The sequence below is a fragment of the Streptomyces sp. NPDC056224 genome (assembly GCF_042267665.1).
In the GTDB taxonomy this organism is placed as follows: Bacteria; Actinomycetota; Actinomycetes; order Streptomycetales; family Streptomycetaceae; genus Streptomyces.
This window is the reverse complement of sequence record NZ_JBHJTK010000006.1, coordinates 77855-134281: the sequence shown is the minus strand read 5'-3', so window position 1 is coordinate 134281 and position 56427 is coordinate 77855. Positions and strand designations below refer to the sequence as shown.

The following is a 56427-nucleotide window of genomic DNA, read 5'->3' as shown; positions in this document are numbered from 1 at the left end:
TTGGCGGGCAGCTCGGACAGCACCTTGCCCAGCCATTCGCGCAGCCGCGCCCGGAAGTCCCGTTCCTCCTCGGTGTAGGTCAGGTCCATCAGCGGCTCTCGTCCAGATCCAGGCCGAGCATGCGGATGGCGTTGCCGCGCATCAGCTTGTAGACCGTCTCCTCGTCCAGCCCCTTCACGTGGTCGAGGGCGACCTCCTTGGTGTGCGGGAAGGTCGAGTCCACGTGCGGGTAGTCGGTCTCGAAGGTGGCGTTGTCGCGCCCGACCACGTCGAGCGAGGCGATGCCGTGTTTGTCCCGGAAGAAGCAGCAGAACATCTGCCGGTAGTAGTACGTGGACGGCGGCTCGGGGATCAGGTCGCGGACCCCGCCCCACGCGCGGTGCTCCCGCCAGACGTCGTCGGCGCGCTCCAGGGCGTACGGGATCCACCCCATCTGCCCCTCGCTGTAGGCGAGTTTCAGCGCCGGGAACTTCACCAGCACCCCGCTGAACAGGAAGTCCATCATCGAGGCCATCGCGTTGTTGAAGCTGAGCGAGGCCTGGACGGCGGGCGGCGCGTCGGGCGAGGCCGCGGGCATCTGGGAGCTGGACCCGATGTGCATGTTGACCACCGTGCCGGTCTCCTGGCAGACGGCGAAGAAGGGGTCCCAGTAGCCCGAGTGGATCGACGGCAGCCCCAGGTAGGTCGGGATCTCGGAGAAGGTCACCGCCCGGACGCCCCGGGCCGCGTTGCGGCGGACCTCGGCGACCGCGAGGTCGATGTCCCACAGCGGGATGATGCAGAGCGGGATCAGCCGGCCGCCGCTGTCGCCGCACCACTCCTCGACCATCCAGTCGTTGTAGGCGCGGACGCACGCGAGCGCCACTTCCTTGTCGCGGGCCTCGGCGAAGGTCTGGCCGCAGAACCGCGGGAAGGTCGGGAAGCACAGCGAGGCCTCGACGTGGTTGAGGTCCATGTCGGCGAGGCGCGCCTTGGGGTCCCAGCAGCCTCGCCGCATCTCCTCCCGGGTGATCCCCTCCAGCGTCATGTCGTCGCGGTCGAAGCCGACGGCGGCGATGTTGCGCTTGTACGGGAACTTCAGGTCCTCGTAGATCCACCAGTCGGTCGGCGGGCCGTCGGGGTCCATGGAGATCACGTACTTGCCCCCCGTGTACTGGAGCTCGCCGATGCCGGCGGTGAGCGCCTTGGGCCCGCGGTCCCGGTACCTGGCCGGCAGCCAGACGTCGAACAGGTGGGCGGGCTCGATCACGTGGTCGTCGACGCTGATGATCCGAGGCAGTCCCAGTTCCATGACAGTCTCCCCAATTCCCCGGTCCAACTGATCTGATGGGTCGTCAGAAACAAGCTAGCCCCGCCACCCCTGGACCGACAAGCGTCGGCCGCCTACGCTCTGCGCTTGATCTGACTAACCGTCAGCTACTGCTGGCCGAGGGGGAGGTCCGGGATGACGGACACCGCGACGGAACTGAGCCGCTGCGCGACCTTGTGGGAACTGGTCACCCGCAGGGCGGCCCTGACCCCGGACACCACCGTGCTCGTCGAAGCCGCCGAAACGCCCCGGGCAGACCCGTCGACGGACCGCCGGCTGACCTTCGCGGAGCTGCGCGACCGCTCCGAACGCGTCGCCGCGGGCCTGCACGGCATGGGCGTACGCCCCGGCACGGTCGTCGCCTGGCAGCTCCCCACCCGCATCGAGACCGTGCTGCTCTCGGTCGCCCTCGCCCGGATCGGCGCCGTCCAGTCCCCCGTCATCCCCTTCTACCGGGACCGGGAGGTCGGCTTCGCGCTGCGCGAGTCCGGGGCCGAGTTCTTCGCCGTCCCCGGCACCTGGCGCGGCTACGACCACACCGCGATGGCCGCCCGCCTCGGCGCGCGCGGCGTCTTCGAGGCGTACGGGACCCTCCCCGACGGCGACCCGGCCGTACTCCCCCCGCCGCCCGCCTCCGGCACCGACGTCCGGTGGATCTACTGGACCTCCGGCACCACCTCCGACCCCAAGGGCGTCCTGCACACCGACCGCTCACTGATCGCGGGCGGCTCCTGCCTCGCGCACGCCCTGCGCCTGAGCCCGGCCGACGTCGGCTCGATGGCCTTCCCCTTCGCGCACATAGCCGGGCCCGACTACACCGTGATGCTGCTGCTGTACGGCTTCCCGGCGGTCCTCTTCGAGAAGTTCGCGATGCCCGACGCGCTGGACGGCTACCGCCGCCACGGCGTCACGGTGGCCGGCGGGTCGACGGCCTTCTACTCCATGTTCCTGACGGAGCAGCGCAAGGACCCCGGCACCAGGCTCATCCCCACCCTCCGTCTCCTCGCGGGCGGCGGCGCCCCCAAGCCGCCGGAGATCTACCACGCGGTCGTACGCGAGATGGGCTGCCAGCTGACCCACGGCTACGGCATGACCGAGGTCCCGATGATCACCATGGGCGCCCCCGACGACACCCCGGAACACCTCGCCACCACCGAGGGCCGCCCGCCGGAGGGCATGTCCATCCGCATCACCTCCGCCGACGGCACACCGCTCCCCGCGAACACGGACGGGGAGGTGCGGCTCCGGGGCGAGGCCGTCTGCCAGGGCTACTTGAACCGGGACGGGGCGGACGGGGTCTTCGACCCCGACGGCTACCTGATCACGGGCGACCTCGGCCACCTGACCGAGGACGGGTACCTGGTCCTCACGGGGCGCAGCAAGGACGTCATCATCCGCAAGGGCGAGAACATCTCGGCGAAGGAGATCGAGGACCTGGTGCACCAGCTGCCGGGCGTGGCGGACGTGGCGGTCATCGGGCTCGCGGACGCGGCGCGCGGCGAGCGCGTCTGCGCGGTGGTCGAGCCGGTCCCGGGCGCGGCCCCGCCGCTCACCCTGGCCGCCCTGACCTCGTACCTCCGCGGTCAGGGCCTGTCCCCGCACAAGCTCCCGGAGCAGCTGGAGATCCTGGAGTCCCTCCCGCGCAACGAGGCCTTGCGCAAGGTCCTGAAGTACCGCCTCCGCGAACGCTATTCCTGACCGTCCCGGCCGGATCCGGCTCCCCCGGCCGCATCCGGCTCCCCCGGCAGGGAACGGCCCCGGCAGGGAACGTCCCCCGACAGGAACCGGCCCCGGCAGGAACCGGCGGGGGCCGGCCCGCCAGGGGCTACAGCCGGCTCAGCGACGCCGCCGCGAACAGGACGTCCCGGATCGCCTCGCGGTCGCCGTGCTGGCCCACCGCCGCCTCCTCCGGGGAGATGTGGCCCGCCGCCAGCTGGCAGAACTCGATCCCGTCCAGGGCGATCTGCGCCACCGTCCGCTCCGGCGACGGCTTCGCCGCGGGCGAGTCCAGCGCGATGTCCCAGCCGCCGCCACCCGCGCCCTCGATCTCCAGGTGCAGGGTCCGCCCGGGCGCGCCCGCCGCGACCAGGCCGCGCGCCGGGGCGGCCAGGCCGTCGCGCCGCCGCTTCGCCAGGGCCCGCGGCAGGAGCCGCGCCGCCAGGTCTATCATCCGGTGCAGGTGCGGCCCGGACGGCGGCCCGTACGGGTAGTCCACGGCCTCCGCGATGTCCGCCGCGTGCACCCAGCACTCGAAGGCCCGCTCCAGGAACGCGTCCCCGAGCGGCAGCGCGAAGCCCCCGTAGTCCACCGCCAGCTCGGCGACGCCACGGCCCGCGAAGGAGACCGTACGCACCAGCGTGTGCCCCTGCTCCCGCCACGGCTCGCGGACCTCCCGGGTGGCCGGGTGCCGCGACGCGTTCCAGAAGGCCTTCGTCCGCGCCGTCGCACCGCCGCCCTCCGGCGCCTCCCGCCCCAGCGGGTCGTCCAGCCCCAGCGCGGCGGCCACCAGCCCGTCCACCGTCAGCAGATGGCCGATCACCCCCGCCACCGTGGTCCGGTGCGTCATCCGCCGCTCGTCCTCGAACCACTTCAGCCGGACCGGGGTCTGCCACTCGGAATCCCCGAAGTCCCGCAGCAGCGCGTCGAGCCGCGCGGTCTCGGTGTCGTACGGGTTCGCCCACGCGGGCACCGGGATACGGGCCGGCCGCTTGCCCAGGCAGTCCTCCAGCACCCGCGAGCGCAGCATCGGCCCCAGGTCGAGGTTCTCCTCCGGGTGCAGCAGCCCCACCGCGTCGCGCAGCCGCAGCGCCTCCTCCGCGCACGGCGCGCACTCGGTCAGGTGGTCCTCCACCGCCTGCGTCTCCTCGGCGGAGCACGCGGCCAACGCCCACGCGCCGAGCAGGGACTTCAGCACGGCGTGGGTGGGCGGCGGCACCGGCGGCGCCGATGGCTCCGGGACCGGCCCCGGCCCCGGGACCGGCGGCGCGTGCCGCGGGTCCAGGTCGTCGGCGGCCCCGCGCGGACCCGGTATCCGTGCCTGGCCGCCGTGCCGCTCGTATCCGTCCTCGGGCAACTCGGCGGGGCCGTTCATCGGGGGGTTCCGTATTCGCGCGGGCCGTATCCGGGCTGGGCGGGATCCTCCGGCGGGAGGGTGTTGGCGGTCGACAGCAGCTGCAGCCCGAGCCGCAGCCGCCGCCGTGCCTCGTCCTCGCTGATCCGCAGGTCGGCGGCGGCCTGCCGGTAGTCGCGCCGCTTGAAGTAGGCGAGTTCGAGCGCGGCACGCAGCGGCGCGGGCATGGAGGTGACGATGTAGTCCGCGCGGGCGGCGGCGTTGGCGCTGCGCACCTTCTGTTCCAGCTCCTCGCGCGAGCCGCGGCCCAGTTCGGCCTGGCGCAGCCGGGCCACGGCCTGGCCCTGGGCGATCCGGGCGACCCAGGAGCGCATGGAGCCCTGCTTGGGGTCGTAGGCGTCCGGGTTCTGCCAGATGTAGCCGAAGACCTCGCGGGTGATCCGGTCCGCCGCCTTCTCGTCACCCAGCACGCGGTGGGCCAGGCTGTGCACGAGCGAGGCGAACCGGTCGTACAGCTCTCCGAGCGCGGCGGCCTCCCCGCGCGCGAGGCGTTGCTGCATGCGGCGGTCCCAGCGCGGTGGTACGTCCTTAGGCATGGTGCCCCCAGCCGTGTGTCGACGCATCGAATGTAGTGGGCACATGGCCGGGTGCGCCCGTTTTGCGGGAAGATCACTCCGGAAGTGAACCCTCCGTGTTAGGTGCGTGGCAGCGCGTGGACCGCGGTACGGACGGCGGCACATGCGCACATGCGTACGCGCCCCACCGCGCTCCCCGTGCGCGGGTTCGATGCGGCCACCTCCTTGACGACTTCGCTTAACGCGCAGGCCACGTAGGCCTTACGCTCCTGCCTGTCTTGATCTGAACCCATCGCACACGTGAAGGCGGAATGCCGAACATGGACAGCGCAGAATACGAGCGCAAGATCGCCGCCCGATTCGCCACCTTCGACCAGGACGGGTCCGGCTATATCGACCGGGAGGACTTCAGCGCGGCCGCGAAGGCCGTCCTGGCCGAATTCGGTACCACCGCCCGGTCGGACAAGGGCCAGGCCGTGTTCGCCGGCGCCGAGGCGTTCTGGCAGGGGATGGCCGGGATCGCGGATGTCGACGGGGACCAGCGGGTGTCCCGCGAGGAGTTCATCACCGGGGCGGCGAAGCGGCTGCGGGACAGCCCGGACCGGTTCGCGGAGATCGCCCGGCCGTTCCTGCGGGCCGTCATCGCGGTGGCCGACGGGGAGGGCGGCGGCGCGGCCCCCGCGGCCGCGGCGCGGGTCCTGCGGGTCCTGGGCACTCCGCCGGAGCTGGCCGCGCAGGTGGCGACGGCCCTGGACGCCGACGGCGACGGCCGCATCTCGGAGGACGAGATCCTGACGGCCTTCGCGGGCTACTGCGGGGTCGAGGCGCCGGACGCCTGACGGCGGGCTTCGCGGGGCCGGTGCGGGGGCCAGGGCGGGGCCGGTGCCGGGGGGGGTCCCCGGAACCGGCCGGGTCGGCCCGCCCGTGACTAGGCGAAGACCACCGTGCGGCTGCCGTTCAGCAGGACGCGGTGCTCGCTGTGCCACTTCACCGCGCGCGCCAGCGCCTGGCACTCCACGTCGCGCCCGATCGCCACCAGCTGGTCCGGAGTCACCTCGTGGCCCACCCGCTCGACCTCCTGCTCGATGATCGGCCCCTCGTCCAGGTCCGCCGTCACGTAGTGCGCGGTCGCGCCGATCAGCTTCACACCGCGCGCGTGCGCCTGGTGGTACGGCTTCGCGCCCTTGAAGCTCGGCAGGAACGAGTGGTGGATGTTGATGATCCGCCCGCTCAGCTCCTTGCACAGGGTGTCGGACAGCACCTGCATGTACCGCGCGAGCACGACCAGCTCGACGTTCTCGGCGCGCACGAGCTTCAGCAGCTCCGCCTCCGCCGCCGCCTTCGTGTCCTTCGTCACCGGGATGTGCACGAACGGGACGTCGTACGAGCCCACCAGCTCCGCGAAGTCGGTGTGGTTGGAGACCACGGCCGCGATCTCGACGGGCAGCGCCCCGATCCGCGTGCGGAACAGCAGGTCGTTGAGGCAGTGGCCGAACTTCGACACCATCAGCACGATCCGCATGCGCTCGTCGGAGCGGTGGATCTGCCAGTCCATCCTGAAGGATTCGCCGATCGCGGCGAAGCTCGCGCGCAGCTTCTCCACCGTCACCGCCGGCTCGGCCTCGAAGTGCACCCGCATGAAGAAGAGCCCGGTCTCCCGGTCTCCGAACTGCTGGCTGTCCACGATGTTGCAGCCGGTCATGAAGAGGTAACTCGAAACGGCGTGCACGATGCCCTGCTTGTCGGGGCAGGACACGGTAAGGACGTACTGGGGCTGCGGCTGTGCCTCGGGCTGCGGGTCGCTCATGACCGCATAGCCTTTCACACCGCGCGGGTGAGGATCCTCAGCACTTCCAGCGACGTGGGCCGGTCGTCCGGATCGTCCCCGTCCGCCACGGCCAGCCGTACGTGCGCCTCGCGCGCGGCGCGGACCGCCTCGGGCCAGGCGTGGTGCTCCAGGTAGACGGAAACGGGCGCGTCGGGCCCGACCTGGTGCAGGATGCGCAGGACCCGCAGCACGGCGAGGTCGACCAGGGCCGCCTCCTGCGAATCGCGGAAGATCGTGCCGACGTACTTCTCGGCCGACCAGCTGTCGAGCCAGGTGTCCTCGACGAGCCGGTACACGGCGTCGGTGACGTCCCCGTACCCTTCGGCGCCGGCCAGCCAGGTGTCCTCGTGGAAGGCGGGGTCGGAGAGCATGTGCAGCGCCGAGCGCACATTGCTGCGCCAGCGCCACCACGGCATGTCGTTCAAGGGCATGCCGCCCATGGTGGAGGAGCGGCCACCGCGTCGGGAAGGGTTCGTCGAACCTTGGGCGAATGTCACGCGTTCGATCGTACGTTCCCGCCCTCCGGGATCTTGAAGCGCGTGCGAACAAACGGAATACAAGATTCCCCCCGGTAATTCACCTGGACGTCACCCAACGTTGCGTCCCGCTCACTCTCGAGTTCCCTGCGGGCCGGAATGGTGCATGGACATGACCGATCGGCGACTTGCAGCGACCTTGTCCCGCACTCTTCTGGCCACCGCGACGGGTGTGTGCCTCGTCGCCGGGTGCGGGGTGCTCCCCGAAAACACGACGGCCTCCGGAAGCACCCTCACCGTCATGACGTTCGCACCCGAGGACACCAAGGCGACCAACATGCCCGGAATGCCCGGCATGGCCAAAGCGTACGAGCGCTGGGTCAACGCCAGGGGCGGCATCAACGGGCACAAGCTCCGCGTACTGACCTGCAACGAGAAGAACACTCCCACCGGCGCCGCCGACTGTGCCCGCAAGGCGGTCAAGGAGAAGGCCATCGCCGTCGTCGGCTCCTACAGCCAGCACGGACGCGCCTTCATGGCCCCGCTGGAGGCCGAGGGCATCCCCTTCATCGGTGGGTACGGGGTCACGTCCGAGGAGTTCCAGTCCACGCTCTCCTACCCCGTCAACGGCGGCCAGCCCGTGCTCCTCGCCGGCGCCGGCCACCAGCTGGCCCGCGCGTGCAGCCAGGTCGCCCTGGTCCGCCCCGACACCCTCGCGGGCGACTCGATGCCGGTCCTGCTCAACGCCGGGCTCAAGGCGAACAAGCTGGCCGACGCCTCCGACATCCAGGCCGCCGAGGACTCCGCCGACTTCTCCCCGGAGGCCCGCGAGGCCCTCTCCGACACCACCACCGCCGTCGCCGGCGCCACCAACGCCAAGGACACCAAGGACGCCAAGGACCCGAAGGACGCCAGGGACAAGGGCAGGGGCTGTGTGACGGCGGTGCTCGGCGAGCGCACCGAGACGTTCTTCGACGCCTTCCGGCGGGCCGCCGACACGCAGAACCGCAAGCCGCAGATCTCCTCGGTCCTGGGCAGCGTCAGCCAGTCCCTGGTGGACCGCACGGGCGGCAAGGAGAGCCCCTTCGAGGGTGCGTTCCTGACCAGTTGGTACCCGGTGGCGGGCGACCCGCTCTGGCAGCCGATGCGCACGGTGATCGCCGACTACGCGTTCGGCGACGACACCGTCGACCCCGACGACACCGGGGCGCAGACCACCTGGATCGCGTACACCGTGCTGAGCGAGGTCGTGAAGCGCTTCAAGGAGGACGAGGCCATCACCGCCCGCAAGGTCGGGCGCATGCTCAACCAGTCGCAGGCGATCAAGACCGGCGGCCTCACCCCGGACCTGAGCTGGCGCTACCAGGACATGCGCGCCGTCGCCGGCTTCCCCCGCATCGTCAACGGCCGGGTCACCTTCCAGATCGTCCAGTCCGGGCGGCTCATCGCCCAGGAGGGCGAGAGTTCGCTGGACATGACGACGACGCTGGAACAGGCCCCCCGGGCGGCCTGAGCCCCGGCGGGCCGTCGGCCCCCCTCCCCGGGGGGGCCGTTCTCAGAGCTGGGACTTGTCGCGCTTGGTGAGTCCGTACTTGGCCGCGATGTTGTTCCACAGCACCGCGGCCGATTCCTTGGCCCTCGTCGCCTCGCCGCTCGCCTTGTTGCCTGCGACGGCGTTCTCGGAGTTCTTGGCCTTGCCGTCCTTGCACTTGTCGTCGTCCACGTCGTCCGCCCAGGCCGCGTAGCTCTTGTCGGCGGCCGCGGACGACTGCCAGGCCTTGGTGAGGGCGGCGGTCAGCCTCGCGTTCTCCGGGAGCTGGTCCACCTTCAGCTCCTGGAGACGGGTGACGAGTTCCTCGCGCTGGCGGGCGGCGTCGCGCAGGTCACCAGCCGCCTGGCCGAGGTTCTTGCAGCCCTTGATGTCGTCCACGGCCTTGATCACCGAGGCCCGGCTGTCATTGCTGTCCGCGAGGAGCTTGTCCAGCTGGACGGCCTGCGGGCGGCCCGGGTCCACGGGGGCCTCGCCGGCGGGCGCCGCCGTGCCGCCGCTCGCGCTGGGCGCGACGGGCACCGCTCCCGGGTCGTTGTTCTGCGGCTTGCCGTCGCCGAGCAGCGAGCCGACGCCGAGTCCGACGACGGCCAGGCCGATGACCACCGCCGCGATGATCGCGGGAGAGACCTTGCGGGCCGGCTCCGGCGGCGGGGGCGGCGCGTACTGCGGCTGCTGCTGGAGCTGCTGCGGGGCGCCGGGGGCCTGCCCGCGCGGCGGGTAGGGGCGCGGCGGCGGCTGGCGCAGCACCGGCTCCTGGATCGGCGGCAGGTGCTGGGTGTGCCCGGCGGAGTCGTCGCCGCGGAACAACCCGTCGAACGGCCCGGACGGCTCCGGCCCGCCTGCGGCGGGAACCGGCGGGATGTACTGCGTCGCCGCCTCGTCGTGTGCCGGGGCGGCCGGCACCGGCGGGATGTACTGCGTCGCCGCTTCCCCGTGCGCCGGGGCGGCCGGCACGGGCGGGATGTACTGCGTCGCCGCCTCGTCGTGCCCCGGAGCGGCCGGCACCGGCGGGATGTACTGGGTGGCCGCCTCGGGCAGCGGCGGGTAGCCGTAGCCGTGCGGAGCCCCCGGCCCCTCGTACCCGGGCCCCACCACGTGCCCGGGCGCAGCCTGCTGCTGCCCGGGGTACTCCGGGTAGCCGGACGCCGGGTCCGGACCCCACGGGGTACCCGGCTGGGGGGTGTTCCCCTGTCCGCTCTCCGTCACCGGGACTCCTTCTCCGACTCGTCCGAACCTACGGAACCGTCGGCTCACGCTACCGTCCCCGTGGTTGATGGCCAATGTCGGCCGGATCACCGGGGACCGGGGCGGACCCTGCCGCCGTTCCCCGACGGGGTGCCCGCTTCCCGTGCCGGGCTCCCCTCCGGGAGGCGCGGGCGGGGCCGGCCGCGACGACGGAGGGCGTCTGCGCGAGCGCGACGGCCGCCGAGCGCCGGGGCGGGTTCCACAAGCGGCGCCGGGCGCCCGGAGGGCGCGGCCCGCGGCGTCCGCTGCCGTACACCGCGTCCGAGGCCGTGCGCCGGCCCACCGGGATGCCGGGGGTCGGGGATTGCGGAACGGCCCTCAGGCGACCCGCGCGTCCAGCCGCGCCCCGAACTCCCGCACCGCCGCCTCCTCCCGGTACGGCGCCAGCCGCGTCCTGAAGTCGTCCAGGTACTCCGCGCCCCGGTTCGAGCGGAGCCCCTCCAGCAGGTCCGCCGCCGCCGTGGCCGTCTGGCAGGCCTGCTCCACCTCCCGCTGCTGCACCTGCGCCGCCGCCAGCAGCAGCAGCCCGATGGCCCGGCGGCGCGCCTTGCCCTCCGGGAGACCTCGCAGGGCCTCCTCCGCCCGCCGGCCCGCCGCCTCCGCCTGGCCCAGGTCCCGGTGGCAGTGGGCCAGCTCGTCCGCGAGGTACGCCTGGTCGAAGTGGCGGATCCACACCGGGTCGTCGCCCGACTCCGGCTCCGCCCGCTCCAGCGCGCCGACGGCCCGCGACGACAGCACGGCGGTCGCCCGGGTGTCCCCGAGCAGCGCGTGCCCGCGCGCCTCGGCGGCGTAGAACATGGCCTCCGCCCTCGGGGTGACCTGCCCCCGCGTCCCCTCCTGGGCGGCCCGCGCCAGCTGCGCGATCTCCCTCGGGTTGCCGAGCTCCGCCGCGAGGTGGCTCATCGACGCCGCGAGCACGTACCCGCCGTACGCCCGGTCACCGGCCGCCTGGGCCAGCCGCAGGGCCTGGATGTAGTAGCGCTGGGCCAGGCCCGGCTGGCCCGTGTCCACCGCCATGTAGCCCGCGAGTTCCGTCAGCCGGGCCGCGGCCGCGAACAGCGCGCGGCCGACGGGCTCCCGGTACGAGCCGCTGATCAGTCCGGACACCACGGAGTTGAGGTAGTGCACGACCACGGGCCGGACGTGCCCGCTGCCGAAGCGGTGGTCGAGTTCGGTGAGGGCGTCCGTGGTGGCCCGTACGGCCTCGACGTCGGACATGCCGACCCGCGAACCCACGCTGCGGGCGACCTGCGTGTCCGCGCCGGAGATCAGCCAGTCGCGGCTCGGCTCGACGAGCGCGGAGGCGGCCACGCTGGAGCCCTCCAGGAAGTCGCGCCGGCCCACGTCACTGCGCCACAGCTCGCAGACCTGCTCGATGGCACCGACGACGGTCGGGGAGAACTGCAGGCCGACGCCCGATGCCAGGTTCCTGCCGTTGGCCATGCCGATCTCGTCGATGGTGACGGCCCGGCCGAGTTTGCGCCCGATCGCCTCGGCGATGATCCCGGGGGCCCGGCCGCGCGGCTGCTGCCCGCGCAGCCAGCGGGCCACGGAGGTCTTGTCGTAACGGAGGTCGAGACCGTGTTCCGAGCCGCACATGTTGACGCGCCGGGCGAGCCCGGCGTTGGAGCACCCGGCTTCCTGGATGAGCGCCTGCAGCCGTTCGTTCGGCTGGCGCGCGACGAGAGGCCTGGCTGCCATGAAAACCCCCTGAGGCCGCGGGCGATCGTTGGAATGATCACTTCCCGCCTGATGTGCGGAGAATCTTCCGCTCTGGGTCTTGTCGCTACCCAGCGGCCGCGCCCCGTCCTCCCACGCGCCCCCGCCCGTGCATCAGTGCGCCCCGTATGCAGGATCGATGCTCCGCCCACCGGCCGGTTTACGCCCGTAACCCCGGGTGACCCGGGCAGTTGTGATGGGCGTGGAAAAGACCATCGGAGTCACGGAGACCGCACCCATCCCCAAGCAGCGCGGCGAGCAGCTGCTGGACCATGCCGTGCGGTACGCGGAAGAACGGCACTGGGACGTCTTCGCCGGCACCTGGCTGGAGGCGGGTGACGGGCGGGAGGTGTGCTCCTGCGGGGCGGAGGACTGCGTGGCACCCGGCGCCCACCCGGCGGTCAAGGACTGGGCGGCGCTGGCGACCGGCAGCGCGGTGCAGGTCCGGCGGGTCTGGGCGAAGCACCCGGAGGCCTCGATCCTCATGCCGACGGGCCGGACGTTCGACGCGCTGGACGTGCCGGACACCGCCGGATTCCTGGCGCTGGCGCGGCTGGAGCGGATGCAGCGCACGATCGGCCCGGTCGCCCTCACGCCCGACCACCGGATGCTGTTCTTCGTCCTGCCCGGCGCCGGGGCCAAGATGACGGACCTCGTGCGCGAGCTGGGCTGGACCCCGTCGGCGATCGACCTCGCCGCCCGGGGCGAGGGCGAGTACGTGGCCGCCCCGCCCACCCGCTTCGGCGGCCGGGGTTCGGTCCAGTGGGCGCGGCGGCCCACCCCGGCGAACCGGTGGCTGCCGGACACCGAGGAGCTGATCGACGCGCTGGCGTACGCGTGCGGGAGCGAGGCGGCGGCCGAGCGCAAGCGGCGGCAGGGCTGACCCGCCGGCCTCGTGAGCAGGGACATTTTTGACCGGAAACTCATGACATAAGTAACTGCTCAGACCTCTTCCCCTCCTCCTATGGTGAGGAAAGTACGACCAACGGGGACGTGTGACGAGAGGCAGGCGCATGCCGGACCAGGGTGATGCGACGGGCGGGACGGGCGAAACGGGTGGCGTGCGATCCGCGCCGTCCGCCGTGCGGGTGGAAGGTCTGTGGAAGCGCTTCGGCGAGCAGGTGGCCGTCGCCGGGATCGACTTGGAACTGCCCGCGGGCAAGTTCATCGGGCTGGTCGGTCCGAACGGCGCGGGCAAGACGACGACGCTGTCGATGGTGACCGGGCTGCTGCGCCCGGACATGGGGCGGGTACTGGTCGCCGGGCACGACGTGTGGGCGGACCCGGTCGAGGTGAAGGCGCGGATCGGCGTGCTGCCGGAGGGGCTGCGGCTCTTCGAGCGGCTGTCGGGGCGTGAACTGCTCGGCTACATGGGCCGCTTGCGCGGGCTGTCGGGCGAGGAGACCGACAAGCGGGCGACGCAGCTGCTGGACGTCCTGGACCTCGCGGGCTCGCAGCACAAGCTGGTCGTGGACTACTCGACGGGCATGCGCAAGAAGATCGGCCTGGCGGCGGCGCTGCTGCACAACCCCGAAGTGCTGTTCCTGGACGAGCCGTTCGAGGGCGTGGACCCCGTGTCGGCGCAGACCATCCGCGGGGTGCTGGAACGTTACACCGCGTCGGGCGCCACGGTCGTCTTCTCCTCCCACGTGATGGAGCTCGTCGAGTCGCTGTGCGACTGGGTGGCCGTCATGGCCGCCGGGCGGATCCGCGCCGCGGGCCCGCTGGCCGACGTACGGGGCGCCGCGCCCTCCCTGCAGGCCGCTTTCCTCGAACTGGTCGGCGCACACGGGCGCGACGCGGCCGGGGACTCGCTGGACTGGCTGGGCGGCGGCTCCGGTACGGCGGCGGCCCGATGACCGCAACCGGCACTATCGCCACGCCCTCCACACCCGCCGCTCCGGCCACAGCGGTCGGGTCCGTCCCGGTGACCGCCGTCTTCGTCCGGTTGAAGCTGTCGCTGCTGCGCAACGGGCTCAAGGGCTCCTCCAAGCGCAAGGCCGCCTGGATCGGCTCCCTGCTCCTCGCGCTCGTCGTCGGCTTCTTCGTCACCCTCGGCCTGGCCATGCTGCGCGGCGACGCCCACGCGGGCACGGTCGTCGTCCTGCTGGCCGCGGTCCTGGCGCTCGCCTGGACCGTCATGCCGCTGTTCTTCCCCGGCGGGGACGAGACGCTCGACCCGAGCCGGCTGGTGATGCTGCCGCTGCGCCCGCGTCCCCTCGTGGGGGCCCTCCTGGCCTCGTCGCTGGTCGGCATCGGGCCGCTGTTCACGGTGTGCCTGGCGGTCGGCTCGGTGCTGGCCGTCGCGCGGGGCGGCGCCGGGGTGGCGGCCGCGGTGCTGGCCGTACCGCTGCTGCTGCTGGGCTGCGTGGCCCTCGCCCGCGCGGTGGCCACGGCCAACGTGCGGCTGCTGACCAGCCGCAAGGGGCGCGACCTGGCGCTGCTGAGCGGTCTGCTGATCGCGGTGGGCGCGCAGCTGGCCAACTTCGCCAGCCAGCGCCTGCTCCAGTCGGGTGGCCTGGCCCAGCTGGAGCCCGCCGAGTCGGTGCTGCGGTGGCTGCCGCCGGCGACGGCCGTCGGCATGGTGGACTCGGCGAGCAAGGGCGCGTACGGGGTCGCCGCGGCCCAGCTGGCGCTCACCGTCGGCGCGCTGGCCCTGCTGCTGTGGTTCTGGGAGCGCAGCCTGACCAAGCTCATGGTCACGCCGGACGGCTCGACGATCGCGGCCGCGGGGCCGGAGAAGGACCGCGGCGCGGGCGGCTTCTGGTCGCTGCTGCCGACGGGCCGCACGGGCGCGGCCATGCAGCGGACCCTGCGCTACGCGGTCCGCGACCCGAAGACGAAGTCGGCCTTCGTGACCGCGCTGGCGATCGGCCTGATCGTCCCGGTCTTCAACGCGCTGCAGGGCACGGGGTCCGTCTACCTGGCCTGCTTCGGCGCGGGGATGCTCGGCGTCCAGATGTACAACCAGTTCGGGCAGGACACCTCGGCGTTCTGGATGGTCGCTCAGACGATCTCCACCCGGCGCGACGCGTACGTGGAGCTGCGTGCCCGCGCCGCCGCGCTGGGCCTGGTCACCGTCCCGTACACGGTCTTCGTCACTGCGGTCACGGCCGGCCTGGTCGGCGACTGGTCCGCCTTCCCCGCCGCCCTGGGCCTGGCCCTGGCGCTGCTGGGCGCGATGCTCTGCACGGGGGCGATCTGCTCGGGCCGCTTCCCGTACTCCATCCCGTCGGACGGCGCCTTCAAGAACGCCGCCCCGGGGCAGGGCGGCCTGGCCTGGATGAGCGTCTTCGGCGGAATGCTGGCGTCGGCGCTGCTCTGCGCCCCGGTGATCGCCCTGACGATCTGGCTCAACGTGGCGGACCACCGGGACGTCTCCTGGCTGCTGCTCCCGCTCGGCGCGGCCTGGGGCGCCGTGGCGGCCTGGGCGGGGCTGCGGCTGTCGGCGCCGGTGGTGGCACGGAGGCTGCCGGAGATCCTGGCGGCGGTGAGCAGGGGCTGACGGAGCGGCGGACTACGGGCAGCGGGCCACGGGCAGCGGGCAGCGGGCAGGGCCGGGGCAGCCCGCTGACACCGGCTCCGCCCGCCGGTAACGTGGCGCTCTTCGGGCGGTGTCGGCCCCCGGAGTCATGAAGGTCGTTGCCGTGACTGCTGGCGAACTGCCCGTCGTGTGGAGCCTGTCCCCCGCGGATGTCCGGGCGGGGTGGCGTGCACTGTGGTGGAGCGCGGGGGCTGACGGCGAGCTCGCCGTGATGCTGGTCCAGGAGCGTTATCTGAGCCGCGGGAAGTATCCGAGGGGCTGGCCGGGCTGGCGTGTTCAGCAGCCGTTCGACGCCGAGCTGGTCGTCGTCTCGGGACGGGGAGAGCGGCGCACCCCCGTCCCCGGCATCGGCATCCGGCCCGGCCACCTGGCCCTCCTCCCGGAGTCCCGCTTCCTCCTCGTGTCGGGCCGGACCTGCCGCGAGGGGGACGCCTGGTGGAAGAACGCCGTCGTGTACTGCGCCGAGGGGCGGCCGGAGAGCGCCTTCTGCATCGGTGACGACATCCCGGCCCTGGTCACCGACCGCCGAGGGGGCATCTGGACCGCCTACGGCGATGAGGGCATCTACGGGGACCACCCGCAGACCGCCGCCGGTCTGGCGGGCTGGAGCATCGACGGCGCCGCCACGTGGGCTCCGCGGGGGCGGCTTCCCTCATGGCCCCTGGAAGGCTGCACGGCCGCCACGGAAGGCGACGTGGTCTGGCTGGTCTGGTACAGCCACGAGGGCACCTTCCTGAGCCGGATCACGCCCGGCACCGGCGACGTCACCAGCTACCGCAGCCCCGTCAGGCGCCCGGACGGGTTCGCCGTGCGCGGCAGCCGTGCGGTCCTCACCAGCCGCGAGCACGACGAGCCCGTCGTTACGGTGACCCGCATCGAGCTGGTCGACGACGGGTGCGTGGTCACCGCCGAGGAACGGGTGAGCGTCCCCGGCCGGGTGGTCCTGCGGTGCGGCCAGGGACGTGACGGCACGCTGTGGCTGCGCGCCGGTGACAGCTGGGTGCGCATCGAGGCCTGAGCAGCCGTCACACGACTCAGATCTGGGCTGCCTTGATGCCGTCCAGGAAGGGTTCCAGGGCCGCGCGCCAGGCCGCCGGATGGTCGTAGTGGAGGTAGTGGCCCGCGTCCGGGATCTCCGCGTACTGGCCGGCCGGGAGGACGCGGACCATTTCCTGGGCTTCGGCCCGGCCCAGTTCGCCGTCCAGGCCGCGGACCACCAGGGCGGGGCAGCGGACTTGGGCCAGTTCCTCCCAGTGGGCGTCGTGGACCCAGGTCTCGCGCGCCGTCAGCATCTGGCGGCGGGAGAAGAGGGGGCGCCAGCCGTCCGCGGCCTCGTGCATGACCTCCGCGAAGAAGGCGCCGCGGCCCGGGTCGGGGCGCTCCACCCGGGGGTCGTCCTCGCCGAACCAGCGGCGGGCCGCGTCCTGCGTGGGGAAGGGCAGGGGCCAGCGGCGGAACCAGTCCTCCCACTCCTGCTGCGAGGCTTCACCGAGGGCCGAGGCGCGCATGTCGCAGATGACCAGGGCTTCGACCAGGTCCGGGCGGCGGGCGGCGAGCTGCCAGGCGGTGAGGGCGCCCATGGAGTGGCCGATCAGGGTCACGGGGGCGAGGCCGAGCTGCTCGATGACGGCTTCGGCGTCGGCCACGAAGGCTTCCCGCGTGTACGGGCCGTCCGGCGGGCGGTCGCTCTGGCCGTGGCCGCGCTGGTCGAGGGCGATGACGCGGCGGTGCTCGCCGAGCCAGCGCGCGGTGCCGGCCCAGTGGAGGGCGCGGCCCATGAGCCCGTGGAGTAACAGCACCGCCGGGCGGGAGTCGTCCTCACGCGACCGCGGTCCGGCCGCCGGCTCCGACACCGGTTCGCGGAACTCCCAGGCGACCAGGCCTACGCCGTCGGACCCTGTCACATCGATGCGCTGTACCACCGCAGATGCACCCCCTTCGCTCTCGGCCAGACTATCGAACCCGTATTCGAAAACGGGCTTCCCGCCGACAACACCGCTCTTTCGAGTGACCTTGCTCAAGGATTGGCGGCCACGACCGATGGAGATCCTTTCAACAGGGAGGCGGGCCGCTTGGGGAAGACGGTCCGAAGGGGACGACCTTGAGAGCTCGGGGCTCCAGGTCACAAGGGGAGGACCGGTCCCGGCGCCGCGAGGCGCCGGGACCGCCCACACCGGGCCCGACCCGTACGGGCGGGATCCCTACGGCGTCAACGCTTCGCCACGAACACGTGAGAGGCGACATCCGCCCCCAGCTCGGCGGCTTCGCCGCCACTGCCCACCAGCACTCCGCCCGGGGACGTGGTCACGCTGACCACCGAGCCGGGCTGCACGCCCGCCCGCCGCAGCGTGTACATCAGCTGGGCGTCCGTCTGGATGGGCTCACCGATCCGGCGCACGACCACGGTCTTGCCGTCCGCGCCCGGGTCCAGCTCGGCCAGGCTGATCATGCCGTCCGCCAGGAACGGGTCGGCCTCGGCCTTCTCGCCCAGCTCCTCCAGACCCGGGATCGGATTCCCGTACGGCGACTCGGTCGGGTGGCGCAGCAGCTCCAGCACGCGCCGCTCCACCGCTTCGCTCATCACGTGCTCCCAGCGGCAGGCCTCGGCGTGCACCTGCTCCCACTCCAGGCCGATGACGTCGACGAGGAGGCACTCGGCGAGCCGGTGCTTGCGCATGACGCGCGTCGCCAGCCGCCGGCCCTCCTCCGTCAGCTCCAGGTGCCGGTCGCTGGCGACGGCCACCAGCCCGTCCCGCTCCATCCGCGCCACCGTCTGGCTCACCGTCGGTCCGCTCTGGTCGAGCCGCTCGGCGATACGGGCGCGCATGGGGACCACACCTTCCTCTTCCAGCTCAAGGATGGTGCGGAGATACATCTCCGTGGTGTCGATCAGTCCGGACATTCGTGCCCCTCGGATTGCGTGCGCTGGCCCTGCCCCCAATTCTGACGCATCGGGCCGACAACCGTCCCGCGCCGAGCGTCAAGCCATCTCCCGGACATCCCCGCGCCGCCTTTCGTTCCGGGATTGACGTTCGTATTGACACGCCCTTGGTCCAGACCGCACGGTGAGCGGCGGACACGGACGCATCCCACCCCCGGAAGGCCATCGGCGTATGAGCGAGAGCAAGCTGGCCGGTCAGTTCTTCGACGCCGCCATCGGCCTGCTGGAGCGGGTCCGCGACGAGGAGGGCGCCCGGATCGCCGAGGCCGGCTCCCTGGTCGCCGACGCCGTCGCCGCCGGGAACCGGCTCTTCGCCTTCGGCGCCGGGCACTCCTCGCTCCCCGCCCAGGACGTCGTCTACCGGGCCGGCGGGCTGGCCCTGATGAACTTCCTCGCCGTACCGGGCACGGCCGGCATCGACGTCATGCCCGCGACGCTGGGCAGCGCCCTGGAACGGGTCGACGGCCTCGCCGGCGCCGTCCTGGACAGCAGCCCCGCCTCCGACGGCGACGTCCTCGTGATCATCTCCCTCTCCGGGCGCAACGCCCTGCCGGTCGAGATGGCCATGAACGCCCGCGCCATCGGCCTCAAGGTGATCGGCGTGACCTCGGTGGCGTACGCGACCGGTACCAGGTCCCGGCACGTCTCGGGCACCTTCCTCAAGGACCACTGCGACGTCGTCCTCGACAGCAAGATCGCGGTCGGCGACGCCGAACTGACCCTCGACGGCATCGACGCGCCCTTCGCTCCCGCCTCCACCGTCGTGACCAGCGCGATCATGCAGGCGGTCATGGCGGCGGCCGCCGGCGAGCTCGCCGCCCGCGGCGTGGAGCCGCCGCTGCTGCGCTCGGGCAACGTCGACGGCGGCCACGAGTGGAACGGCCGCGTGATGCAGGAGTACGGCGACCGGATCTTCTTCCGCCACTGAGGGCTCCCGTACCGCCCCCGGGGACCACGGAACGGCCCTCATGGGGTGTTCCGGGCCGCCAGGTCCAGATCGGCCGCGATCCGGGCCGCGACCTCCTCCGCGTACTCCGCGTCCGCGCGCTCGAAGGCGGCCCGCGACGGCCCGCGCAGGAAGGTCAGCGCGCCCAGGGTCCGCCCCCGGCTGCGCAGCACCGTGCACAGCGCGTGCGCGGCGCCCTCCGGCCACTGACGGATCCGCGCCCATCCCGGGTCCGCCTCCCCGCGCGGGGCGCTGGTGCGCACCGAGCCGATCCGGTCCAGCGCCTGCAGCGCCGGATGCGCGGCCTCGTACCGCACGGGGATCGACCCGGGCCCCGGCAGCGCGGGCGGCGCGACCGCGGACCGTACGAGCCTGCGCCGTTCGGGGCCCGCCGACGGGTCCAGTACGTCGAGCAGCCCGTGCTCGGCGAAGCCCGCGAGGGCGAAGTCCAGGCGCACGGCCGCGGCCTCGGCCGGATCCTCGCACTCGGCGGCGGCCCGCCCCGCGCGGTGCAGCTGGTGGGACCGGAAGCGCAGCTGCGCGGTGTCCAGCTGTTCCTGCCGGGCCTCGGTGACGTCCTGGAACAGCCAGCCGACCCCGAGCGGCACCGGCTCCTCCGCCAGTGGCGAGGCCAGCCTCAGGAAGCCGCACCGCAGGCACCGCCGGCGCACCCCCTCCGGGGTGCGCACCGACACCCACAGCTCCACCGGCGCGGGCGGTGCGCCCTCGGCGAGCACGTGCTGGAGGGCGCCCTCCAGCTCCTCCACGCCCTGGGCGAGCAGTTCCCCGAGCGGGCGGCCGAGCAGCGCGGTGCGCCCGGCGCCGAGGGCACGCGCGGCGTGCGCGTTGACCACGGCGGGCCGCAGGTCGACGTCCACGAGGACGACGCCCCACGCGGCGTCCTCCAGCAGCGCCTCGCTCAGCGCGATGGACCGTTCCAGGTCGATCTGGGCGTGCACCTCGCTGAAGGCGCAGTACACCCCGGCGGGGCTCCCGTCCGCGCCCGGCACCCCGGCCGACTGGGTGCGTACCAGGACGCGCCCGCCGCCCTTGGTCAGCAGCGCGAACTCGTGCACCTGCCGACCCGGCACGTCCTGGGCGGCCATGAGTCTGTCCTGCACGTCCTGCGCGTCGGCGGCGCGCACCGCCCATCCCTCGAAGCCCTTGCGCCCCACGGCCTCGGCGGCGGACCAGCCCAGGATCCGCTCGGCCTCGCGGTTCCAGTGGGTGATCACGCCGTCGGAGTCGAACGCGCACAGGGCGGCGTCCATCCCGTCCAGCAGCGCTGCGAGCAGATCGTCGTCGGTCTCGTTACGTCCGAAGGCACTCACCTGGCACCCCCCGCAGGTGTTCGCGTGTGCGGCACGTCAGATCATTGAACTGGAACGTGACGCAGCCCACACCCTGTTCCTCCGAATGTCCCGGAATGATCCGGTTCGGCGGGTGACCCGGGGCCGTGGCCGGCGGGGTCAGCCTCCCGAGAATTCCGTGTACGTTCTGCGTGTTACAGCAGGTTGTGTCATGATTACGGAGCGCCCTTGTGGTCGATGGGTGGCAGCTGTTCTGGACGGACAGGGGCAGCGGGTTCGCGGATCCTTCGATGGTCGGTGCTGCTGATCTGGCAGAACGTGAGCGGCGATTGGGGATTCGGCAGCGGCAGCGGCAGCGGCAGCCGATCCTGGTGTCTCCCGAGGGCCGTGTTGACGCTCGGCTGAGTGAGTTCTTCCGCCGTCCGCCGTTCGTGGGGAAGGCGCCGGGTACGCAGGAGTCGTTCGCCTGGTTCATCGTCCGCCGCCCCTCCGGCCGCATAGCTGCGGCGAGCACAGCCCGGCAGCGCAGTCCGGGCCTTCCCTCAACGTCAGAACTAGGCCCTTGCCGGGCCTCGCGAGCCGCACACAACCTTGTGGACCATCGGAGCAGCGTTAGCACCTGTGCCTGATCCGGATATGACACGCATGCGGCCGAGCGCCTGAGTTGGCGGGTTAAGGCGTGATCGGCGAAGTGCGGTGGGCTGAGGGTTATTGGCGAGCGTCAAGGCGGTGCTGCAAAGAACCATCCGGGCCGAAGACGTCCATCAGATAGCCGTGTTTGAGCGACAGCTTCTCTTCGTGCTCCAGATATCTGGTAATCGATTCCTTGAGGTCATCGAACGGCTTAGCGTCTTCGTCTGGGTTGTGCGTCCACACGGTCAGCAGGGGAACCCCGTCCGGACCGGAGCTCTGCTGGATGCCGTACACGTCTTTCGTTCCGCCGGAGCGACGGTAGCGGTCAGCGAGCTGAACTGCGGCATCCGGGGCCACGGTGGTAGTGGCCGTGGGGCTGGGGGGGCCAGAGGGACGGCGGTCTGGGCTCGGAGTGCTGTCGACGGTACATCCGGACAGCAGGATGGTGCATCCGAGGCAGGTCAGGGCCACCACGCGGGCGAAACGGTTCATCGTGCCATTCTCACCAGCTTGTGAAGAGACGACCAGCTATCGACGTCAGTCTTTCAGACCTTCCGCGTCAGCGTGATCTGCGCGGCCACCTCACCGTCGCTGCCGAAGCCGACCGGACACCGCAGACACACGAGGTACCCAGGGAACACTGAAACCGGGTCCACCGGCACCTTACTGCTGCACTCAACTCGTCGAATCGGAGGCTGAGTCTGCTGGAGGTGCCGGTTCAGGCGCTTTGGTGAGGGGCGGAGGGGCGGAGCTTCTTCTTCTGGGTGATGCGGTGGGTCATGAGGGCGATAGCTGCCCAGGTGATGAGGGCTTCGCTGTGCTGGTACCAGCCAGGAACCCCAAGCCGCGCACACAGGCCGGGACACGACAAAGCCCCTGCCGCAAGCTGGCGGCAGGGGCGAAGCACAAGGGGGTCACCGCGTGGGGTGGCCCCAGCGCCGGTAGTCATCACACGTCTCGACCGCCGCACCGGCAGGACGGTCCGTAATCCGCTCAGCGCCCTCACCGCAGCTCTTCCACGGCTGGAACCAGAACAGGAGTGCGCCGGTCACAACGGCGGTCCCAATCAACACCCAGACAACGGTACGACCCGACATGCCAGGCACCTTTCTCAAAGCCGCGATCGGCTACATGGTCAGCGCGTCAGCGCGGTCGTCCCAGCTCCCGGTGCCCCAGCCCGGATAGTCCTGCTGCCGCAGATCACCGTAGGCGCACCCGAGACAGACGATGAAGGTCGGGTCGACCATGTTGTCCCGGTAGTCGATGAGCGTCATGCCACCGATTTCATCGTTGTTCGCCACCGATGTTGTTTGGTCGCGGAACCCGTACTGCCCGAGCGTTTTCGTGCCGTCCATGTCCCACTGGAGCTTACGCCCGGTGTAGTCCAGGTCCGCGTACACGCACGTGAATCCCCACGAACAGCCAGGCGACGCAGCCGCCACGGAAGCCGACAGAGCGACGGCCGAAGCGGCCGGGACCGTCTCCATCTTGCCCTGCGGGTTCATCTTCATGTCGCCGCGTCCCGCCGGAGGCGCCTTGACCGTCTCGGGGTGCCCCGCCTTGAACTTGGCCAGGTCTGCTTCCGCCTGGGCGTCGGTGTCAAAGCAGCGCACGGTCAGATCGGCGTACTCCGTGCACACCGTCGCGGTACCCCAGCCCTTGGCCAGGTCGATGGGCTTGCCATTGTGCAACGCGACCACAGGTCCCTTACGGGCCTTTGCGTCACGGGCCCGGTCCGCTGAGTCGGCTGCCCCGCGGTTCTCCGCGACTGGGGACGGGGCCACCGCCACGGAAGGCGCAGCCATGCCCAGAGTGAGGGCCGCCCCGATGGTCAGCGCTGCCGCAATTCTTCCGATGTTCACATTTCCCCCGGATTGTTGAAATCGCGGCTGACGCTACGTGGCATCAACTCCCACGCCCACAGGGTTTTCGGACACTTCTACCTGTCCAGACCCGGCCTGGACAGGGCAACGGATGGTCCCCAAGGCCGGTAGAGGACCGGCTTCAGCTCCAGCCTCGCCCACGGGAAGGTCGAGAGGCCATGATCCCCCCGCCAAGGCTGCCGCCTGCAGGGGCACCCTGGCGGGGATCACGGCTTCACCTGCCTACGAGCCGATGACGTCGCGGATGCGGTCGAGCTTTTGCTCCGGGGTCAGCGCTTCGTTCCGGCCGGCCGGCAGACCATCCAGAACGGCACGGGCGTCGTGCTTCTCGGGGTGCAGAACGACGTCGACGACCTGGGCCCGGGGGCCACCGTCCTTCTCGTAGATCCAAACCGTCTGCCCCTGCCGGGGGACGGTCACAAGGCTGTACGTGCGGCGCCCGGACCGTGCCGAGGCCTGAGCACCGCGCATGCCGTGCTCAGGTACCTACCAGCTTCCAGTGGGTTACTTGTTCCCGGGGCTGTCTGGGGGATTCCAGAACCGACTAGACAGACATGGCCATCCAGGCAACACGTACAGACAGGACACGGAAGGCGAAGAGGAACACCAGGAACACGATCAGGCCGAGGAGGACCAGCCCGGAGAACCAGGCCATCCCGCTGAACGCGCGCGCCTCCCGCCGGTCACGCCGCTGGATCCGCCGCTCCGCCTCCGCGCTCGGCTCCCAGCCCTCGCCGCGCAGCTCGGCCCAGGCGGCCCGGATGACCTCGATCTCCCGGTCGACGGCCACGTGGATGTCGTCCACGTACATCAGCTGGACGCGCTTGCCGTCGGCGCCGTAGGCGTACGCGATGACCTTCGGCGCGTTCGCGGCCATGGGGGCGCCGGGATTGGGCACGGCGCGGATGTCCTGGATGTCCTCCCAGGCCAGGCGGCGGGTGCGGGCCATGGTCCGCACCCGGATGCCCTTGAGGTCCACGGAGGTGGCGCAGCGCCGGGCGGCGATCAGCACCCATCCGAAGAAGGCCAGCAGCAAGCCGGTGACCAGCAGCTTCACCCAGCCGGGAATGGTCTCGTCGCCCCATACGGGCGTCAGGGCCGCGAAGAACCCGACCCCCATGACCCCGAGCACGACGGCCGTCCGGCCCGGCTTGATCCGGTAGTCGCGCGGCAGCGCTTCTGCGCCCATGTGCCCACCCCCCTGGGTCAAGGGCGGCCAGTGTAGGCCCGAACTCCCTTGAGAGACAGGCAAGTTGCAGGCTTTTCGGGCGGGCGCCGCGGCACGCGCCCCTGCTCTCCAGGCGCGTGACCAGGCATTTCCACGTTTCCCGGCGGAATCTCCGGCTCGTACGGCGGGGCAATGGACGGGCGGACGGAATTCACCCGGGAAATTCGATTGAGCCGACGGCAGGGGCCTGCTTACAGTGGTCGCACACTGAAAGGAGGTGATCCCGGAAATGTACGAATTCCGGACGCGTGAGGTGACTGCGGGCTAAGCGCCCGTCGTCGCACGCACCCAGTGCGGTGCCCGGCGGGAACGCCTGGCGCCAATCCACAGCAGTCACCCGACCCGCGGGCTCGCCGGTACGTCCGGCCGGCCTCTCCCACTGCGGGGGAGAGACCCGAGCCCGCGGGTCGTCTGCGTGTGCGGGCCCGCATGGATGCGGGCCCGCGGCCCTACGGGCAGAGGCGCTCGACGCGCCACCCGGTCGGCTCCGCGCCTCCCCGGACGTACCGCAGACGGTCGTGGAGGCGGTTCTCGTGGCCCTGCCAGAACTCCACCTCGTCGGGGGTGACCCGGATGCCGCCCCACTGCGGCGGAACCGGGACCTGCTCGCCCTCCGGGTAGCGGGCGGCGAGCTCGGCGTAGCGGCGGTCCAGTTCCGCACGGGAGCCGATCACGGTGGACTGCTCGCTGGCCCAGGCGCCCAGCTGCGAGCCGTGCGGGCGAGAGCGGAAGTACGCCGCCGTCTCGTCACGGCCGATACGGGCCGCCGTCCCGGTGACGACGACCTGGCGGGCGATGGGGTGCCAGGGGAACAGCAGGGCGACGTGCGGGTTCTCGGCGAGTTCGCGGCCCTTGCGGGATCCATAATTGGTGAAGAAGACGAAGCCCCGCTCGTCGAACTGCTTGAGCAGCACCGTACGGGAGCTGGGGCGGCCGTCGGCCGTTGCCGTCGAGACGATCATCGCGTTCGGTTCGAAGACGTGCGCGTCGGCGGCCTGCTGGAACCACCGGGCGAACTGCCTCAGCGGATCCTCGGCGAGGCTCTCCTCCTCGACGATCTGCGAGCGGTACTGCTTGCGCATGGTGGCGGGGTCAAGGTCCTGGTCGGTCACCCGGGTCATCCTGCCGCAGCGGAACCATCGGCGGTGTGCCGTATGTCACGCTTCCGCAGTTCATCCGGAACGGACAAAATCTTGGGGCCGGTCCGAAGGTCCCCGCACGGATGACCATCGGCCGTGCCGGGCATCAACGGGGATGACCGCGCCGGACCGCGAATCACGCCGGGAGCCGCGCGTGTTCGCACTATCTGAGGAGCCGCCTGATGTCCGACTTCGTACCCGGGCTCGAAGGGGTCGTCGCGTTCGAGACGGAGATCGCCGAACCGGATAAGGAAGGCGGTGCGCTCCGCTACCGCGGGGTAGACATCGAGGACCTCGTCGGTCACGTCTCCTTCGGGAACGTGTGGGGTCTGCTGGTCGACGGTGCCTTCAACCCCGGCCTTCCCGCCGCCGAGCCCTTCCCCATCCCGGTCCACTCCGGTGACATCCGCGTCGACGTGCAGTCCGCGCTCGCCATGCTCGCCCCCGTGTGGGGGCTGAAACCGCTCCTGGACATCGACGAGCGCACCGCGCGCGACGATCTCGCGCGGGCGGCCGTCATGGCCCTCTCGTACGTCGCCCAGTCCGCCCGCGGCCAGGGCCTGCCCATGGTGCCCCAGCGGGAGATCGACAAGGCCGAGTCCGTCGTCGAGCGGTTCATGATCCGCTGGCGGGGCGAGCCCGACCCCAAGCACGTCAAGGCCGTCGACGCGTACTGGACCTCGGCCGCCGAGCACGGCATGAACGCCTCCACGTTCACCGCGCGGGTGATCGCTTCGACCGGCGCCGACGTGGCGGCCGCGCTGTCCGGCGCCGTCGGCGCGATGTCCGGGCCGCTGCACGGCGGGGCGCCGTCCCGCGTCCTCGGCATGATCGAGGAGATCGAGCGCACCGGCGACGCCGTGGCGTACGTGAAGAAGGCCCTGGACAAGGGCGAGCGGCTGATGGGCTTCGGGCACCGCGTCTACCGGGCCGAGGACCCGCGTGCGCGCGTGCTGCGGCGCACCGCCAAGGAACTGGACGCGCCGCGCTACGAGGTGGCCGCCGCGCTGGAGAAGGCCGCGCTGGAGGAGCTGCACGCGCGCCGCCCCGACCGGGTGCTGGCCACCAACGTGGAGTTCTGGGCCGCGATCATGCTGGACTTCGCGGAGGTGCCGGCGCACATGTTCACCTCGATGTTCAGCTGCGCCCGTACCGCCGGATGGTCGGCGCACATCCTGGAGCAGAAGCGCACCGGCCGCCTGGTGCGTCCGTCGGCCCGCTACATCGGGCCGGGGCGGCGCGACCCCCGCGACATCGTGGGGTACGCCGACATCGCCGAGACGGCCTGATCGTCTCTCGCGCACACCAGGGCGTCGCATCCCGGTTCGTCCGGGGTGCGGCGCCCTTCGCGGTCCCGTGCCCGCGTACTCCCGTGCCCGCGTGTCCGCGTGTCCGCGTGCCCGCGGTCAGCCCAGGGCGGTGTCCAGGATGCGGGCCCACTGGGTGACCACGCGGGCGCGCCGGGCCGTGTCGTCGGTGAGGACATTGGCGAGGCCCAGGCCGCGGGCCATGTCGAGGAGGCCCTGCACGGTCTCGCGTACACCCGGGACGGACTCGTCGGCGCCCAGCAGTTCGACGGCGATGCGGTGGGTCTCGCGGCCGACGCGGGCCTCCAGTTCGGTGACCCGGGGGCGCAGCTGCTCCTCGTTGGAGGCGGCGACCCACAGTTGCAGGGCGGCCCGGAAGAGGGTGCCCGTGTACAGGTCCACGAGCGCCTCCACCACGGAGGTGCGGGCGGCGGGACCGGCGTGGAAGAGCTCGCGCAGGGCCGTGGACCGCTCCTCGGCGACGTACTCGACGGCCGCGGTGAAGAGGTCCTCGCGGGTCGGGAAGTGGTGCTGTGCCGCGCCGCGCGAGACTCCGGCGCGTTCGGCGACGACGGACACGGTGGAGCCGGCCCAGCCGTGCTCGGCCAGGCAGGAGACGGCGGCCTCCAGGAGGTGGCGGCGGGTGACGCGGCTGCGGGCCTGCTTCGGCCCGTGGGCGGGGCCCTGCTTCGGGCCGGTCACAGCGACCATGACGGGTCCCGGCGCTCGAAGCGGGCGGTGATGCCCTCGCGGGCCTCGGCGGAGGCGAAGAGTTCCGCGGACAGCTCGGTCAGGCGGGCGCCGTCGCGGTCCAGGGCCTCGCGCACGGGGGCGGCGGTCAGCGCCTTGGTGGCGGCCAGACCCTGCGGGGAGGCCTTGCGCAGGCCGGCGAGGACGGGCTCCAGGGCCTCGTCGACGTCGTCGGCGTGCAGGGTGAGCAGACCGATCCGGGCGGCTTCGGCGGCGTCGAAGTGCTCGGCGGTGAGGAAGTAGCGGGCGGCGGCGCGCGGGTCGAGGCGCGGGAGCAGCGGCATGGAGATCACGGCGGGCGCGAGGCCGAGGTGGGTCTCGGTGAACGCGTACGAGGACCGCGGTCCGGCGGCGGCGATGTCGCAGACGCCGAGCAGGCCGAGGCCGCCTGCCCGGACGTGGCCGGTGACGCGCGCGACGACCGGCTTGGGCAGTCCGGCGATCTCGCGGAGCAGCGCCAGGAAGTCGGCCGGGGCCGAGGGGGACTTGAGGTCGGCGCCCGCGCAGAAGGTGGTGCCGGTGTGGGTGAGGACGAGGCCGCGGACCTCCGGGTCCGCGGCGGCGGTGGCGAGGGCGGCGCGGAGGTCTCCGACGAGGGCTTCGGAGAGCGCGTTGCGGTTGGCCGGGGAGTCCAGGGTGAGCGTGGTGACGCCGGTCGCTTGCGCGGCGTGCACGAGTGCGGGCATGGCTCCTCCGGAGCGGGGTGTACGGAACGGGCGGGGTCTCCCGGGGGGAGGGTATGCGGTCGCCCCGCCCGGATTCGGGCGGGGGCCGGACAGGGGCGGGGCAGGGGCCGGGTGCGGCTGCGCCGGGGCGGGTGCCGGCCCCGGCCACGCCGTCGGCCTAGTAGGACTTGGGGAGGCCCAGGGTCTGGTGGGAGACGAAGTTGAGGATCATCTCGCGGCTGACCGGGGCGATGCGGGCCACGCGGGCGGCGGTGACCAGGGAGGCCAGGCCGTATTCGCGGGTGAGGCCGTTGCCGCCGAGGGTGTGGACGGACTGGTCCACCGCGCGCACGCAGGCCTCGGCGGCGGCGTACTTGGCCATGTTCGCGGCCTCGCCCGCGCCCATGTCGTCGCCCGCGTCGTAGAGGTACGCGGCCTTCTGCATCATCAGGCGGGCCAGTTCCAGCTCGATGTGGGCCGCGGCCAGAGGGTGTGCCACGGCCTGGTGGGCGCCGATGGGGTCCTTCCAGACCTGGCGGGTCTTGGCGTACTCGACGGCCCGGGCGAGGGCGTAGCGGCCCATGCCGATGGCGAAGGCGGCGGTCATGATGCGTTCGGGGTTGAGCCCGGCGAAGAGCTGGAGGAGCCCCGCGTCCTCTCCCCCTACGCCTTCGGCGTGGGAGGTGCCCCCTCCGACCAGCGCGTCGGCCGGCAGCCGTACGTCGTCCAGGGCCAGTTCGAACTGCTTCTCCGCCGCCTGGAGTTCCATGTCGATCGGCGAGTGGGCGAAGCCGGGGGTGTCCCTGGGGACGATGAACAGGCACGGCTTGAGGCGGCCGGTGCGGGCGTCCTCGGTGCGGCCGACGATGAGGGTGGCGTCGGCGATGTCGACGCCGGAGATGAAGACCTTGCGGCCGGTGAGGATCCAGTCGTCGCCGTCGCGGCGGGCGGTGGTGGTGATGCGGTGGGAATTGGAGCCCGCGTCGGGTTCGGTGATGCCGAAGGCCATGGTGCGGCTGCCGTCGGCGAGGCCGGGGAGCCAGGACCGCCGCTGGGCCTCGGTGCCGAAGCGGGCGATGACCGTGCCGCAGATGGCGGGTGAGACGACCATCATGAGGAGGGGACAGCCCGCGGCGCCGAGTTCTTCGAGGACGATGGACAGTTCGGCGATGCCGCCGCCTCCGCCGCCGTACTCCTCGGGCAGGCTGACGCCGAGGTAGCCGAGCTTGGCGGCGTCGGCCCACAGCTCGTCGGGGTGGCCGCCCTCGCGGGCGAGGCGGGCGAGGTACGCGCGGCCGTACTTCCGGCCGAGGGCGGCGACCGCCGTGCGCAGGGCCTTGTGCTCTTCGGTCTCGATGACGGGACTCATGACTGCGGTGCCTCCTGTGCTTCCTGGACTACGGCGAGCAGGGCGCCGAACTCGACCTGTTGGCCGGTGGCGGCGTGGAGCGCGGTGAGCGTGCCGGAGGCGGGAGCGAGGATGCGGTGCTCCATCTTCATGGCCTCCAGCCAGAGCAGGGGCTGCCCGGCGGTGACGGGGCTGCCGGGAGCGAGGCCCTCGGCGACGCGGACGACGGTGCCGGGCATGGGGGCGAGCAGGGAGCCCGGTTCGGTGCGGTCCTGGGGGTCGGCGAACCGGGGCACGGGGGTGAGGGTGTGGGATCCGCAGAGCGTGGAGTCGACGTAGACCTCACCCTTGTTCGAATTTTGTTTCACGTGGAACACGCGGCGGATCCCCTCGACTTCGAGGGTGACGAGGGTGGGACTGGCGGCCAGGACCCGGACTCCCGGGTGGTCCACCGGGTGGTAGCGGACCTCGTACTCGGTGGCCGCGGTGCCGGCCGCCGTGTAGCGGCGGGTCTGGGGCTGGGAGCGCACGTTGCGCCAGCCGCCCAGGCGGGTGGCGAGCGGGGCGCCGGGGGCCGGGGCGGCCTCGGCGAGGGCCGCGGCCAGGGCGGACAGGGTGGCGTCCGGCGCTGCCTCGGTGAGGGCCGGGAGGTGGCGGTCGTAGAAACCGGTGTCGAGCCGTCCGGCGGTGAACTCCGGGTGGCGCAGGGACCGTACGAGGAGCTCGCGGTTGGTGGTGAGCCCGTGGATGCGGGCTCCGGCGAGGGCGTGGGCGAGGGCGCGTACGGCTTCGGCACGGGTGGGGGCGTGGGCGACGACCTTGGCGAGCATGGGGTCGTAGTGGATGCCGACGGTGTCCCCGTCGGTGAAGCCGGTGTCCACGCGGACCTCGCCGGGGACGGCGAGGGTGTGCAGGATCCCGGTCTGGGGGCGCCAGTCCTGGGCGGGATCCTCGGCGTAGAGGCGGGCCTCCACGGCGTGGCCGGTGTGCGGGGGCGGGGTCGGGGGCAGCGCCGCGCCCTCGGCGACGCGCAGCTGGAGGGCGACGAGGTCGATGCCGAAGACGGCTTCGGTGACGGGGTGTTCGACCTGGAGCCGGGTGTTCATCTCCAGGAAGTACGGGCGCCCGTCGGCGGTGACGAGGAACTCGACGGTGCCCGCGCCCCGGTAGGAGACGGCGCGGGCGGCGGCGACGGCGGCCTCGTGGAGGCTCTCGCGCAGGCGGTCCGGCAGGCCCGGCGCGGGGGCCTCCTCGATGACCTTCTGGTGGCGCCGCTGGAGGGAGCAGTCGCGGGTGCCCAGCGCCCAGACGGTGCCGTGGGCGTCGGCGAGGATCTGCACCTCGACGTGGCGGCCGCGCTCCACGTAGGGCTCGGCGAAGACCTCGCCGTCACCGAAGGCGGAGCGGGCCTCGGCGCGGGCGGCCTCCAGCTCCTCCTCCAGGGCGTCGAGGCCGCGGACGACGCGCATCCCGCGGCCGCCTCCCCCGGCCGCGGCCTTCAGGAGGAGGGGCAGGTCGGCGGCGGTGGCGGCGGCCGGGTCGACGGGGTCGAGGAGCGGGACCCCGGCGGCGCGCATCAGGTCCTTGGCGCGGGTCTTGGAGGCCATGGCCTCGATGGCCTCGGGCGGCGGGCCGATCCAGGTCAGCCCCGCGGCCTGGACCTCGCGGGCGAAGCCGGCGTTCTCGGAGAGGAAGCCGTAGCCGGGGTGGACGGCGTCGGCCCCGGCGGCGAGGGCGGCCTTGATGATCAGGTCGCCGCGCAGATAGGTGTCGGCGGGCGCCGCGCCGGGGAGGCGTACGGCCGCGTCGGCGGTGCGGACGTGGAGGGCGTCGGCGTCCGGGTCGGAGTGGACCGCCACGGTGGCCAGGCCCAGGGCGCGGGCGCTGCGGAAGACGCGGACGGCGATCTCGCCGCGGTTGGCCACCAGTACGGACGACAGGGGTGTGCTGGGCATGGTCATGTACGGGCTCACATCCGGAAGACGCCGAAGCCGCCGCGGGCGCCCTCGACGGGGGCGTTGTGGACGGCTGACAGGCACAGGCCGAGGACGGTGCGGGTGTCGCGCGGGTCGATGACCCCGTCGTCGTACAGCCGTCCGGACAGGAACATCGGCAGGGACTCGGACTCGATCTGCGCCTCGACGAAGGCGCGCATCCCGGCGTCCGCCTCCTCGTCGTACGGCTGCCCCTTCGCCGCGGCGGACTGCCTCGACACGATGGAGAGCACGCCCGCGAGCTGCTGCGGGCCCATGACGGCGGACTTGGCGCTGGGCCAGGCGAAGAGGAAGCGGGGCTCGTAGGCGCGTCCGCACATGCCGTAGTGGCCGGCGCCGTAGCTGGCGCCGATCAGGACGGAGAGGTGGGGGACGCGCGAGTTGGACACCGCGTTGATCATCATCGATCCGTGCTTGATGATGCCGCCCTGCTCGTACTCCTTGCCGACCATGTAGCCGGTGGTGTTGTGGAGGAAGAGCAGGGGGATGTCACGCTGGTTGGCGAGCTGGATGAACTGGGCCGCCTTCTGCGACTCGGCGCTGAACAGCACGCCCTGGGCGTTGGCGAGGATGCCGACCGGGTAGCCGTGGAGGGTGGCCCAGCCGGTGACGAGGCTGGTGCCGTAGAGGGGCTTGAACTCGTCGAAGTCGGAGGCGTCGACGATGCGGGCGATGACCTCGCGGGGGTCGAAGGGCGTCTTGAGGTCGGGCGGGACGATCCCGAGGAGCTCGTCGGGGTCGTAGAGGGGCTCGTCGGCCTTCGGCGGGTCCGCGTGCGGCTTGCGGTGGTTCAGGCGGGCGACGACGCGGCGGGCCTGGCGGATCGCGTCGTGCTCGTCGAGGGCGTAGTAGTCGGCGAGGCCGGAGGTGCGGGCGTGCATGTCGGCTCCGCCGAGGGACTCGTCGTCGCTCTCCTCGCCGGTGGCCATCTTGACCAGCGGCGGGCCGCCGAGGAACACCTTGGAGCGGTCCTTGATCATGATGGTGTGGTCGGACATGCCGGGGACGTACGCGCCTCCGGCGGTGGAGTTGCCGAAGACGACGGCGACGGTCGGGATCCCCTCGGCCGAGAGCCGGGTGAGGTCGCGGAAGATCGCGCCGCCCGGGATGAAGATCTCCTTCTGGGAGGGCAGGTCGGCGCCGCCGGACTCCACGAGGCTGATGCAGGGGAGGCGGTTCTGCCGGGCGATCTCGTTGGCCCGAAGGGCCTTCTTCAGGGTCCACGGGTTGCTGGCGCCGCCGCGGACGGTCGGGTCGTTGGCGGTGACCAGGCACTCGACGCCCTCGACCGTGCCGATGCCGGTGACCATGGAGGCGCCGACGGGGTAGTCGCTGCCCCAGGCGGCGAGCGGGGACAGCTCCAGGAACGGGGTGTCCGGGTCGAGGAGCAGCTCGATGCGTTCGCGGGCCAGGAGCTTGCCCCGGGTCTTGTGGCGGGCGGTGTACTTCTCGCCGCCGCCCGCGAGGGCCTTGGCGTGCTCGGCGTCGAGCGCGGCCAGGCGCTCCAGCGCGGCGGTACGGGCCCGCGCGTGCTCGGGGGCGTGGGGGTCGACGGTGGTACCGAGGCGGGTCATGGGCCGGTCCCCTCCGGGGCGGGTGTGGGCAGCAGGTGGGACGGGATGTCGAGGTGGCGGGCGCGGAGCCATTCGCCGAGGGCCTTGGCCTGGGGGTCGAACCGGTGGCCGGAGGCGACGCCGTCGCCGAGGATGCCGGTGACGGTGAAGTTCAGGGCCCGCAGTCGCGGCAGCGCGTGGCGGGTGACGGGCAGGTCCCGGGTTTCGGGGAGCAGCTCCCGCAGCAGCTCGACGGTGAGGGTGCGGTCGAGCCAGGCCCACGCCGCGTCGGACTCGACCCATACGCCGACGTTGGCGTCACCGCCCTTGTCGCCGCTGCGTGCTCCGGCCACGGCCCCGAGGGGGGCGCGGGTGGTGGGCCCCGCGGGGCTCTCCCCCGCCCCGCCCGTTGCCGGGACCTGGGGCTCCGTCGGCAGGGCCGCATTCGGCCGGGGCCGGACCGAGCACTGGAGGTCCGGGGGCGGAGCCCCCGCCGGGGCCGGGGCGGAGTCCCGGGGGCGGCCGGCGGGGTCGCAGGCCGAGGTTTCGGGCAGCGCCGGGGTGGGGGGAAGGGGAAGGCTCCGCGCGGCGGTGACCGGCAGACGGGTGCCGTCGGCCAGGACCGCCACGTGGGGGACCGAGTCCGCCGGGACCAGGGCCGAGGTGAACACCCCGTAGGGCTGGGCCGGTCCGGGCGGGGCGGTGACGTGGAATCCCGGGTAGCTGGCCAGGGCGAGTTCGATCGCCGCCGAGGTCAGGCCGCGGCCCACACGGTCCGGGGAGGGGTCGCGGACCACCAGGCGCAGGAGGGCGCCGGCCGTCTCCTGTGTCGGGGCGTCCTCGTGGTCCGTGCGGGACAGGGTCCACACCGCGTCGGCCACGCCCTCCAGGGCTGCGCAGAGCTGGGCGCGGACCAGCTCCGCCTTCGCCTCGATGTCCAGGCCGGTCAGGACGAAGACCACCTCGTTGCGCCAGCCGCCGATGCGGGTGACGCCCACCTTGAGGGAGGGCGGGGGAGCCTCGCCGCGCACACCCGAGATACGGACGCGGTCGGTGTCCTCCTCGGTCAGCCGGACCGTGTCCAGGCGGGCCGTCACGTCCGGGCCGAGATAACGGACCCCTTGGGTCTCGTAGAGGAGCTGGGCCGTGACCGTCCCGGTGGTGACGGCCCCGCCCGTGCCCGGGTGCTTGGTGATCACCGAGGAGCCGTCCGCGGAGATCTCCGCCAGGGGGAAGCCCGGGCGGCGGACGTCGTGCGCGGTGAAGAAGGAGTAGTTCCCGCCGGTGGCCTGGGTTCCGCACTCCAGGACGTGGCCCGCGACGACCGCCCCCGCCAGCCGGTCGTAGTCGTCCGGCGCCCAGTCGAACCACCAGGCCGCCGGGCCGCTGACCAGCGCCGCGTCCGTGACCCGGCCGGTCACGACCACGTCCGCGCCCGCCCGCAGGCAGGCGGCGATCCCGGCGCCGCCGAGGTAGGCGTTGGCGATGAGCGCCCCTTCCCCGTACGGCATCAGGTCGTCGCCCTCGACGTGCGCGACGCGGACGGGGACCCCGGCCTTGGCCGCCAGCGCCCGTACGGCGCCGGCCAGTCCGGCCGGGTTCAGCCCGCCGGCGTTCGTGACGATCCGTACGCCGCGCTCGTGCGCGAGCCCGAGTCCCTCCTCCAGCTGCCGCAGGAAGGTCTTGGCGTAGCCGAGGTCCGGGTCCTTCAGGCGGTCGCGGCCGAGGATCAGCATGGTCAGCTCGGCCAGGTAGTCCCCGGTCACCACGTCCAGCTCGCCGCCGGTCAGCATCTCTCGCAGGGCGTCGAAGCGGTCCCCGTAGAAGCCGGAGGCGTTGCCGACGCGCAGCGGGCGGCGGGTCACCGCGAGGCTCCCGGCTCGCGGCCGGGGCCCGCCGGGCCCGCGAAGGCCTGGGCGATGCCGAGCCAGCGGTCCGCGTCGGCGCCGGTCGCGGTCAGGGCCAGGTCGGTGCGGTGGGCCCGCTGGGTCACCAGGAGGCAGAAGTCGAGCGCCGGGCCCGTGATCCGCTGCGGGGCGTCCGGCGGGCCGTACGTCCACACGTCCGTGCCGTCGGGCGCCGTCAACTCCACCCGGAACTCCCCGGCGGGCGCGGGCAGTGCGCGTACGGCGAAGGCGTAGTCGCGGGCCCGTACGCCGATCCGGGCCACGTGCCGCAGCCGGTCGGTCGGGGTGCGGCGGACGCCGAGCGCGTCGGCGACGTCCTGGCCGTGCGCCCAGGTCTCCATCAGCCGGGCGCTGGCCATGGAGGCGGCCTTCATCGGCGGCCCGTACCAGGGGAAGCGGGTGTCGGGTGAGGCCGCGCCGAGGGCCTCGTCGAGGGCGGCGCGGCCGGAGCGCCAGCGGGCGAGCAGTTCGGCGGGCGGTAGTCCCGCGCCCTCCGCCGCGCCCTCGTCGACGAACGAGTCGGGGGCCTTCAGGGCCTCCTCGACCATGCGGCCGAAGCCGTCGGCGTCGGTGAGGGAGAGCAGCGCGGCCCGGTCGGTCCAGTGCAGGTGGGCGATCTGGTGGGCGATGCTCCAGCCCGGCGCGGGGGTGGGCCGGGCCCAGTCGGGGTCCGGCAACTGCCCTACCAGGGTGTCCAGTTCAAGGCCCTCCTCGCGCAGATCGGCGAAGACGGCGGCGGTGGCATCGACGGCGGACGGATCGGGCACGGCGTGCTCCCCTCTCGGCGTGAGGGGAAGACTGGCAGCCTCGGCGAAAACAATCAAGCATGCTTGCATGATTTGGCCGGACGGCGGCGCGTTCCCGCCACCCGCGCCAACCCAGCCCAGGAAAAGGGGAGTTGACGCCGACGAGGAAGGGGGCTGGTCCCGCGCCGCCGCCCCCACCCGGCACGCAGGGGGCGATTCAGGCCGTAAGCCGGAAACTCGCGAAACGTCACCGGATGTCCCGTCGATACTGGACGTTCCGCTCCGGGCCCGGGCGAACACGCGACCTCGATCGCGCGCGCAAGCACACGTTCATGTCACTCGACGCAGACGACGACGAAGAGGATGAACAGACGTGACTCAAGCCGCCCGAACCCCCTTCTCCCTCCATCCCGAACTCGACGCGACCGCCCTCGGCGCCTTCGTCACCGCCCTGGAGAGCGGCGACGTCACCGGTCTCGCCCCCGCCCGCGCCGCCGAGGTCGCCGATTTCCGCTCCGCCGCCGTCTTCGGCCGCGGCAAGGTGACCGGCGCGGACGGGGATGCGCTCGACGCCGCGCTCTGGCTCCACACCGGGATCCAGCCGCGCCCGCTGATCGTGATGCCCTCGCCCTGGACCGGCCTGGGCTGGCTCGTGTACGCCGTCCAGGCCACCCTCTTCGCGGCCCGCGGCTACAACGTCCTCGCCTACACGACCCGCGGCTTCGCCGCCTCCGAGGGCCAGGTGGAGGTGGCGGGCCCGCTGGACGTCGCCGACGGCAGCCGCGCCCTGGACCACCTCGTCGAGCGCAGCGCCGGGCCGGTGACGGGGATCGGCTTCCTCGGGGACTCGTACGGCGCGGGCATCAGCCAGCTGGTCGCCGCGCACGACACCCGGGTCGACGCGGTGGTCGCGCTCAGCAGCTGGGGCGATCTCGGGGAGGCGTTCTACGAGAACTCCACGCGCCGCGTCGAAGCCGTACGGGCCCTGCTCGAGGCGGCCGCGAAGGCGCGGCTGAGCCCGCAGACGCAGAGCGTCTTCGACAACGTCCTCGCCGGCCGCGACGCCCAGGGCACCCTGGCCTGGGCGGAGTCGCGCTCGCCCTTCACGCACGTCAAGGAGCTCAACCGGCGCGGGGTGCCGGTCCTCTACGCGCACGCCTGGCACGAGACGCTCTTCCCGCCCAACCAGACCCTGAAGACGTTCAACGAGCTGACCGGCCCCAAGCGCCTGGTCCTGTCCGTCGGAGACCATTCCGGGCCCGAGTCGTCCGGCATGTTCGGCATGCCCAACCGGATCTGGACGGACGCCCACCGCTGGTTCGACCACCACCTCAAGGGGATCGACAACGGCGTCGCCGACGAGGGCGAGGTGCTCAGCGAGGTCATGTGGAGCAGGACCCTCGAACCCCGTCCGACCTGGCCCTCCCTCACCGAGCACGTTCACCGGCTGCACCTGGCGGGCGGCGGGGAACTGGCGGAGCAGCCCGAGGCCGGCTGGACGGCGACCGTGGTGTGCGGGATGGACACCCCGGCGACCGTCGCCGACGCGGTCGTCACGGCCGGCTACGCGGAGATGGCCGGCCGGCCGAAGGTCTACCCGACGGACGACATCGAGCGTTCCGTCGCCGCGGTGTGGGCCTCGGCCCCGGCGCCGGAGACCACCCGGCTGCGCGGCACACCGAGACTGCGCGTGACGTACCGGGCGGCCAACCCCGGGTCCACCTTCGTCGCCTACCTCCTCGACACGGCGCCCGACGGCTCGGCCCACATCGTCACGCACGCCCCGTTCTCCGACCTCGACTCGGCGCCCGACAGCCTGATCAGCGCGGACATCGAGCTCCAGGCCACGGCGTACGACGTCCCGCGCGGCAACCGGCTGATGCTGGTGATCGACGCCCGCGACCCCTTCTACGGCGATGCCAACCTGCCGCGTGCGACGCTGGCGTTCACCTCACCGGAGACGACGCCCTCGTACCTGGACCTGCCGCTCGGATAGGGCGGGGCCGGCCCCGCCGGCCGGTCCCCTGGCCGACGGGGCCCGCGGTCAGGGTCGGGGCACCGATGCAGGAGGGCGACCGTGGCGACCGACACCGACACAGGCACCGACACAGGCACCGAGACCGCGGCCGAGACCGCGATCGTGATCGCGCAGACGGCCATCGACGACGAGCTGAGGGCGGCGGAACCGGCGCGGGGTGCCGTGGAGCTGCGGCTGGCGGCCTGCGCACACATCGACCCGCCCGTCACCGCCGTCTACCGGTGGCAGGGGAGCCTGGAGAGCGCCACGGAGTGGCGCGTCTCCTACAAAACGACGCGCGAGCGGCTGCCGGCCCTCGCCGAGGGGGTCGGGTCCGCCCACGCCTACGACGTGCCGGAGTGGATCGTGCTCCCCGTCACCGTCGGCTCCGCCGCCTACCTCGCGCGGGTCGCCGAGCAGACCGTGCCCGGGTAGCAGACCGTGCCCGGGTAGGCCGCCGCCGTGGTGCCGGGCCCGTCAGCAGACCGTGCCCGGACCGGCCGCGGCCGTCGCGCGCAGGAGGTCGCGCAGGAGGTCGAAGTCGATCCCGTCCGTGCGACGGAAGCGGAGGCAGCCCTTGCCCATGTCGTGGGCGGCCAGCCGGTCCGCGAAGGCGTCGCGGACGTCCGTGCGCAGCAGGTAGAAGGAGACGTACTGCTTCTGGTTCGCCCAGGCGATCTCCGCGGCCTGCTCACCGGACCGCACGTACGCCGGCATGCCGTACGCGATGACCTCCGCGAAGCCCGGCAGTTCGGCCAGGCACAGCTCTCGCAGCCTGGTCAGGGCCGGGCGGCGGGCCTCCGGGACCCCGGCCAGGTACGTGACGGCGTCCATCAGGCGGCCCGCCCCCGGGCCCGGTCCGGGGTCCGCTTCCGGGTCTGCGCGCGGACCGCGCCCATGCTGGCCGCGATCACCAGCGCGATGGCCGCGGCGTCCAGGGCGGACATGGCCTGGTCCAGGACGAGGAAGCCCGCGGTGGCCGCGATGGCCGGCTCCAGGCTCATCAGGATCGCGAAGGTCGGCGCGGGAAGCCTTCGCAGGGCCAGCAGTTCCAGGGTGTACGGGAGCACGGAGGACAGCACGGCCACGCCGGCGCCCAGCGCCAGGGTGCTCGGGACCAGCAGGCCGGAGCCGGCTTCGGCGATGCCCAGCGGCAGCGAGAGCACCGCGGCCACCGCCATCGCCAGGGCCAGTCCGTCGGCCTGCGGGAAGCGGCGGCCCGTCCGCGCGCTGAACACGATGTACGCCGCCCACATCGCGCCCGCCCCGAGCGCGAAGGCCGCGCCCAGCGGGTCGAGACCGGCGAAGCCGCCCCCGCCGTGACTGGACAGCAGCACGACACCGGCCAGGGCCAGACCCGCCCACAGCACGTTCACCGGGCGCCGGGAGACGACGACGGAGAGGGCGAGCGGCCCGAGCACCTCAAGGGTGACGGCCGGGCCGAGCGGGATGCGGTCGATGGCCTGGTAGAAGAGGCCGTTCATGCCCGCCATGGCCACGCCGAAGGCGACCACCGTGCCCCAGTCGGCGCGGACGTAGCCGCGGACCTTGGGGCGGCACAGGGCCAGCAGCACGAGCGCGGCGGCCGCGAGGCGCAGGGTGACCACGCCCGCCGCCCCGACCCTCGGCATGACCATGACCGCGAGGGCGGCGCCGAACTGCACCGAGACCCCCGCCGAGACCACCAGCGCGACGGGCCCGAAACGGGAGCCCCCGCCGGACTGCGGGACGGCGGCCGCCGCGGCGGCGCCGGCCTCGGCGGCCGGCGCCACCGCCGGGGCTGCGGGCGCCCCCGGGGCCGCGGGTGCCGGGGACGAGGACGAGGATGCGGGCATTTCTCCAGATTAGAGGGTCGTAAGGAGTGCTGCTGTATGTCTTGCCTTACAGGACGGCCCCTTACAGCCCTTCCGCGAGGAGTTCTGCCAGGTGGCGGGCCCGGACCCCGCCCAGCTGCGCGATCTGCGTACGGCACGAGAACCCGTCGGCCTGGACCAGTACATCCCCCGGGGCCGCGCGCAGCGACGGCAGGAGCTGCTCCTCGGCACACGCCACCGACACCTCGTGATGGCCCGGCTCGAAGCCGAAGTTCCCGGCCAGGCCGCAGCAGCCGCCGCTGAGCTCGCCCACCAGGCCCGCGCGCTCGCGCAGCCGCCGGTCGGCGGCGTCGCCGAGGACCGCGTGCTGGTGGCAGTGGGTCTGGCCGGCCACCGGCCGGTCGAGGCGGGGCGGCCGCCAGTGGGGGGCGTACTCCTCCAGGGTCTCGGCGAAGGTGCGGACGGCTGACGCGAGCCGCCGGGCCCGGGGGTCCCCCGGAAGCAGGGCGGGCAGGTCGGTGCGCAGGGCCGCGGCGCAGCTGGGCTCCAGGACGAGCACGGGTCCGCGGACCTCGCCGAGGGCGTCCAGGGTGCGGTGCAGGACCTTGCGGGCGCGGCCGAGGCGGCCGGTGGAGAGGTAGGTCAGGCCGCAGCACACGCCGTCCCGGGGGACGGACACCTCCAGGCCGGCGGCCGCCAGGACCCGCACCGCCGCGCGGCCGGCCTCGGGGGCCAGGTACTGCGTGAACGTGTCCGGCCAGAGCGTGACGGTGGGGGCGGCCGTGGGTGCGGTGCCCCGCGGGCGGCCTCCGGGCTCTGCCCGGACCCGCGCCTCGAACTCCCCCGGACTCCGTCCGGGGGGACCCCCGGGCAGGGCCGGCACGTGCCCCGGCGGCAGCGCGTCGCGCAGGGCCCCGGCACCGGTCCGCCACCAGCGGGTGAACGGCTCGGCCGCCAGTTCCGGCAGCGCCCGTTCCCGCGCCACGCCCGGCACCGGAAGCAGCCGTCCCGCCGCGTTCACGACGCCCGCCATCCGCAGCGCGGCGATCAGGCGGAGCCACCGCGGCAGGCCGCCCAGCGTGTAGTGGGCGAGCGGACGGACGCGGCCCGCCCAGTGGCGGTACAGGAACTCCGACTTGTACGAGGCCATGTCCACGCCGACCGGGCAGTCGCTGAGGCACCCCTTGCAGCCCAGGCACAGGTCCAGCGCCCCGGCGACCTCCGCCGAGCGCCAGCCGTCCCGCACGACCTCCCCGGCCAGCATCTCGTGCAGCAGCCGGGCCCGGCCCCGCGTGGAGTGCCGCTCCTCCCCGGTGGCCCGGTACGACGGGCACATCACCCCCGGCCCGCCGACGTCCGCGGACCGGCACTTCGCGACACCGACGCACCGGGCGACCTCACCCGCGAAGGAGGTCCGCGGCAGCACGGCGAAGCGGAGGTTCTCGTCCAGGCGCGCCGGCCGGACCAGGATCCCCGGGTTCATCCCGCCCGCCGGGTCCCACACGTCCTTGTACGCGCCGAAGAGCCGGACCACGTCGTGCCCGTACATCCTCGGCAGCAGTTCCGCCCGCGCCTGCCCGTCCCCGTGCTCCCCCGACAGCGAGCCCCCGTGGGCGACGACCAGATCCGCCATGTCGACGGAGAAGGCCCGGAAGCGGGCCACGCCGTCCGCCGACGCCAGGTCGAAGTCGATCCGCACGTGGACACAGCCCTCGCCGAAGTGCCCGTACGGCGATCCGCGCAGCCCGTACGACGCCAGCAGGGCGCGGAACTCCCGCAGGTACGCCCCCAGCCGGGCCGGCGGCACCGCGCAGTCCTCCCACCCCGGCCAGGCCATCTCCCCGCCCGGCAGCCGCGTCGCCGTGCCGGCCGCGTCCTCCCTGATCCGCCACAGGGCCCGCTGCCCCGCCGGGTCAGTGACCACCACCGCGTCGAGCGCGTCGGCGCCCCGCACCAGCGCCCGCGCGCCGCCCTCGCCGGCCATCTCCACGAACAGCCACGCCCCGCCCCGCGGCAGCCCTCCCACGCCCCTGACCAGGTCCTGCGCCATCCCCTCCACGGTCAGCGGGCGGTAGGCGAGCAACCCCGCCGCCGCGTCCGCCGCCGCGCTCTCGTCCGCGTACCCGAGCACCGCGAGCACCGGCGCGCGCGGCGCCTCCACCAGGCGCACCACGGCTTCGGTCACCACCCCGAGCGTGCCCTCGCTCCCGCAGAAGGCCCGGGCCAGGTCCACCCCCCGCTCGGGCAGCAGGGCGTCCAGAGCGCCGTAGCCGGAGATCCGCCGCGAGAAGCGGGCCGTGCCGGAGGCGCCCCCCGAGCCGCCGCCCATCCCCGTGCGCAGGAGGGCCAGATTCGCGCCGACCAGCTCCCGCAGCCCCGCCGGAGCCCCCGCCCAGCCGGTCCCGATCCGGTACGAGGAGCCCCCGTACGCCGTCACGGCCAGCTCGGCCACGTTGTCGGCGGTGGTCCCCCAGGCGACCGAGTGGGCGCCGCACGCGTTGTTGCCGATCATGCCGCCGAGGGTGCAGCGGGAGTGTGTGGAGGGGTCGGGCCCGAAGGTCAGTCCGTACGGGCGCACCGCGTCCCGCAGCCGGTCGAGCACCAGCCCGGGCTGGACCACGGCGGTGCGCGCGGCCGGGTCGACCGACACCAGGGCGTCCATGTGCCGGGTGAGGTCGAGCACCACCCCGGTCCCCGTCGCCTGCCCGGCGATGGAGGTCCCGCCGCCGCGCGGGACGACCGGGACCCCGGCGTCGGCGCACACGCGCAGGGCGGCCGCCACGTCCTCGGCGTCGCGCGGGGCCACCACGCCCACCGGGACGCGCCGGTAGTTGGAGGCGTCCATGGTCACCAGCGCCCGTGCCGCGGCCCCGAAGTCCACCTCCCCGCGCAGCCCCGCCCGCAATGTCCGTTCCAGCTCCCCGGGTGACGTCACGTCCTCCAGCGTCCCACCATCGGCTGCGTCTCACCGGGTGGACGCGGCTCCGACGCACGGACCTGGAACCGATACGCTCCGCTTGTGGCCGAGATCCAGATTCCCGCTGACATCAAGCCCGCCGACGGACGCTTCGGCGCGGGCCCCTCCAAGGTGCGGACCGAGGCGCTGGACGCCCTCGCCGCCACCGGAACCTCCCTGCTCGGAACCTCGCACCGCCAGGCCCCGGTCAAGAACCTGGTCGGCTCGGTGCGCCAGGGGCTCCGGGACCTCTTCTCCCTCCCCGAGGGCTACGAGGTGATCCTGGGCAACGGCGGCTCCACCGCCTTCTGGGACATCGCGACCCACGGGCTGATCGAGCAGAAGTCCCAGCACCTCACCTTCGGCGAGTTCTCCTCCAAGTTCGCCAAGGCCGCCAAGCTCGCGCCGTGGCTGGACGCGCCGTCCGTGATCTCCTCGGAGCCGGGCACGCACCCCGAGCCGGCCGCCGAGGCGGGCGTGGACGTGTACGCGTACACCCACAACGAGACCTCGACGGGTGTCGCCGCGCCGGTCAAGCGCGTCGCGGGCGCCGACGGTGCTGATGAGGGGGCCCTCGTCCTGGTGGACGCGACCTCGGGTGCCGGCGGTCTGCCGGTGGACATCACCGAGACCGACGTCTACTACTTCGCCCCGCAGAAGTCCTTCGCCTCCGACGGCGGCCTGTGGCTGGCCGCGTTCTCCCCGGCCGCCCTGGAGCGCGCGCAGCGCGTGCACGCCTCCGGCCGGCACATCCCGGAGTTCTTCTCGCTGCCGACGGCGATCGACAACTCGCTGAAGAACCAGACGTACAACACCCCGGCGCTGTCGACCCTCTTCCTGCTGAACGAGCAGCTGGAGTGGATGAACGGCCAGGGCGGTCTGGAGTTCACGACCGGCCGGACGGCGGCCAGCGCGCGCAACCTGTACGGCTGGGCCGAGGCGTCGAAGTACGCGACCCCGTTCGTCGTGGACGCCGACAAGCGCTCCGCCGTCATCGGCACGATCGACTTCTCGGACGACATCGACGCGGCGGCCGTCGCCAAGGTGCTGCGCGCCAACGGGATCGTGGACACCGAGCCGTACCGCAAGCTCGGCCGCAACCAGCTGCGCGTCGCGATGTTCCCGGCGATCGACCCGGCGGACGTGCAGGCACTGACCGCCTGCATCGACTACGTGATCGAAAAGCTCTAGCAGTCCCGCTCGCAGCCCCCGGTGACTCCCGTCAACGGGGGCTGCGTCGTACCCACGGGGTGGTGTTCGCCCACCTCACCGGGAGGACGCGGCCCCGTACGCGCTACCTTCAGGATTTCGGGTACGGCAATTCTTGGAGGCAGCGGCGTGAGCGTGCGAGTGACGGCGGCCCAGAACGGTGTGGACCCCTTCGGCACGGCCCGGCTGCGGCGCGGGGTGCTCGACTCCTGGGGCGCGGGCCCGGCCCGGTTCCGGGAGGACGCCAACGCCGAGGAGGACCTGGCCCTCGGCGGCTACCGCGACCGGCTCGTCGTCGAGCTGGCGCAGAACGCCGCCGACGCCGCGGCCCGGGCGGGGGTACCGGGCCGGCTGCGGCTCACCCTGCACCCGGGGCAGGGCGGGCACGCGGTGCTGGCCGTCGCCAACACCGGCGCCCCGCTCGACGCCACGGGCGTGGAGTCCCTGAGCACCCTGCGCGCCTCCGCCAAGCGCGAATCCGGGGCCGGCTCGGGCGACACCGTCGGCCGCTTCGGCGTCGGCTTCGCCGCCGTCCTCGCCGTCTGTGACGAACCCGCGGTGCTCGGCCGCCACGGCGGCGTCCGCTGGTCCCTGGCCGAGGCCCGCGAGCTGGCCCGCGAAGCCGCCGTCGGCAGCCCCGGCCTCGGCGACGAACTGCGCCGCCGCGACGGCCACGTCCCGCTGCTGCGGCTCCCCCTGCCCGCCGAGGGCACCGCGCCCGAGGGCTACGACACCGTGGTGGTCCTCCCCCTGCGCGACGCCGCCGCCGAGGACCTGGCGGAGCGGCTCCTCGCCGGCGTCGACGACGCCCTGCTGCTCACCCTGCCGGGGCTGCGCGAGGTCGTCATCGAGACACCGTCGGACGGCGCGGGCGGCAGCAGCCGCACGCTGTACCGGCGCGACGAGGGCCCGTACACCGTCATCGAGGACTCCCGGTCGGGGACGAACCGCTGGCGCACCGTCCGCCACGGCGGCCCCATCGAGCGGGCCCTGCTCGCCGACCGGCCCGTGGAGGAGCGGCTGCGGCCGGCCTGGTCGGTGTCCTGGGCGGTGCCCGTCGACACCGACGGCGCCCCGCTGCACCCGGCCACCGCGCCGGTGGTGCACGCCCCGACCCCGACCGACGAGCCGCTGGGCATCCCGGCCCTGCTCATCGCGACCCTGCCGCTGGACACCTCCCGCCGGCATCCCGCGCCGGGGCCGCTGACCGACTTCCTCGTGGAGCGCGCCGCCGACGCGTACGCCGAACTCCTCGGCGCCTGGGACCCGGTGACCACCGGCCTCGTGGACCTGGTGCCCGGCCCGCTCGGCAAGGGCGAGCTGGACGGCTCCCTGCGCGCGGCCATCCTCCGGCGCCTGCCCCGCACGGCCTTCCTCGCCCCCGCCGCGCCGCCCGAGCACGCGGAGGAACGCAACGCGCTGCGCCCCTTCGAGGCCGAGGTCGTGGAGGGCGCGGGCGCCGACACCGTACGGGTCCTCGCCGAGGTCCTGCCGACCCTGCTCCCGGCCGGTCTGGAGCGCCGCCCCGAACTGCGCACCCTGGGCGTGGGCCGGCTCCCGCTGGGCGATGCCATCGAGCGGATCGCGGGCATCGAGCGGACCCCCGACTGGTGGCACCGGCTCTACGACAGCCTGGCCGGGGTCGACCCCGACCGGCTGTCCGGGCTGCCCGTGCCGCTCGCCGACGGGCGTACGACGATCGGGCCGCGCCACGTCCTCCTCCCGTACGCGGACACCCCCGCGGACCTGGCCCGGCTGGGGCTGAAGGTGGCCCATCCCGACGCGGCGCACCCGCTGCTGGAGAAGCTCGGGGCCCTGCCCGCGACGCCGCGCGCGGTGCTCACGACCCCGCAGGTCCGGGCCGCCGTCGCCGGATCGCTGGACGCGGGCGAGATCTGGGACGAGGACGCCCTGGACCCGGAGGAGCTGGCCGACGTGGTCCTGGGCCTGGTCCGCGACGCCGGTCTGGCCCCGGGCGACGAGCCCTGGCTGGGCGCGCTGGCCCTCCCGGACGAGGACGGGGAGCTGACCCCGGCGGGCGAACTGCTGCTGCCCGGCTCGCCGCTCGCCTCCGTCATCCGCGAGGACGAAGTCCCGTACGTCGACGCCGAACTGGCCTCCCGGTGGGACGCCGACACCCTCACCGCCTGCGGGGTACTGGCCACCTTCCAGCTGGTGCGCGCCACCGACGTGGTCCTGGACCCGGACGAACTGGAGCCGCGTGACGGGGACTTCGCCGAACCCGACGACGCGGGCCTGCTCGACGCGGTGGACGTCTGGTGCGAGGACGTACTGGACCAGCTGCCGGACACCCCGGTGCCGCCGGTGGCGACCGAGCTCGTCGCGGTACGCGACCTCGACCTGGTCGACGACGACTGCTGGCCCCGGGCCCTGGCCATGCTGGCGCAGCCGCCGCTGCGTGACGCCCTGACCCAGCCCGTGCGCATCCTCCTCCCGGACGGCACCACGCAGTCCGTGCGCCCGTACACCGCGTGGTGGCTGCGCGACCACCCGGTGCTCGACGGGCGCCGTCCGGCGGGCCTGCGCGCGGCCGGCGGTGATCCGCTGCTGGAGGGCCTGTACACCTCGGCGGACGCCACGGGCTTCGAGGACGAGCAGGTCCTGCGGGCGCTGGGCGTACGGACCACCGTGGCGGCCCTGCTGGACGAGCCGGGCGGTGCGGCCGAGCTCCTGGGCCGCCTCGCCGACCCGGACCGGGAGGTGACGGGCCGCCAGCTGCACGGCCTGTACACCACGCTGGCGGACCTGGACCCCGAGCAGGTCACCCTGCCGGACGAACTGCGTGCGGTGGTGGACGGCGAGGTCCGCGTGGTGGAGGCGGCGGACGCGGTCATCGCCGACGCCCCGGACCTGCTCCCGCTGACCGTGGGCCTGCCCCTCCTCCCGGTCGCCCCGTCCCGGGCGGCCGACCTGGCGGACCTCCTCCAGGTCCGGCGGCTCTCGGAGACGGTTCCGGCGGAGGTGACCACCCCGGGCGAGGAGCACGAGGTCCCGGAGCCGGTCCGCATCCTGCTGGGCCCCTCGACCCCGTACACCTACGTCGAGCACGAGGAACTGATCGCGGGCGGCACCGAACTGGACTGGCGCCGCACCCCGGACGGCACCCTTCACGCCTCCACCCTGGAGGGCGTCGCGGCGGGCCTTGCATGGTCGGCGGGCCAGTGGCCCCGCCGCTTCGAGGTGGCGGCCCTCCTGGAGGACCCGTCCCGCACGGCGGAACTGGCGCGCGACCGCTGGTTCGACTAGCTCTGCGCCGACCGGCCCGCCCCGGGAGACCCCGGCGGGCCGGTCAGAGCCCGAACACGACTCCGCGCCAGGTCCATCCCGCGGCGAGGACCGTGTTCCGCAGGGGCTCCTTCACCTCCCGCGTGTCGAAGCGGAACGTTTCCGCCCGGCGGCCGTCCGGCCCCTTCTTGGCATCCCACTGCTTGTACACCGCCGTCCCCGGCCCACGGGAGTACTGCCTGCCGGACTCGTGCGACGGCTCCCACCGCTCGTCGAGGGCGCGCACCTCGCGCTTGGCGGCGACCAGGCGCATGCGGATCCTGAGGGTCACGTCCATCTCCGGGACCCGGCAGTCCGCCACCAGGTCGGCGCCTTCCTCCGGGGTGCCGTTGCGTACGACGAACCGCACGTCCGGCCCGTTCAGCGCGAGCAGCGCGTCCCGGACCTCCACGGCGGGCAGCGGCCTGACCCCGCTGCCGGGGTACCTGGTGCCCGTGTACTTGTCCCAGAGCCGGCCCATCGTCGGATCCCCTCCTCCACCTCCGGGCGCACCGTGCGCACGAAGCCCCGGAAGTCTCGCAGGACGCTGCCGTACCGGCCCGGCTCGCAGCCCCGGATTCCGTATCGGAGCGCAATTGCGGGCGGCCCGGGTAGACAGGTAGCTGCACCACGGCCACGGCGCGTGCGCGCCGAGAGCTGGAGGGCATCCGGTACGCGATCCGCCTCGCCGAGGCGTAAGAAGGAGACACAGTGGCTGACGACCTGTCCGCGGTGGCGCACTTCCTCTACGAGGCCGGCACGCTCAAGCACAGCCGCCGCACAGGCTGGTGGATGGCCGGCGTCAACGACCCCGAGAGCGTCGCGGAGCACTCCTGGCGGACGTCGCTCATCGCGTCGATCATCGCGAAGCTGGAGGGTGCCGACCCCGCACGCGCCTCCTTCCTCGCCGTGTGGCACGACACGCAGGAGACCCGCACCGGAGACGTCAACCACCTCGGGAAGAAGTACGCGACGAGCGTCGACCCGCAGGCGGTGACCGCCGACCAGACCGCGGGGATGCCCGACGTACTCGCGTCGGCGATCCAGGAACTGGTCGCCGAGTACGAGGGGAAGGACTCGCCGGAAGCGCTCTGCGCGCGCGATGCGGACAAGCTGGAGTGCATGCTCCAGGGGATCGAGTACAAGGCCCAGGGATACGCGGCCGCTCAGCGGTGGATCGACAACAGTCGGGCGCGGCTCACGACGGAGACCGGCCGGCGTCTCGCCGACGAGCTTCTCGGGCAGGGCACTCTCGACTGGCTGCGGGCGGCCATGGGCGAGAAGGGCTGAGCCCGGACGCACGAAAGTGCCCCTCCCGCCCGTGGGCGGGAGGGGCACGGTTCAGGAGAGGGCGTACTCCAGAGCTGTGGTCTCCGCCCGTTACGCGGGGAACCTCCGGTTCACCCAGTGGAACGTGAACTCGATCAGGGTCGCGGCGCCCGCGGCGACGGCCACCGCGATCCACGGCATCGTCACGCCCTCCAGCTTGAGCTGGAAGAAGTCCTGGAGCCACGGCACGACCAGCACGAGCAGGAAGGCGCCGCCCATCGCGCCGACCAGTCCGACGCGCCACCACGTGTACGGGCGGGCGATGATCGCCAGGACCCACATCGAGGTCAGGAACAGCGTGAGGGTCGCCGCGCTGGTCTCGGCCTGGATGGCGCCGGGGCCGGTGTAGTGGTGGCGCGCGATCAGGTACGTCACGAAGGTGGCGGTCCCCGCGATCGCTCCGCCCGGGATCGCGTACCGCATGACGCGTTTCACGAAGTGCGGCCGCGCCCGCTCCTTGTTCGGGGCCAGGGCCAGGAAGAAGGCCGGGATGCCGATGGTGAGCGTGGACAGCAGTGTCAGGTGGCGGGGCAGGAACGGGTACTCGACCTGCGAGCAGACCACGAGGATGGCCAGCAGCACCGAGTAGACCGTCTTCGTGAGGAAGAGGGTGGCCACCCGGGTGATGTTGCCGATGACCCGGCGGCCTTCGGCGACCACCGAGGGGAGGGTGGCGAAGCTGTTGTTGAGGAGGACGATCTGGGCGACGGCGCGGGTGGCCTCCGAGCCGGAGCCCATGGACACGCCGATGTCGGCGTCCTTGAGGGCGAGCACGTCGTTGACGCCGTCGCCGGTCATCGCGACCGTGTGGCCCTTGGACTGGAGGGCGCCGACCATGTCCCGCTTCTGCTGCGGGCTGACCCGTCCGAAGACGGAGTTCTCGTCGAGGACCTTGGCCATGTCGTCCCGTTCGGTGGGGAGCCCCCGGGAGTCGACGGTGTTCTCCGCGCCCGGCAGGCCCAGCTTGCCGGCGACCGCGCCCACGGAGACGGCGTTGTCGCCGGAGATGACCTTGGCCTTGACGTCCTGGTCGTCGAAGTAGCGCAGCGTGTCGGCGGCGTCGGGGCGCAGCCGCTGTTCCAGGACGACCAGGGCGGTCGGCCGGGCACCGGTGGCGACGGCCGCGTCGTCCAGTTCGAGGGCGGACCGGGCCAGCAGGAGGACCCGCAGGCCCTGCTCGTTGAGGCCGTCGATCTCGTCGAGGGCCGGGTCCCCGGCGGGGAGGAGCACGTCGGGGGCGCCGAGCAGCCAGGTGTTGTTCTCGCCGTCGCCCTCGCTGAAGCTGGCGCCGCTGTACTTGCGGGCCGAGGAGAACGGCAGCGACTCGGTGCAGCGCCACTCCGCGCTGTCGGGGTAGGCGTCGATGATCGCCTGGAGGCTGGCGTTGGGCCGGGGGTCGGACTCGCCGAGGGCGCCGAGCACCTTCCTGACGTACGCCGGGTCCGTGCCGCCGAGCGCGCGGAGCTCGGTGACGTCCATGCCGCCCTCGGTGAGGGTGCCGGTCTTGTCGAGGCAGACCACGTCGACGCGGGCGAGGCCCTCGATGGCGGGCAGCTCCTGGACCAGGCACTGCTTGCGGCCGAGCCGGATGACGCCGATCGCGAAGGCCACGGAGGTGAGGAGGACGAGGCCCTCGGGGATCATCGGGACGATACCGCCGACGGTCCGGGCGATGGCGTCCTTGAAGTTGTCGTCCTTGACGATCAGCTGGCTGATGATCAGGCCGATCGAGGTCGGGATCATCATCCAGGTGACGTACTTGAGGATGGTGGAGATGCCGGTGCGCAGCTCGGAGTGGACGAGCGTGAAGCGGGAGGCCTCTTCGGCCAGCTGGGCGGCGTAGGCCTCGCGGCCGACCTTGGTGGCGGTGAAGGCGCCGCCGCCCGCGACGACGAAGGAGCCGGACATGACCTGGTCGCCGGGCTTCTTCAGGACGGGGTCGGCCTCACCGGTGAGCAGGGACTCGTCGATCTCCAGGCCGTCGGCCTCACCGACGGACCCGTCGACGACGACCTTGTCGCCGGGGCCGAGTTCGATGACGTCGCCGAGGACGATCTCGGAGGTGGAGATCTCGGCGGTCCGGCCGTCGCGGCGGACACTCGGTTTGGCCTCGCCGATGACGGCGAGGCCGTCGAGGGTCTTCTTGGCGCGCAGTTCCTGGACGATGCCGATGCCGGTGTTCGCGATGATCACGAAGCCGAAGAGGCTGTCCTGGATCGGGGCGACGAAGAGCATGATCACCCAGAGCACGCCGATGATCGCGTTGAACCGGGTGAAGACGTTGCCGCGGACGATGTCGATCGTGGCGCGGCTGCTGCGGACGGGGACGTCGTTGACCTCACCGCGCGCGACGCGCTCGGCGACCTCGGTGGTGGTCAGCCCGGCGGGCCTGAACCGCGGCGCGGGCAGCCGCACCGGGTGGACCGGGTCGAGCTCGGCCCCCGCGTCGATGGCGGCGCCGCCCCGGTCCGGCCCGTCCTGATCGATCCTCGCCCGCTGCGTCATGCTTTCGACGGTAAGGGGGGTTTCGGGGCTTCACCCGCCGAGAGGGCGGAAGATCCGACCTCAGGATGACCCGAATCGTCCCCCGGTAGCGCGCCCGGGGAGGCCCCGGTAGCGCGCCGGGGAGGCTACTGGCCGGCCTGCGGTCCGGGCTCCGTCCGCGCGGCCCCGGCGGCCCGCTCCGCGGCGTGGCGCTTGAGGGCGGCGTCGCGGCCGCGGACGTACCAGATGCCGATCAGGCCGAGGAAGCCGCCGGCCGCGCAGGTCCAGACCCACCACAGCAGTCCCCGGTCGGCGAACCAGCCGTAGAAGGGGAGCTGGACCACGAACATGGCGAACCAGAGGATCGTGCCGCCGGTGACGGTGGCGACGACCGGCCCCTCCAGGGGCTCGGGCGCCTCGTGCTTCGCAGTCCATTTCGCCATACGGCAAGTCTAGGTGCGCGGATTCGTTGTCTACGCGCGGAGATGGACGCTCCTTCGTTCATGTGTTCATACTGAAACGATGTGGGCGTGGCCCATTTTCTTCGTATGAACCACCCAATGAGGACCGTATGAGCACTCCGGCCCCCACCTCCGCGCCCGCCACCGCGGCCCCCCTCCCGGAGCCCTCCCCCCAGGGACCGTCGGGCCTGGACCGCTATTTCAAGATCTCCGAGCGCGGTTCGACCGTCGCCCGTGAGGTCCGCGGCGGCCTGGCGACCTTCTTCGCGATGGCCTACATCATCGTGCTGAACCCGATCATCCTGGGCAGCGCGAAGGACATGTACGGGCACCAGCTCGACGGCGGCCAGCTCGTCACCGCCACCGTCCTGACGGCCGCCTTCACCACGCTCCTCATGGGCGTCATCGGCAACGTCCCGATCGCGCTGGCCGCCGGCCTCGGCGTCAACACGGTCGTCGCGCTCCAGCTCGCCCCGCGCATGAGCTGGGCCGACGCCATGGGCATGGTGGTCCTGGCCGGCTTCGTGGTGATGCTGCTCGTCGCCACCGGCCTGCGCGAGCGGGTCATGAACGCCGTCCCGGTGGGCCTGCGCAAGGGCATCGCGATCGGCATCGGCCTGTTCATCATGCTGATCGGCCTGGTCGACTCGGGCTTCGTCTCCCGCATCCCGGACGCCGCGCACACCACCGTCCCGCTCCAGCTCGGCAGCAACGGCCACCTGCACGGCTGGCCCGTGCTGATCTTCGTCGTCGGCGTGCTGCTCACCCTCGCCCTGCTGATCCGCAAGACGCCGGGCGCGATCCTGATCTCCATCGTGGTGATGACCGTCGTCGCGGTCGGCGTCCAGCTGATCACCGAGCTGCCGAACGAGGCCTGGGGCCTGACCGTCCCCGAGTGGCCGGGCAACCCGGTGGCCGCGCCCGACTTCGGGCTCGTCGGCCAGGTGAGCCTGTTCGGCGGCTTCGGCAAGGTCGGGATGCTGACCGGCCTCCTCTTCGTCTTCACCGTGCTGCTGTCCTGCTTCTTCGACGCGATGGGCACGATCCTGGGCGTCGGCGACGAGGCGAAGCTGATCGACAAGAACGGCGACTTCCCCGGCATCAACAAGGTCCTGCTGATCGACGGCCTGGCCGTCGCCTCCGGCGGCGCGACCTCCTCCTCCGCCACCACCTGCTTCGTGGAGTCCACGGCCGGGGTCGGCGAGGGCGCCCGTACGGGCCTGGCGAACGTCGTGACGGGCGGCCTCTTCGCCGTGGCGCTGTTCCTGACCCCGCTCGCCACCATGGTCCCCTCCCAGGCGGCCACCCCCGCCCTGGTGGCGGTCGGCTTCCTGATCCTGGCGGGCTCGGTCAAGGACATCGACTGGAGCGACTTCACCATCGCCGTCCCGGCCTTCCTGGCCATGGTGACGATGCCCTTCACCTACTCGATCACCAACGGCATCGGCATCGGCTTCGTGAGCTTCTGCGCACTGCGCCTGGCGACCGGCCGCGGCCGCGAGGTCCCGGCGGCCATGTACGTCGTGTCGGCCGTGTTCGTCTTCTACTACGCGATGCCGGCGCTCGGCCTCACGTGAGCCCCGCCTGCGCCCCACCCGGTCGCACGTGATCAGGTGAGCCCGTAGAACTTCTCTGTCTCGTCGACGGCCGCGCCCAAGCGCTCGTCGAAGTCGTCGCGAATGAGCGTCCGGACCACATAGTCCTGGACGCTCATTCCGCGTTTGGCGGCATGAGTCCGGAGCCTGTCGAGGAGCTCCCCGTCTATGCGCATGCTCAGCACATGTGTCCCCATGCCGAAAGAGTCGGGGCAGAGGGTACGGACGCGTGTCACTTTCCACCGCCGACTCACCCGTACGAGTGACGGACCATAAGCGGTGTTATTTAGGTTGGGTAATGAGTTACTCTAAAGACATGCACGACCTTTCCCATGGCGACGACGCTGCCGCCGTGAACGACCTCCGCTCCGCCGTCATGCGACTGGGCCGGCGCCTGAAGCACCAGCGCGTCGACGAGTCGCTGAGCCCGACCGAGATGTCGGTCCTCGGCACCCTCGCCCGCTGCGGCCAGGCCACGCCTGGCGAGCTGGCCCGGCGCGAGCACGTACAGCCGCCGTCGATGACACGCATCGTCGCGCTGCTGGAGGCCAAGGGACTGGTCACGCTGGAGCCGCACCCGGACGACCGCCGCCAGAAGGTGGTCCGCCAGACGGAGGAAGCCGAGGCGATGCTCGAAGAGAGCCGCCGCAAGCGCAACGCCTTCCTGGCCGGGCTCGCGGCCGAGCTGACCGAGGACGAATGGGCCAAGCTGCGCGAGGCCGCACCCGTCCTGGAGAAGCTCGCGCACCTGTAGGAACGACGCCAGGAGGCGAACGCTTTTGAGTACGGGAAACGGAGCAGACTCCGCACCCGGCCACATATCCACCCCCGCTGGGACACCGGCGGGCAACCCCGCGGGCAAGAGCCCAGCGGCACCTCCCGGCAGCGGCCGGGGGATGTTCAGCTCGCTGAAGATCCGGAACTACCGGCTCTTCGCGACCGGTCAGGCCGTCTCGAACACCGGCACCTGGATGCAGCGCATCGCGCAGGACTGGCTGGTCCTCTCCCTGACCGGCTCCGCGTCCGCCGTCGGCATCACCATCGCCCTGCAGTTCCTGCCGATGCTGATGTTCGGCCTCTACGGAGGCGTACTCGCCGACCGGCTGCCGAAGCGGCCCCTGCTGGTCGCCACACAGAGCGCGATGGGCCTGACGGGAATCGCCCTCGCCGCGCTGACCCTGGCGGGACACGTCCAGGTCTGGCACGTCTACCTCGCCGCGTTCCTGCTCGGCCTGGTCACCGTCGTGGACAACCCGGCGCGGCAGACCTTCGTCCCGGAGATGGTCGGCAAGGCGCAGCTCGCCAACGCCGTCAGCCTGAACTCGGCCAACTTCCAGTCCGCTCGGCTGGTCGGCCCGGCGATCGCCGGTGTACTGATCACCGCCGTCGGCTCCGGCTGGGCCTTCCTGCTGAACGGACTGTCCTTCGCCGCGCCCGTCGCCGGTCTCCTGATGATGCGCACGGCGGAACTGCACCCCGTCGAGCCCCGGCCCCGCGCCAAGGGGCAGCTCCGCGAAGGCCTGCACTACGTCGCCGGCCGGCCGGAGCTGATCTGGCCGATCGTGCTCGTGGGCTTCATCGGCACCTTCGGGTTCAACTTCCCCATCTGGCTGTCGGCGTTCGTGAGCGACGTCTTCCACGGGGACGCGGGCACCTACGGGCTGTTCAACACCCTGATCGCGGTCGGCTCCCTGGCGGGCGCCCTGCTCGCGGCCCGGCGCGGCCACTCCCGGCTGCGGCTGCTGGTGACGGCGGCCGTGCTCTTCTCGGGCCTGCTGCTCGTGACCGCCTTCGCACCCGGCTTCTGGCTGTTCGCCGCGCTGCTCGTACCGATCGGCGTCTTCGGCCTGACGGTCAACGTGACGGCGAACTCCAGCGTGCAGATGGCGACCGACCCCGAGATGCGGGGGCGGGTCATGGCCCTGTTCATGATGGTCTTCACCGGCGGCACCCCGCTCGGCGCCCCGCTGCTGGGCTGGATCACGGACACCTACGGCGCGCGGACCGGCATGGCCGCGGGCGGCGCGATCTCGCTGCTCGCCTCCGCGGCGATCGCGGTGGTCCTGGCCCGCGTGGGCAACCTGCGGCTGCGGGTGGACCGCCGCGGGGTGGCGTTCGTCCCGGCGGCGCGGGAGCGTGAGCTGGTCGCTGCCGCCTGACCCCGGGGGGCACCTGGGGCCCGGCCCGCGGGACTCCGTCCCAGACCCCGCACGCCCCGCACGCCCCGCACGCCGGCGGGGCCGGAGTCCGGCCGATGGCGCCCCACAGGGGTGCGCCGCGGGCGCCGGGGTGCCCGCAGGGCGGGGCCGGCCCCGGCGGCGGAGCCCCCGGCACCGGCGCCGCGGCCGACGGACGGCACGGCTACCGGCCAGCGGGTGCCGCGGCCGCAAGCCGCGGCCACAAGCCGTGGCCGGAGGGTTGCCGGGCGCGGCGTCCGGTGCGGTCCGACGACGCGTCGAAGCACAGTGCGGGGCTGCGACCCGGTGCTCTGCCCGTCACAGCACCAGGTCCTGTCGTCAAAGTGGCGTCGGTCAGGCCCGCGGCGTTCCCCCGGCTACCTCCCCCAGACGCCGTCCGGGTGGGACCCCCGGGGAGGGGCCTCCAGGTGCCGTGCATCGCAAGGCGGAGGGGCGCCCCGAGTACTGGACGTACTCGGGCGCCCCGACGACGCGGCGAGGCGCCGTGCCTGGGGGTACCTCCCAGCGGTAGCTGGGGGAGCGCCTCGGCCCGGTGGACCCTGCCCGTCACAGCACTAGGCTCGGCCGCATGAGACTGTTCGCCGCCGTCCTGCTGCCCGAAGAGGCCATGGCCGAGCTGCGGGACGCCGTACGCCCGCTGCGCGACAACCGGTTGAAGTGGACCGGCGAGCCCGGCTGGCACTTCACGCTCGCCTTCATGGGCGACGTACGGGACGAGGTGCTCCCCGACCTGCACGCCCGGCTCGCGCGCGCCGCGGCGCGCACCGAGCCGTTCGCGCTCCGCCTCCACGGCGCCGGGCACTTCGGCAACCGCTCGCTGTGGACGGGCGCCGCCGGCGACCTCGACGCGATGCGGCTGCTCGCGGAGCGGGCCGATGCCGCCGCCCGGCGGGCCGGGGTACCCATGGAGCAGCACCGCCGCTACACCCCGCACCTCACCCTGGGCCGGTCCCGGGACGACGCGGTCCGGCTGCGCCCCTACCTGGACGCCCTCGCGGGCTTCGAGGGCACGCCCTGGCGGGCCGACACCCTCAGCCTCGTCCGCAGCAACCTGCCCGTCAGCGGCGTCCCCGGCGAACAGCCGCGCTACGAGACCGTCGGCTCCTGGCCGCTGGGCCCCGGTTCCGACGCGGCCTGACCCGGCACGATCCTGGCTCCGACGGGCCCGGGGACGCCCGAGCGCGGGGACGCCCGAGCGCGGGGACACACGGCAGCCGGCCCTCCCGCACGGTGCGGACGCCCGTCTCGAAGCGGCGGGCCGACAGCAGCAGCCGTACCCGCCAGCCGCACCGCACCGCACCGCAAGGTGGGCGGGGGCGGAGCCCGCCGGGAAGCGCACGCCCGCCGAGGGGGAGAACGGCCCGCGCGGAGTGAGGGCGGTGGCGGTGGTGGCGTTCCGATCAGGCGTCGT

General features: G+C 72.9%; 49 protein-coding genes (2 of these 49 only partly in view). 18 read left to right on the top strand and 31 right to left on the bottom strand.

Annotation, left to right across the window (positions count from 1 at the left end):
* Positions 1-89, bottom strand: partial view of an acyl-CoA dehydrogenase family protein gene (locus ACFCZ1_RS11160; RefSeq protein ID WP_376678100.1) — the 5' end (the start) only. It extends 1105 nt beyond the left edge of the window; 89 of the gene's 1194 nt are visible here — the first part of the coding sequence; the start codon lies at positions 87-89; the stop codon falls past the left edge of the window.
* Positions 89-1291 (bottom strand): amidohydrolase family protein, encoded by a 1203-nt coding sequence (locus ACFCZ1_RS11155; protein WP_376678099.1) that lies wholly within the window; start codon positions 1289-1291, stop codon positions 89-91. Before ACFCZ1_RS11155 ends, ACFCZ1_RS11160 begins: the two co-directional genes overlap by 1 nt.
* A 153-nt stretch (positions 1292-1444) precedes the next feature.
* Between ACFCZ1_RS11155 and ACFCZ1_RS11150 the strand changes: the two genes are divergently transcribed.
* Positions 1445-3007: an AMP-binding protein gene (locus tag ACFCZ1_RS11150; RefSeq protein ID WP_376678098.1), complete on the top strand. Its 1563-nt coding sequence runs from the start codon at positions 1445-1447 to the stop codon at positions 3005-3007.
* Between the two features lie 127 nt (positions 3008-3134).
* Here ACFCZ1_RS11150 and ACFCZ1_RS11145 read toward each other — a convergent pair whose 3' ends face one another.
* Together ACFCZ1_RS11145 and ACFCZ1_RS11140 are read right to left on the bottom strand one after the other, a co-directional pair.
* Positions 3135-4400: a maleylpyruvate isomerase N-terminal domain-containing protein gene (locus ACFCZ1_RS11145; protein WP_376678097.1), complete on the bottom strand. Its 1266-nt coding sequence runs from the start codon at positions 4398-4400 to the stop codon at positions 3135-3137.
* Positions 4397-4975 (bottom strand): sigma-70 family RNA polymerase sigma factor, encoded by a 579-nt coding sequence (locus ACFCZ1_RS11140; protein WP_376678096.1) that lies wholly within the window; start codon positions 4973-4975, stop codon positions 4397-4399. The genes ACFCZ1_RS11145 and ACFCZ1_RS11140 overlap by 4 nt, the downstream gene beginning before the upstream one ends.
* A gap of 299 nt (positions 4976-5274) precedes the next feature.
* Here ACFCZ1_RS11140 and ACFCZ1_RS11135 point away from each other — a divergent pair, with 299 nt between their 5' ends.
* Positions 5275-5793: an EF-hand domain-containing protein gene (locus tag ACFCZ1_RS11135; RefSeq protein ID WP_376678095.1), complete on the top strand. Its 519-nt coding sequence runs from the start codon at positions 5275-5277 to the stop codon at positions 5791-5793.
* Between the two features lie 89 nt (positions 5794-5882).
* Here ACFCZ1_RS11135 and purU read toward each other — a convergent pair whose 3' ends face one another.
* Positions 5883-6761: a formyltetrahydrofolate deformylase gene (gene purU / locus ACFCZ1_RS11130; protein WP_376678094.1), complete on the bottom strand. Its 879-nt coding sequence runs from the start codon at positions 6759-6761 to the stop codon at positions 5883-5885.
* A 14-nt stretch (positions 6762-6775) separates the two neighbouring features.
* Complete coding sequence (locus ACFCZ1_RS11125; RefSeq protein ID WP_376678250.1) at positions 6776-7222, bottom strand: hypothetical protein; 447 nt, start codon at positions 7220-7222, stop codon at positions 6776-6778.
* 208 nt (positions 7223-7430) lie between these two features.
* Between ACFCZ1_RS11125 and ACFCZ1_RS11120 the strand changes: the two genes are divergently transcribed.
* A complete protein-coding gene (locus tag ACFCZ1_RS11120) occupies positions 7431-8771 on the top strand; it encodes an ABC transporter substrate-binding protein (RefSeq protein WP_376678093.1) in 1341 nt (446 codons plus the stop codon).
* Between the two features lie 42 nt (positions 8772-8813).
* On the opposite strand, the gene ACFCZ1_RS11115 is transcribed toward ACFCZ1_RS11120, so the two are convergent.
* Together ACFCZ1_RS11115 and ACFCZ1_RS11110 are read right to left on the bottom strand one after the other, a co-directional pair.
* On the bottom strand, positions 8814-10016 hold the full coding sequence (locus ACFCZ1_RS11115) for a hypothetical protein (protein WP_376678092.1): 1203 nt from the start codon (positions 10014-10016) through the stop codon (positions 8814-8816).
* A 357-nt stretch (positions 10017-10373) separates the two neighbouring features.
* Positions 10374-11756 carry a transcriptional regulator gene (locus ACFCZ1_RS11110; RefSeq protein ID WP_376678091.1) on the bottom strand — a complete coding sequence of 461 codons (1383 nt, stop codon included), beginning with the start codon at positions 11754-11756 and terminating at the stop codon, positions 10374-10376.
* Between the two features lie 214 nt (positions 11757-11970).
* Here ACFCZ1_RS11110 and ACFCZ1_RS11105 point away from each other — a divergent pair, with 214 nt between their 5' ends.
* From ACFCZ1_RS11105 to ACFCZ1_RS11090, 4 genes are all read left to right on the top strand, one after another.
* Positions 11971-12657, top strand: coding sequence for a bifunctional DNA primase/polymerase (locus tag ACFCZ1_RS11105; RefSeq protein WP_376678090.1), 687 nt, complete (start codon positions 11971-11973; stop codon positions 12655-12657).
* A gap of 130 nt (positions 12658-12787) precedes the next feature.
* Positions 12788-13633: an ABC transporter ATP-binding protein gene (locus ACFCZ1_RS11100; RefSeq protein ID WP_376678089.1), complete on the top strand. Its 846-nt coding sequence runs from the start codon at positions 12788-12790 to the stop codon at positions 13631-13633.
* Positions 13630-15279: a transporter gene (locus ACFCZ1_RS11095; protein WP_376678088.1), complete on the top strand. Its 1650-nt coding sequence runs from the start codon at positions 13630-13632 to the stop codon at positions 15277-15279. The genes ACFCZ1_RS11100 and ACFCZ1_RS11095 overlap by 4 nt, the downstream gene beginning before the upstream one ends.
* A gap of 142 nt (positions 15280-15421) precedes the next feature.
* Positions 15422-16336, top strand: a complete 915-nt coding sequence (locus ACFCZ1_RS11090; protein ID WP_376678087.1) for a hypothetical protein — start codon at positions 15422-15424, stop codon at positions 16334-16336.
* Between the two features lie 16 nt (positions 16337-16352).
* Here the strand turns inward: ACFCZ1_RS11090 and ACFCZ1_RS11085 are convergent, their stop codons facing one another.
* Positions 16353-17240: an alpha/beta fold hydrolase gene (locus tag ACFCZ1_RS11085; protein ID WP_376678086.1), complete on the bottom strand. Its 888-nt coding sequence runs from the start codon at positions 17238-17240 to the stop codon at positions 16353-16355.
* Positions 17241-17527: 287 nt separating this feature from the next.
* On the bottom strand, positions 17528-18220 hold the full coding sequence (locus ACFCZ1_RS11080; protein WP_376678085.1) for a metal-dependent transcriptional regulator: 693 nt from the start codon (positions 18218-18220) through the stop codon (positions 17528-17530).
* A gap of 211 nt (positions 18221-18431) precedes the next feature.
* On the opposite strand from ACFCZ1_RS11080, the gene ACFCZ1_RS11075 reads away from it, so the two are divergent.
* Positions 18432-19187 carry an SIS domain-containing protein gene (locus tag ACFCZ1_RS11075; protein ID WP_376678084.1) on the top strand — a complete coding sequence of 252 codons (756 nt, stop codon included), beginning with the start codon at positions 18432-18434 and terminating at the stop codon, positions 19185-19187.
* A gap of 38 nt (positions 19188-19225) precedes the next feature.
* On the opposite strand, the gene ACFCZ1_RS11070 is transcribed toward ACFCZ1_RS11075, so the two are convergent.
* The 6 genes from ACFCZ1_RS11070 to pdxH form a co-directional block, all read right to left on the bottom strand.
* Positions 19226-20536 carry a PAS domain-containing protein gene (locus ACFCZ1_RS11070; RefSeq protein WP_376678083.1) on the bottom strand — a complete coding sequence of 437 codons (1311 nt, stop codon included), beginning with the start codon at positions 20534-20536 and terminating at the stop codon, positions 19226-19228.
* A gap of 687 nt (positions 20537-21223) precedes the next feature.
* Positions 21224-21640 (bottom strand): hypothetical protein, encoded by a 417-nt coding sequence (locus tag ACFCZ1_RS11065; RefSeq protein ID WP_376678082.1) that lies wholly within the window; start codon positions 21638-21640, stop codon positions 21224-21226.
* Positions 21641-22275: 635 nt separating this feature from the next.
* On the bottom strand, positions 22276-22848 hold the full coding sequence (locus tag ACFCZ1_RS11060; RefSeq protein WP_376678081.1) for a peptidase inhibitor family I36 protein: 573 nt from the start codon (positions 22846-22848) through the stop codon (positions 22276-22278).
* Between the two features lie 405 nt (positions 22849-23253).
* Complete coding sequence (locus ACFCZ1_RS11055) at positions 23254-23502, bottom strand: hypothetical protein (protein ID WP_376678080.1); 249 nt, start codon at positions 23500-23502, stop codon at positions 23254-23256.
* A 73-nt stretch (positions 23503-23575) separates the two neighbouring features.
* On the bottom strand, positions 23576-24220 hold the full coding sequence (locus ACFCZ1_RS11050) for a PH domain-containing protein (protein WP_376678079.1): 645 nt from the start codon (positions 24218-24220) through the stop codon (positions 23576-23578).
* A 488-nt stretch (positions 24221-24708) separates the two neighbouring features.
* Positions 24709-25380: a pyridoxamine 5'-phosphate oxidase gene (gene pdxH, locus ACFCZ1_RS11045; protein ID WP_376678078.1), complete on the bottom strand. Its 672-nt coding sequence runs from the start codon at positions 25378-25380 to the stop codon at positions 24709-24711.
* A gap of 200 nt (positions 25381-25580) precedes the next feature.
* Here pdxH and ACFCZ1_RS11040 point away from each other — a divergent pair, with 200 nt between their 5' ends.
* A complete protein-coding gene (locus tag ACFCZ1_RS11040; RefSeq protein ID WP_328926274.1) occupies positions 25581-26687 on the top strand; it encodes a citrate synthase 2 in 1107 nt (368 codons plus the stop codon).
* Positions 26688-26804: 117 nt separating this feature from the next.
* Here the strand turns inward: ACFCZ1_RS11040 and ACFCZ1_RS11035 are convergent, their stop codons facing one another.
* The 7 genes from ACFCZ1_RS11035 to ACFCZ1_RS11005 form a co-directional block, all read right to left on the bottom strand.
* Positions 26805-27416 (bottom strand): TetR/AcrR family transcriptional regulator, encoded by a 612-nt coding sequence (locus ACFCZ1_RS11035; RefSeq protein ID WP_376678077.1) that lies wholly within the window; start codon positions 27414-27416, stop codon positions 26805-26807.
* Entirely contained in the window at positions 27404-28141 is a 738-nt protein-coding gene (locus ACFCZ1_RS11030) for an enoyl-CoA hydratase family protein (protein WP_376678076.1), read from the bottom strand. The genes ACFCZ1_RS11035 and ACFCZ1_RS11030 overlap by 13 nt, the downstream gene beginning before the upstream one ends.
* A gap of 157 nt (positions 28142-28298) precedes the next feature.
* Positions 28299-29489 carry an acyl-CoA dehydrogenase family protein gene (locus tag ACFCZ1_RS11025; protein ID WP_376678075.1) on the bottom strand — a complete coding sequence of 397 codons (1191 nt, stop codon included), beginning with the start codon at positions 29487-29489 and terminating at the stop codon, positions 28299-28301.
* On the bottom strand, positions 29486-31423 hold the full coding sequence (locus ACFCZ1_RS11020) for an acetyl/propionyl/methylcrotonyl-CoA carboxylase subunit alpha (RefSeq protein ID WP_376678249.1): 1938 nt from the start codon (positions 31421-31423) through the stop codon (positions 29486-29488). The genes ACFCZ1_RS11025 and ACFCZ1_RS11020 overlap by 4 nt, the downstream gene beginning before the upstream one ends.
* A gap of 14 nt (positions 31424-31437) precedes the next feature.
* Positions 31438-33036, bottom strand: coding sequence for an acyl-CoA carboxylase subunit beta (locus ACFCZ1_RS11015; RefSeq protein ID WP_376678074.1), 1599 nt, complete (start codon positions 33034-33036; stop codon positions 31438-31440).
* Entirely contained in the window at positions 33033-34880 is a 1848-nt protein-coding gene (locus tag ACFCZ1_RS11010) for an acyclic terpene utilization AtuA family protein (RefSeq protein ID WP_376678073.1), read from the bottom strand. Before ACFCZ1_RS11010 ends, ACFCZ1_RS11015 begins: the two co-directional genes overlap by 4 nt.
* Positions 34877-35689, bottom strand: a complete 813-nt coding sequence (locus ACFCZ1_RS11005; RefSeq protein ID WP_376678072.1) for a TIGR03084 family metal-binding protein — start codon at positions 35687-35689, stop codon at positions 34877-34879. The genes ACFCZ1_RS11010 and ACFCZ1_RS11005 overlap by 4 nt, the downstream gene beginning before the upstream one ends.
* A gap of 352 nt (positions 35690-36041) precedes the next feature.
* Here ACFCZ1_RS11005 and ACFCZ1_RS11000 point away from each other — a divergent pair, with 352 nt between their 5' ends.
* Both ACFCZ1_RS11000 and cutA read left to right on the top strand, forming a co-directional pair.
* Positions 36042-37664, top strand: a complete 1623-nt coding sequence (locus ACFCZ1_RS11000) for a CocE/NonD family hydrolase (RefSeq protein WP_376678071.1) — start codon at positions 36042-36044, stop codon at positions 37662-37664.
* 81 nt (positions 37665-37745) lie between these two features.
* On the top strand, positions 37746-38120 hold the full coding sequence (gene cutA, locus ACFCZ1_RS10995) for a divalent-cation tolerance protein CutA (protein ID WP_376678070.1): 375 nt from the start codon (positions 37746-37748) through the stop codon (positions 38118-38120).
* Positions 38121-38162: 42 nt separating this feature from the next.
* Here the strand turns inward: cutA and ACFCZ1_RS10990 are convergent, their stop codons facing one another.
* From ACFCZ1_RS10990 to ACFCZ1_RS10980, 3 genes are all read right to left on the bottom strand, one after another.
* Positions 38163-38519 carry an iron chaperone gene (locus tag ACFCZ1_RS10990; protein WP_376678069.1) on the bottom strand — a complete coding sequence of 119 codons (357 nt, stop codon included), beginning with the start codon at positions 38517-38519 and terminating at the stop codon, positions 38163-38165.
* Positions 38519-39520 carry a DMT family transporter gene (locus ACFCZ1_RS10985; protein WP_376678068.1) on the bottom strand — a complete coding sequence of 334 codons (1002 nt, stop codon included), beginning with the start codon at positions 39518-39520 and terminating at the stop codon, positions 38519-38521. Before ACFCZ1_RS10985 ends, ACFCZ1_RS10990 begins: the two co-directional genes overlap by 1 nt.
* Before the next feature lie 61 nt (positions 39521-39581).
* Positions 39582-42344 (bottom strand): FAD-binding and (Fe-S)-binding domain-containing protein, encoded by a 2763-nt coding sequence (locus ACFCZ1_RS10980; protein ID WP_376678248.1) that lies wholly within the window; start codon positions 42342-42344, stop codon positions 39582-39584.
* Positions 42345-42518: 174 nt separating this feature from the next.
* Between ACFCZ1_RS10980 and serC the strand changes: the two genes are divergently transcribed.
* Positions 42519-43646 carry a phosphoserine transaminase gene (serC, locus tag ACFCZ1_RS10975; RefSeq protein WP_376678067.1) on the top strand — a complete coding sequence of 376 codons (1128 nt, stop codon included), beginning with the start codon at positions 42519-42521 and terminating at the stop codon, positions 43644-43646.
* 153 nt (positions 43647-43799) lie between these two features.
* Complete coding sequence (locus ACFCZ1_RS10970; protein ID WP_376678247.1) at positions 43800-46931, top strand: sacsin N-terminal ATP-binding-like domain-containing protein; 3132 nt, start codon at positions 43800-43802, stop codon at positions 46929-46931.
* A 43-nt stretch (positions 46932-46974) separates the two neighbouring features.
* On the opposite strand, the gene ACFCZ1_RS10965 is transcribed toward ACFCZ1_RS10970, so the two are convergent.
* Entirely contained in the window at positions 46975-47430 is a 456-nt protein-coding gene (locus ACFCZ1_RS10965) for a hypothetical protein (RefSeq protein WP_376678066.1), read from the bottom strand.
* A 230-nt stretch (positions 47431-47660) separates the two neighbouring features.
* On the opposite strand from ACFCZ1_RS10965, the gene ACFCZ1_RS10960 reads away from it, so the two are divergent.
* A complete protein-coding gene (locus ACFCZ1_RS10960) occupies positions 47661-48239 on the top strand; it encodes an HD family hydrolase (protein ID WP_376678065.1) in 579 nt (192 codons plus the stop codon).
* Between the two features lie 90 nt (positions 48240-48329).
* On the opposite strand, the gene ACFCZ1_RS10955 is transcribed toward ACFCZ1_RS10960, so the two are convergent.
* Positions 48330-50783, bottom strand: coding sequence for an HAD-IC family P-type ATPase (locus ACFCZ1_RS10955; RefSeq protein WP_376678064.1), 2454 nt, complete (start codon positions 50781-50783; stop codon positions 48330-48332).
* A gap of 125 nt (positions 50784-50908) precedes the next feature.
* A complete protein-coding gene (locus ACFCZ1_RS10950; protein ID WP_376678063.1) occupies positions 50909-51205 on the bottom strand; it encodes a DUF2530 domain-containing protein in 297 nt (98 codons plus the stop codon).
* Positions 51206-51333: 128 nt separating this feature from the next.
* Here ACFCZ1_RS10950 and ACFCZ1_RS10945 point away from each other — a divergent pair, with 128 nt between their 5' ends.
* Positions 51334-52800, top strand: a complete 1467-nt coding sequence (locus ACFCZ1_RS10945; protein ID WP_376678062.1) for an NCS2 family permease — start codon at positions 51334-51336, stop codon at positions 52798-52800.
* A gap of 32 nt (positions 52801-52832) precedes the next feature.
* Here ACFCZ1_RS10945 and ACFCZ1_RS10940 read toward each other — a convergent pair whose 3' ends face one another.
* Entirely contained in the window at positions 52833-53015 is a 183-nt protein-coding gene (locus ACFCZ1_RS10940; protein ID WP_376678061.1) for a ribbon-helix-helix protein, CopG family, read from the bottom strand.
* A 119-nt stretch (positions 53016-53134) separates the two neighbouring features.
* Here ACFCZ1_RS10940 and ACFCZ1_RS10935 point away from each other — a divergent pair, with 119 nt between their 5' ends.
* The 3 genes from ACFCZ1_RS10935 to thpR all read left to right on the top strand — a co-directional run bounded on the left by ACFCZ1_RS10935 (position 53135) and on the right by thpR (position 56154).
* Positions 53135-53572: a MarR family winged helix-turn-helix transcriptional regulator gene (locus ACFCZ1_RS10935; RefSeq protein ID WP_267726860.1), complete on the top strand. Its 438-nt coding sequence runs from the start codon at positions 53135-53137 to the stop codon at positions 53570-53572.
* A 25-nt stretch (positions 53573-53597) separates the two neighbouring features.
* Positions 53598-54977 carry an MFS transporter gene (locus ACFCZ1_RS10930; protein ID WP_376678060.1) on the top strand — a complete coding sequence of 460 codons (1380 nt, stop codon included), beginning with the start codon at positions 53598-53600 and terminating at the stop codon, positions 54975-54977.
* Between the two features lie 607 nt (positions 54978-55584).
* Positions 55585-56154 (top strand): RNA 2',3'-cyclic phosphodiesterase, encoded by a 570-nt coding sequence (thpR, locus tag ACFCZ1_RS10925; RefSeq protein WP_376678059.1) that lies wholly within the window; start codon positions 55585-55587, stop codon positions 56152-56154.
* A 262-nt stretch (positions 56155-56416) separates the two neighbouring features.
* On the opposite strand, the gene ACFCZ1_RS10920 is transcribed toward thpR, so the two are convergent.
* Positions 56417-56427 carry the 3' end of a VOC family protein gene (locus ACFCZ1_RS10920; RefSeq protein WP_376678058.1) on the bottom strand. 373 nt of this gene lie beyond the right edge of the window, so the window shows 11 of its 384 coding nt (coding positions 374-384); the start codon falls outside the window, past its right edge; the stop codon is at positions 56417-56419.

Coding starts and splice junctions, on each gene's coding strand:
- ACFCZ1_RS11095 (WP_376678088.1), top strand. CDS start 13,630: ATGACCGCAACCGGCACTATCGCCACGCCCTCCACACCCGCCGCTCCG.
- ACFCZ1_RS11135 (WP_376678095.1), top strand. CDS start 5,275: ATGGACAGCGCAGAATACGAGCGCAAGATCGCCGCCCGATTCGCCACC.
- ACFCZ1_RS11105 (WP_376678090.1), top strand. CDS start 11,971: ATGGGCGTGGAAAAGACCATCGGAGTCACGGAGACCGCACCCATCCCC.
- ACFCZ1_RS11150 (WP_376678098.1), top strand. CDS start 1,445: ATGACGGACACCGCGACGGAACTGAGCCGCTGCGCGACCTTGTGGGAA.
- ACFCZ1_RS11075 (WP_376678084.1), top strand. CDS start 18,432: ATGAGCGAGAGCAAGCTGGCCGGTCAGTTCTTCGACGCCGCCATCGGC.
- ACFCZ1_RS10955 (WP_376678064.1), bottom strand. CDS start 50,783: ATGACGCAGCGGGCGAGGATCGATCAGGACGGGCCGGACCGGGGCGGC.
- ACFCZ1_RS11025 (WP_376678075.1), bottom strand. CDS start 29,489: ATGAGTCCCGTCATCGAGACCGAAGAGCACAAGGCCCTGCGCACGGCG.
- ACFCZ1_RS10945 (WP_376678062.1), top strand. CDS start 51,334: ATGAGCACTCCGGCCCCCACCTCCGCGCCCGCCACCGCGGCCCCCCTC.
- ACFCZ1_RS10935 (WP_267726860.1), top strand. CDS start 53,135: ATGCACGACCTTTCCCATGGCGACGACGCTGCCGCCGTGAACGACCTC.
- ACFCZ1_RS10940 (WP_376678061.1), bottom strand. CDS start 53,015: ATGGGGACACATGTGCTGAGCATGCGCATAGACGGGGAGCTCCTCGAC.
- ACFCZ1_RS11110 (WP_376678091.1), bottom strand. CDS start 11,756: ATGGCAGCCAGGCCTCTCGTCGCGCGCCAGCCGAACGAACGGCTGCAG.
- ACFCZ1_RS11040 (WP_328926274.1), top strand. CDS start 25,581: ATGTCCGACTTCGTACCCGGGCTCGAAGGGGTCGTCGCGTTCGAGACG.
- ACFCZ1_RS10990 (WP_376678069.1), bottom strand. CDS start 38,519: ATGGACGCCGTCACGTACCTGGCCGGGGTCCCGGAGGCCCGCCGCCCG.
- pdxH (WP_376678078.1), bottom strand. CDS start 25,380: ATGACCCGGGTGACCGACCAGGACCTTGACCCCGCCACCATGCGCAAG.
- purU (WP_376678094.1), bottom strand. CDS start 6,761: ATGAGCGACCCGCAGCCCGAGGCACAGCCGCAGCCCCAGTACGTCCTT.
- thpR (WP_376678059.1), top strand. CDS start 55,585: ATGAGACTGTTCGCCGCCGTCCTGCTGCCCGAAGAGGCCATGGCCGAG.
- ACFCZ1_RS11125 (WP_376678250.1), bottom strand. CDS start 7,222: ATGGGCGGCATGCCCTTGAACGACATGCCGTGGTGGCGCTGGCGCAGC.
- ACFCZ1_RS11015 (WP_376678074.1), bottom strand. CDS start 33,036: ATGACCCGCCTCGGTACCACCGTCGACCCCCACGCCCCCGAGCACGCG.
- ACFCZ1_RS11020 (WP_376678249.1), bottom strand. CDS start 31,423: ATGCCCAGCACACCCCTGTCGTCCGTACTGGTGGCCAACCGCGGCGAG.
- ACFCZ1_RS11140 (WP_376678096.1), bottom strand. CDS start 4,975: ATGCCTAAGGACGTACCACCGCGCTGGGACCGCCGCATGCAGCAACGC.
- ACFCZ1_RS11030 (WP_376678076.1), bottom strand. CDS start 28,141: ATGCCCGCACTCGTGCACGCCGCGCAAGCGACCGGCGTCACCACGCTC.
- ACFCZ1_RS11055 (WP_376678080.1), bottom strand. CDS start 23,502: ATGCGCGGTGCTCAGGCCTCGGCACGGTCCGGGCGCCGCACGTACAGC.
- ACFCZ1_RS10985 (WP_376678068.1), bottom strand. CDS start 39,520: ATGCCCGCATCCTCGTCCTCGTCCCCGGCACCCGCGGCCCCGGGGGCG.
- ACFCZ1_RS10950 (WP_376678063.1), bottom strand. CDS start 51,205: ATGGCGAAATGGACTGCGAAGCACGAGGCGCCCGAGCCCCTGGAGGGG.
- ACFCZ1_RS11080 (WP_376678085.1), bottom strand. CDS start 18,220: ATGTCCGGACTGATCGACACCACGGAGATGTATCTCCGCACCATCCTT.
- ACFCZ1_RS11120 (WP_376678093.1), top strand. CDS start 7,431: ATGACCGATCGGCGACTTGCAGCGACCTTGTCCCGCACTCTTCTGGCC.
- ACFCZ1_RS10980 (WP_376678248.1), bottom strand. CDS start 42,344: ATGGACGCCTCCAACTACCGGCGCGTCCCGGTGGGCGTGGTGGCCCCG.
- ACFCZ1_RS11100 (WP_376678089.1), top strand. CDS start 12,788: ATGCCGGACCAGGGTGATGCGACGGGCGGGACGGGCGAAACGGGTGGC.
- ACFCZ1_RS11035 (WP_376678077.1), bottom strand. CDS start 27,416: ATGGTCGCTGTGACCGGCCCGAAGCAGGGCCCCGCCCACGGGCCGAAG.
- ACFCZ1_RS11050 (WP_376678079.1), bottom strand. CDS start 24,220: ATGGGCGCAGAAGCGCTGCCGCGCGACTACCGGATCAAGCCGGGCCGG.
- ACFCZ1_RS11065 (WP_376678082.1), bottom strand. CDS start 21,640: ATGAACCGTTTCGCCCGCGTGGTGGCCCTGACCTGCCTCGGATGCACC.
- ACFCZ1_RS11145 (WP_376678097.1), bottom strand. CDS start 4,400: ATGAACGGCCCCGCCGAGTTGCCCGAGGACGGATACGAGCGGCACGGC.
- ACFCZ1_RS10965 (WP_376678066.1), bottom strand. CDS start 47,430: ATGGGCCGGCTCTGGGACAAGTACACGGGCACCAGGTACCCCGGCAGC.
- ACFCZ1_RS11155 (WP_376678099.1), bottom strand. CDS start 1,291: ATGGAACTGGGACTGCCTCGGATCATCAGCGTCGACGACCACGTGATC.